Origin of the sequence: Nocardia concava NBRC 100430, assembly GCF_000308815.1 — a bacterium.
GTDB classification, from domain to species: domain Bacteria; phylum Actinomycetota; class Actinomycetes; order Mycobacteriales; family Mycobacteriaceae; genus Nocardia; species Nocardia concava.
The window spans coordinates 1-57,262 of sequence record NZ_BAFX01000202.1 but is presented as its reverse complement, the minus strand read 5'-3'; the positions used below and the strand labels follow the sequence as shown (position 1 = coordinate 57,262).

Annotated in this window: 55 protein-coding genes, 1 tRNA gene and 1 pseudogene (1 of these 57 cut by a window edge); 33 read left to right on the top strand and 24 right to left on the bottom strand. The window is 63.4% G+C overall.

Annotation, left to right across the window (positions count from 1 at the left end; all coding sequences use genetic code 11):
• A protein-coding gene (locus ON43_RS39995) for a sigma-70 family RNA polymerase sigma factor (protein WP_245569045.1) crosses the window boundary here: on the top strand, positions 1-465 show its 3' portion. The gene continues 147 nt to the left of window position 1, outside the view; 465 of the gene's 612 nt are visible here — the last part of the coding sequence; its start codon lies off the left edge, out of view; its stop codon occupies positions 463-465.
• A gap of 13 nt (positions 466-478) precedes the next feature.
• On the opposite strand, the gene ON43_RS39990 is transcribed toward ON43_RS39995, so the two are convergent.
• The 7 genes from ON43_RS39990 to ON43_RS39960 form a co-directional block, all read right to left on the bottom strand.
• The gene (locus ON43_RS39990) at positions 479-1,969 is read right to left on the bottom strand and encodes an MFS transporter (RefSeq protein ID WP_040816057.1); all 1,491 of its coding nucleotides are present in this window, start codon (positions 1,967-1,969) and stop codon (positions 479-481) included.
• A 70-nt stretch (positions 1,970-2,039) separates the two neighbouring features.
• Positions 2,040-2,435 (bottom strand): large conductance mechanosensitive channel protein MscL, encoded by a 396-nt coding sequence (gene mscL, locus ON43_RS39985; protein ID WP_040816055.1) that lies wholly within the window; start codon positions 2,433-2,435, stop codon positions 2,040-2,042.
• A 50-nt stretch (positions 2,436-2,485) separates the two neighbouring features.
• The gene (locus ON43_RS39980; protein ID WP_051180089.1) at positions 2,486-4,042 is read right to left on the bottom strand and encodes a BCCT family transporter; all 1,557 of its coding nucleotides are present in this window, start codon (positions 4,040-4,042) and stop codon (positions 2,486-2,488) included.
• An 85-nt stretch (positions 4,043-4,127) separates the two neighbouring features.
• The gene (locus tag ON43_RS39975; protein WP_040816054.1) at positions 4,128-4,511 is read right to left on the bottom strand and encodes a hypothetical protein; all 384 of its coding nucleotides are present in this window, start codon (positions 4,509-4,511) and stop codon (positions 4,128-4,130) included.
• A 12-nt stretch (positions 4,512-4,523) separates the two neighbouring features.
• The gene (locus ON43_RS39970) at positions 4,524-4,739 is read right to left on the bottom strand and encodes a CsbD family protein (protein WP_157514421.1); all 216 of its coding nucleotides are present in this window, start codon (positions 4,737-4,739) and stop codon (positions 4,524-4,526) included.
• Positions 4,740-4,820: 81 nt separating this feature from the next.
• Positions 4,821-6,119, bottom strand: a complete 1,299-nt coding sequence (locus tag ON43_RS39965) for a D-arabinono-1,4-lactone oxidase (protein ID WP_040816051.1) — start codon at positions 6,117-6,119, stop codon at positions 4,821-4,823.
• Between the two features lie 33 nt (positions 6,120-6,152).
• Positions 6,153-6,827 (bottom strand): TetR/AcrR family transcriptional regulator, encoded by a 675-nt coding sequence (locus ON43_RS39960; RefSeq protein WP_040816049.1) that lies wholly within the window; start codon positions 6,825-6,827, stop codon positions 6,153-6,155.
• A gap of 119 nt (positions 6,828-6,946) precedes the next feature.
• Between ON43_RS39960 and ON43_RS39955 the strand changes: the two genes are divergently transcribed.
• Positions 6,947-8,443 (top strand): MFS transporter, encoded by a 1,497-nt coding sequence (locus ON43_RS39955; protein ID WP_040816047.1) that lies wholly within the window; start codon positions 6,947-6,949, stop codon positions 8,441-8,443.
• Positions 8,444-8,533: 90 nt separating this feature from the next.
• Here the strand turns inward: ON43_RS39955 and ON43_RS39950 are convergent, their stop codons facing one another.
• Complete coding sequence (locus tag ON43_RS39950) at positions 8,534-9,727, bottom strand: lipase family protein (RefSeq protein WP_245569051.1); 1,194 nt, start codon at positions 9,725-9,727, stop codon at positions 8,534-8,536.
• A gap of 129 nt (positions 9,728-9,856) precedes the next feature.
• Here ON43_RS39950 and crcB (ON43_RS39945) point away from each other — a divergent pair, with 129 nt between their 5' ends.
• The 5 genes from crcB (ON43_RS39945) (at position 9,857) to ON43_RS39925 (ending at position 13,983) form a co-directional block, all read left to right on the top strand.
• Entirely contained in the window at positions 9,857-10,285 is a 429-nt protein-coding gene (crcB, locus tag ON43_RS39945) for a fluoride efflux transporter CrcB (protein WP_040816106.1), read from the top strand.
• A complete protein-coding gene (locus ON43_RS39940) occupies positions 10,278-10,622 on the top strand; it encodes a DUF190 domain-containing protein (RefSeq protein ID WP_040816046.1) in 345 nt (114 codons plus the stop codon). Before crcB (ON43_RS39945) ends, ON43_RS39940 begins: the two co-directional genes overlap by 8 nt.
• On the top strand, positions 10,619-10,981 hold the full coding sequence (gene crcB, locus ON43_RS39935; RefSeq protein WP_040816045.1) for a fluoride efflux transporter CrcB: 363 nt from the start codon (positions 10,619-10,621) through the stop codon (positions 10,979-10,981). The genes ON43_RS39940 and crcB (ON43_RS39935) overlap by 4 nt, the downstream gene beginning before the upstream one ends.
• 47 nt (positions 10,982-11,028) lie before the next feature.
• On the top strand, positions 11,029-12,669 hold the full coding sequence (gene pgm / locus ON43_RS39930) for a phosphoglucomutase (alpha-D-glucose-1,6-bisphosphate-dependent) (protein WP_040816044.1): 1,641 nt from the start codon (positions 11,029-11,031) through the stop codon (positions 12,667-12,669).
• 90 nt (positions 12,670-12,759) lie between these two features.
• Positions 12,760-13,983 carry an MFS transporter gene (locus tag ON43_RS39925; RefSeq protein ID WP_040816043.1) on the top strand — a complete coding sequence of 408 codons (1,224 nt, stop codon included), beginning with the start codon at positions 12,760-12,762 and terminating at the stop codon, positions 13,981-13,983.
• A 46-nt stretch (positions 13,984-14,029) separates the two neighbouring features.
• Here the strand turns inward: ON43_RS39925 and ON43_RS39920 are convergent, their stop codons facing one another.
• Positions 14,030-15,940, bottom strand: a complete 1,911-nt coding sequence (locus ON43_RS39920) for a vWA domain-containing protein (RefSeq protein WP_051180087.1) — start codon at positions 15,938-15,940, stop codon at positions 14,030-14,032.
• Positions 15,941-16,074: 134 nt separating this feature from the next.
• Between ON43_RS39920 and ON43_RS39915 the strand changes: the two genes are divergently transcribed.
• Positions 16,075-16,812: a DsbA family protein gene (locus ON43_RS39915; RefSeq protein ID WP_040816104.1), complete on the top strand. Its 738-nt coding sequence runs from the start codon at positions 16,075-16,077 to the stop codon at positions 16,810-16,812.
• A 197-nt stretch (positions 16,813-17,009) separates the two neighbouring features.
• Positions 17,010-17,444, top strand: a complete 435-nt coding sequence (locus tag ON43_RS39910; RefSeq protein WP_051180085.1) for a DUF4352 domain-containing protein — start codon at positions 17,010-17,012, stop codon at positions 17,442-17,444.
• A 16-nt stretch (positions 17,445-17,460) separates the two neighbouring features.
• On the opposite strand, the gene ON43_RS39905 is transcribed toward ON43_RS39910, so the two are convergent.
• Together ON43_RS39905 and ON43_RS39900 are read right to left on the bottom strand one after the other, a co-directional pair.
• Positions 17,461-17,781 (bottom strand): hypothetical protein, encoded by a 321-nt coding sequence (locus tag ON43_RS39905; protein ID WP_051180104.1) that lies wholly within the window; start codon positions 17,779-17,781, stop codon positions 17,461-17,463.
• 168 nt (positions 17,782-17,949) lie between these two features.
• The gene (locus tag ON43_RS39900) at positions 17,950-19,539 is read right to left on the bottom strand and encodes a DUF222 domain-containing protein (protein WP_083914287.1); all 1,590 of its coding nucleotides are present in this window, start codon (positions 19,537-19,539) and stop codon (positions 17,950-17,952) included.
• A gap of 129 nt (positions 19,540-19,668) precedes the next feature.
• Between ON43_RS39900 and ON43_RS39895 the strand changes: the two genes are divergently transcribed.
• Positions 19,669-19,741, top strand: a tRNA-Ala gene (locus ON43_RS39895).
• Positions 19,742-19,853: 112 nt separating this feature from the next.
• Here ON43_RS39895 and ON43_RS39890 read toward each other — a convergent pair.
• Positions 19,854-20,096 (bottom strand): hypothetical protein, encoded by a 243-nt coding sequence (locus tag ON43_RS39890; RefSeq protein WP_157514420.1) that lies wholly within the window; start codon positions 20,094-20,096, stop codon positions 19,854-19,856.
• A gap of 181 nt (positions 20,097-20,277) precedes the next feature.
• A complete protein-coding gene (locus ON43_RS46990; protein ID WP_281033413.1) occupies positions 20,278-20,403 on the bottom strand; it encodes a hypothetical protein in 126 nt (41 codons plus the stop codon).
• Between the two features lie 285 nt (positions 20,404-20,688).
• Here ON43_RS46990 and ON43_RS39885 point away from each other — a divergent pair, with 285 nt between their 5' ends.
• Complete coding sequence (locus tag ON43_RS39885; protein WP_040816100.1) at positions 20,689-21,531, top strand: IS5 family transposase; 843 nt, start codon at positions 20,689-20,691, stop codon at positions 21,529-21,531.
• A 101-nt stretch (positions 21,532-21,632) separates the two neighbouring features.
• Complete coding sequence (locus ON43_RS39880) at positions 21,633-22,268, top strand: HAD family hydrolase (protein WP_040816039.1); 636 nt, start codon at positions 21,633-21,635, stop codon at positions 22,266-22,268.
• 4 nt (positions 22,269-22,272) lie between these two features.
• Here the strand turns inward: ON43_RS39880 and ON43_RS39875 are convergent, their stop codons facing one another.
• The gene (locus ON43_RS39875) at positions 22,273-22,965 is read right to left on the bottom strand and encodes a ScbR family autoregulator-binding transcription factor (protein WP_051180080.1); all 693 of its coding nucleotides are present in this window, start codon (positions 22,963-22,965) and stop codon (positions 22,273-22,275) included.
• A gap of 431 nt (positions 22,966-23,396) precedes the next feature.
• Here ON43_RS39875 and ON43_RS39870 point away from each other — a divergent pair, with 431 nt between their 5' ends.
• The 3 genes from ON43_RS39870 (at position 23,397) to ON43_RS39865 (ending at position 28,487) form a co-directional block, all read left to right on the top strand.
• Complete coding sequence (locus ON43_RS39870; RefSeq protein WP_167333507.1) at positions 23,397-24,404, top strand: AfsA-related hotdog domain-containing protein; 1,008 nt, start codon at positions 23,397-23,399, stop codon at positions 24,402-24,404.
• Between the two features lie 2 nt (positions 24,405-24,406).
• Entirely contained in the window at positions 24,407-25,492 is a 1,086-nt protein-coding gene (locus ON43_RS44255; protein WP_083914282.1) for an acyl-CoA dehydrogenase family protein, read from the top strand.
• Positions 25,493-25,625: 133 nt separating this feature from the next.
• Entirely contained in the window at positions 25,626-28,487 is a 2,862-nt protein-coding gene (locus ON43_RS39865; protein ID WP_083914279.1) for an AfsR/SARP family transcriptional regulator, read from the top strand.
• Here ON43_RS39865 and ON43_RS44250 read toward each other — a convergent pair.
• From ON43_RS44250 to ON43_RS44245, 4 genes are read right to left on the bottom strand one after another with little or no spacing between them, the layout of a single operon-like run.
• Positions 28,482-29,690 carry an MFS transporter gene (locus ON43_RS44250; protein WP_083914276.1) on the bottom strand — a complete coding sequence of 403 codons (1,209 nt, stop codon included), beginning with the start codon at positions 29,688-29,690 and terminating at the stop codon, positions 28,482-28,484. The two genes, ON43_RS39865 and ON43_RS44250, sit on opposite strands and share 6 nt — an antisense overlap.
• Positions 29,683-30,921 (bottom strand): argininosuccinate synthase, encoded by a 1,239-nt coding sequence (locus ON43_RS39860; RefSeq protein WP_051180079.1) that lies wholly within the window; start codon positions 30,919-30,921, stop codon positions 29,683-29,685. The genes ON43_RS44250 and ON43_RS39860 overlap by 8 nt, the downstream gene beginning before the upstream one ends.
• Positions 30,918-32,363 carry an argininosuccinate lyase gene (gene argH, locus ON43_RS39855; protein WP_051180075.1) on the bottom strand — a complete coding sequence of 482 codons (1,446 nt, stop codon included), beginning with the start codon at positions 32,361-32,363 and terminating at the stop codon, positions 30,918-30,920. Before argH ends, ON43_RS39860 begins: the two co-directional genes overlap by 4 nt.
• Positions 32,360-32,953, bottom strand: a complete 594-nt coding sequence (locus tag ON43_RS44245) for a GNAT family N-acetyltransferase (protein ID WP_157514419.1) — start codon at positions 32,951-32,953, stop codon at positions 32,360-32,362. The genes argH and ON43_RS44245 overlap by 4 nt, the downstream gene beginning before the upstream one ends.
• 319 nt (positions 32,954-33,272) lie before the next feature.
• On the opposite strand from ON43_RS44245, the gene ON43_RS47285 reads away from it, so the two are divergent.
• Both ON43_RS47285 and ON43_RS47280 read left to right on the top strand, forming a co-directional pair.
• Positions 33,273-33,539 (top strand): transposase, encoded by a 267-nt coding sequence (locus ON43_RS47285; protein WP_083914270.1) that lies wholly within the window; start codon positions 33,273-33,275, stop codon positions 33,537-33,539.
• Positions 33,463-33,810 carry a transposase gene (locus tag ON43_RS47280; protein ID WP_083914268.1) on the top strand — a complete coding sequence of 116 codons (348 nt, stop codon included), beginning with the start codon at positions 33,463-33,465 and terminating at the stop codon, positions 33,808-33,810. The genes ON43_RS47285 and ON43_RS47280 overlap by 77 nt, the downstream gene beginning before the upstream one ends.
• A gap of 802 nt (positions 33,811-34,612) precedes the next feature.
• Here ON43_RS47280 and ON43_RS39845 read toward each other — a convergent pair.
• Positions 34,613-34,999, bottom strand: a complete 387-nt coding sequence (locus ON43_RS39845; protein ID WP_218003509.1) for a hypothetical protein — start codon at positions 34,997-34,999, stop codon at positions 34,613-34,615.
• A 312-nt stretch (positions 35,000-35,311) separates the two neighbouring features.
• Between ON43_RS39845 and gntD the strand changes: the two genes are divergently transcribed.
• The 13 genes from gntD (at position 35,312) to argJ (ending at position 50,153) form a co-directional block, all read left to right on the top strand.
• Positions 35,312-36,319 carry a guanitoxin biosynthesis L-enduracididine beta-hydroxylase GntD gene (gene gntD, locus ON43_RS39840; RefSeq protein ID WP_083914293.1) on the top strand — a complete coding sequence of 336 codons (1,008 nt, stop codon included), beginning with the start codon at positions 35,312-35,314 and terminating at the stop codon, positions 36,317-36,319.
• A complete protein-coding gene (locus tag ON43_RS39835; protein ID WP_218003508.1) occupies positions 36,313-37,260 on the top strand; it encodes a DMT family transporter in 948 nt (315 codons plus the stop codon). The genes gntD and ON43_RS39835 overlap by 7 nt, the downstream gene beginning before the upstream one ends.
• Positions 37,261-37,873: 613 nt before the next feature.
• Positions 37,874-38,194, top strand: coding sequence for a phosphopantetheine-binding protein (locus ON43_RS43250; RefSeq protein WP_218003507.1), 321 nt, complete (start codon positions 37,874-37,876; stop codon positions 38,192-38,194).
• Entirely contained in the window at positions 38,191-39,162 is a 972-nt protein-coding gene (locus ON43_RS39825) for a ribonucleotide-diphosphate reductase subunit beta (RefSeq protein WP_040816033.1), read from the top strand. The genes ON43_RS43250 and ON43_RS39825 overlap by 4 nt, the downstream gene beginning before the upstream one ends.
• On the top strand, positions 39,159-40,778 hold the full coding sequence (locus ON43_RS39820) for an AMP-binding protein (protein ID WP_157514417.1): 1,620 nt from the start codon (positions 39,159-39,161) through the stop codon (positions 40,776-40,778). The genes ON43_RS39825 and ON43_RS39820 overlap by 4 nt, the downstream gene beginning before the upstream one ends.
• A gap of 137 nt (positions 40,779-40,915) precedes the next feature.
• Positions 40,916-42,418 carry a class I adenylate-forming enzyme family protein gene (locus tag ON43_RS39815; RefSeq protein ID WP_245569049.1) on the top strand — a complete coding sequence of 501 codons (1,503 nt, stop codon included), beginning with the start codon at positions 40,916-40,918 and terminating at the stop codon, positions 42,416-42,418.
• Positions 42,415-43,782, top strand: a complete 1,368-nt coding sequence (locus ON43_RS39810; protein WP_083914256.1) for an acyltransferase — start codon at positions 42,415-42,417, stop codon at positions 43,780-43,782. Before ON43_RS39815 ends, ON43_RS39810 begins: the two co-directional genes overlap by 4 nt.
• Positions 43,776-44,000: a hypothetical protein gene (locus tag ON43_RS39805; protein ID WP_040816028.1), complete on the top strand. Its 225-nt coding sequence runs from the start codon at positions 43,776-43,778 to the stop codon at positions 43,998-44,000. Before ON43_RS39810 ends, ON43_RS39805 begins: the two co-directional genes overlap by 7 nt.
• 9 nt (positions 44,001-44,009) lie before the next feature.
• Positions 44,010-44,858, top strand: a complete 849-nt coding sequence (gene speB / locus ON43_RS39800) for an agmatinase (RefSeq protein ID WP_157514416.1) — start codon at positions 44,010-44,012, stop codon at positions 44,856-44,858.
• 19 nt (positions 44,859-44,877) lie between these two features.
• Complete coding sequence (locus ON43_RS39795) at positions 44,878-46,374, top strand: asparagine synthase-related protein (RefSeq protein WP_157514415.1); 1,497 nt, start codon at positions 44,878-44,880, stop codon at positions 46,372-46,374.
• Positions 46,371-48,023: a thiamine pyrophosphate-binding protein gene (locus tag ON43_RS39790; protein ID WP_040816026.1), complete on the top strand. Its 1,653-nt coding sequence runs from the start codon at positions 46,371-46,373 to the stop codon at positions 48,021-48,023. The genes ON43_RS39795 and ON43_RS39790 overlap by 4 nt, the downstream gene beginning before the upstream one ends.
• A 27-nt stretch (positions 48,024-48,050) precedes the next feature.
• On the top strand, positions 48,051-48,737 hold the full coding sequence (locus ON43_RS39785; protein ID WP_040816025.1) for an SGNH/GDSL hydrolase family protein: 687 nt from the start codon (positions 48,051-48,053) through the stop codon (positions 48,735-48,737).
• 123 nt (positions 48,738-48,860) lie between these two features.
• Entirely contained in the window at positions 48,861-50,153 is a 1,293-nt protein-coding gene (gene argJ, locus ON43_RS39780; RefSeq protein WP_051180066.1) for a bifunctional glutamate N-acetyltransferase/amino-acid acetyltransferase ArgJ, read from the top strand.
• Here argJ and ON43_RS39775 read toward each other — a convergent pair.
• Together ON43_RS39775 and ON43_RS45355 are read right to left on the bottom strand one after the other, a co-directional pair.
• Positions 50,141-50,311: a hypothetical protein gene (locus tag ON43_RS39775; protein WP_245569038.1), complete on the bottom strand. Its 171-nt coding sequence runs from the start codon at positions 50,309-50,311 to the stop codon at positions 50,141-50,143. The genes argJ and ON43_RS39775 overlap by 13 nt on opposite strands.
• Positions 50,312-50,567: 256 nt before the next feature.
• Complete coding sequence (locus tag ON43_RS45355) at positions 50,568-50,999, bottom strand: helix-turn-helix domain containing protein (protein WP_157514414.1); 432 nt, start codon at positions 50,997-50,999, stop codon at positions 50,568-50,570.
• Positions 51,000-51,154: 155 nt separating this feature from the next.
• On the opposite strand from ON43_RS45355, the gene ON43_RS39765 reads away from it, so the two are divergent.
• Together ON43_RS39765 and ON43_RS39760 are read left to right on the top strand one after the other, a co-directional pair.
• The gene (locus tag ON43_RS39765; protein ID WP_040816077.1) at positions 51,155-52,123 is read left to right on the top strand and encodes an RNA polymerase subunit sigma-70; all 969 of its coding nucleotides are present in this window, start codon (positions 51,155-51,157) and stop codon (positions 52,121-52,123) included.
• A 7-nt stretch (positions 52,124-52,130) separates the two neighbouring features.
• Positions 52,131-53,594 (top strand): MFS transporter, encoded by a 1,464-nt coding sequence (locus ON43_RS39760; protein ID WP_063712721.1) that lies wholly within the window; start codon positions 52,131-52,133, stop codon positions 53,592-53,594.
• An 8-nt stretch (positions 53,595-53,602) separates the two neighbouring features.
• On the opposite strand, the gene ON43_RS47365 is transcribed toward ON43_RS39760, so the two are convergent.
• From ON43_RS47365 to ON43_RS39745, 3 genes are all read right to left on the bottom strand, one after another.
• Positions 53,603-54,097 (bottom strand): peptidoglycan-binding domain-containing protein, encoded by a 495-nt coding sequence (locus tag ON43_RS47365; RefSeq protein WP_051180061.1) that lies wholly within the window; start codon positions 54,095-54,097, stop codon positions 53,603-53,605.
• Positions 54,094-55,476 (bottom strand): serine/threonine-protein kinase, encoded by a 1,383-nt coding sequence (locus ON43_RS43240; protein WP_051180060.1) that lies wholly within the window; start codon positions 55,474-55,476, stop codon positions 54,094-54,096. The genes ON43_RS47365 and ON43_RS43240 overlap by 4 nt, the downstream gene beginning before the upstream one ends.
• Positions 55,477-55,587: 111 nt before the next feature.
• Positions 55,588-56,832 (bottom strand): DUF2786 domain-containing protein, encoded by a 1,245-nt coding sequence (locus ON43_RS39745; RefSeq protein WP_218003506.1) that lies wholly within the window; start codon positions 56,830-56,832, stop codon positions 55,588-55,590.
• 85 nt (positions 56,833-56,917) lie between these two features.
• Here ON43_RS39745 and ON43_RS39740 point away from each other — a divergent pair.
• A pseudogene (locus ON43_RS39740) lies at positions 56,918-57,262 on the top strand (hypothetical protein); the annotation flags it as partial.

Below are 57,262 nucleotides of genomic sequence, written 5' to 3'. Positions count from 1 at the left end.
CGCACCCGTGGCCTCGTCTATACCCGCGTACTGAACATCGTGTGCGACACCGGATATGCCGAGGAGACGTGTCATGAAGTTTATCTCCAGGTCTGGCGCAGCGCGGGCGGATTCGACCCGGCCCGCGGCAACGCACTGACCTGGCTCACCACCCTCGCCCACCATCAGGCGGTGGATCGGGTGCGCCGCGAATGCAGCGCGGCCGGGCACGAACACCGTTGGGGCGTTTGCGATTACCGTCCCGCCATCGATGTGGTGGCCGAGGAGATCCTGCGGCGGCAGGACGAACGGGCCATCCGGCGCGGACTGGCCACGCTCACACCGCATCAGCGGGAATCGGTGGTTCTCGCGTTCTACGGAGGGCTCACCTACGCACAAGTCGCGGCGCGGCTCGGCATCGGGCTGCCCGCGGTGAAGGCGCGGATCAGGTCCGGGCTGGCACAGCTGAAAGTCTCACTGGCATAAGCCGATTCGGTTCCTAATGTGCGGAGGTCGCCTTGAATCCGCGCGGCACCAAGATCACCGTGAGCACCGCGACCGCGCCCACCATGGCGGTCGAGATCCAGGAGGTGGTGGTCAACGCCGAATCGAAGGCGTGCTGGGCGATCTTCAGCACCTGCTCGCCGGTCGATCCGCCGATCTTGTCCGCGACATACGCCGCGCCGCCCACCGAGCCCCGCGCCTCGGCCAGATCGTCGCCCTGCAGCGGCAATCCGGTCATGTGGCTGGTGAACAGGCGGCCGTGAATGCTGCCCAGCAGCGCCACACCCAGGCCGATGCCGAGTTCGTAGTTGGTCTCCTCGACCGCGCCCGCCTGCCCGGCGCGTTCGGGCGGGACCGCGGCCACCAGGACCGCGGCGGCCGTGGTGATGGCGACGCCGTCGCCGATGCCGAGGCAGGTCAGGATGAGCGCCACGATCGGATAGGTGGTGGTGGGCACGGCGGCCAGCACGAAGAAGCCGACCGCCAGCGCGCCCAGGCCGAATGCCATGAGCACGCGCACGCCGACGCGCTGCATGAGCCAGGGCGTGGCCAGCGAACCGAGCAGGGTGGCGACGGCCGCGGGCAGGGTGCGGACACCGGCCTGCGAGGGGGTGTAGCCGTGGATGTACTGCAGCCACAAGGAGATCAGGAACAGGGCCGCGCCGATGGCGAGCATGGCCAGCAGGGTGGCGAGCGCCGCCGCGGTGAAGGCCCGGTTGCGGAACAGCCGGACATCCAGCAGCGGGTCCGGTGACTTCAGCTGGCGATAGGCGAACAGGCCCAGCAGGACGAACGCCGCGACCATGATGACCAGGTCGATCGGGGCCGGATTGCCCTTGGCCACATGCTTGATACCCCACGCCAGCGCCACGATGCCGAGCACGGAGATGACCGCGCTGGCCCAGTCCAGGCTGCCGTGTTGCGGCGCACGGTATTCCGGCAGCAGCCACAGCCCGGCGCTGACGGTGATGATGACGACCGGCACATTCAGCCAGAAGGCCGCCGACCACCCGAACGCCTCGACCAGATGGCCGCCGACCAGCGGGCCGATGGCCGCGCCCGCACCCGCCACCGACGCCCAGATGCCGATGGCCAGGGTGCGTTCCTTGTCATCGGTGAAGATATTGCGGATCAGCGAGAGCGTGGACGGCATCACCATGGCCCCGCCGACACCCAGCAATGCGCGGCCCGCGATGAGCTGGGCCGGATCGTGCGCGGTCGCCGCCACGATCGAGGCCAGGCCGAACAGGATGAAGCCCGCCAGGAACAGCCGCTTGCGCCCGTAGCGGTCGCCGATCGCGCCGCAGGTGATGAGCAGGCCGCCCAGCACCAGGCCGTAGAGGTCGACGATCCAAAGCTGTTCCATGGGACTGGGTTCCATGTGATCGATGAGCGACGGCAGCGCGACGTTCAGGATCGTCGCGTCCATCGCCACCAGCAGCAGGCTCGCGCAGAGCACGGCGAGCATGGCCCAGCGGCTCGGCACGGGCTCCTCCTCGAATAGGCGTTGATTCAGGCTGGCAACAACCTGGCTAAGCCTACTCGAGAGGTTTGGGCTACTTGCCCGCGTTCTGCTTGGCCAGCAGGTCGCGGATCTCGGTGAGCAGCTCCAGCTCGGTCGGATCGGCCTTCACCGCGGTGGGCTTGGACAGCCGGTTCTTGAGCGTGTTCATCGGCAGGATGAGCACGAAGTAGAGGACCGCGGCGACGCAGACGAAGTTGATGCCCGCGCTGATGATCGGTCCGAGCGCCACGAAGGTCGACGGCTTACCCGCCAGCAACTGGAAGCCCAGACCGAATTCCTTGTTGCCGCCCAGCGTCGCGAGCAGTGGTTCGAGCACGCCTTTCGTCACCGAGGTGACGATCGCGGTGAAGGCCGTGCCCATGACGACAGCCACCGCGAGATCGATGACATTGCCCCTCATCAGGAACTCTTTGAAGCCTTTGAGCATGACGCAGTAAATCCAATCCGAGACGTTTTCGTAATCTTCCGGGTGGAAGTCTAAGGGCCTTCGGAGCGGAAGGTGCGCACCAACGCGACGCACATCGCGAGCATGACGACGCTGAACGGCAGGGCTATGAGAATGGCCACGGTCTGCAGTGTGGTGAGCGCCGCGGTGCCGGATCCGCTGGCCACGAGCAAAGCCACCGCTACCGCACCCTGGGCGCAGGTCCAGAAGGCTCGGCTCCAGGTCGGCGGCTCCGGATTGCCGCCCGAGGACAGCATGTTCACCACCAGCGCGCCCGAGTCCGCGGATGTGACGAAGAACAAGACGATGACCAGCACCGCCAGGCCCGCGGTGATCGAGCCGCCGGGCAGGGTGTTGAGCAGAGCGAACAGCGAGCTGTCGCGGTCGGGACCGTCCGGTCCGACCAGGCCACCGCCGCCGAACATTTCGCGATGCAGGCCCGCACCGCCGAACACCTCGAACCAGACGAAGGTCAGCAGCGTCGGCACCAGCAGTACGCCCGCCACGAACTCGCGCACGGTGCGGCCGCGCGAGATGCGCGCGATGAAGACGCCGACGAACGGCGCCCAGCTGATCCACCAGCCCCAGTAGAAGACCGTCCACTGCCGGGTCCACGCCGTGCCGTCCGGCCCCTCGGTCGCGCCGGTGTAGAGGCTGATCTTCGGCAGCGTCTGCAGGTACTGGCCGATGTTCTGGACCAGGTCGTCGACGATGAACAGCGTCGGCCCGGCGATCAGCACGTAGAGCAGCAGCATCCCGGCCACGCCCATATTCGCCTGGGAGAGCAGCTTGATGCCCTTGTCCACGCCGGTCGCCACCGAGATGGTGGCCAGCGCGGTGACCGCCACGACCAGCACCACCTGCAGGCCCTTGCCCGGTTCGTGTAGCCAGCCTTGGTAATTCAGCCCCGCCGAGATCTGCAGCACGCCCAGCCCGAGCGAGGTGGCCACGCCGAAGACCGTGCCGATCACCGCCACCACATCGATGACATCCCCGCGCCAGCCCCGAATCCGGTCGCCGACAAGGGATTCCAGTGACCAGCGAATGGAGACCGGCCTGCCCTTGCGGTGGATCGAGTACGCGATGGCCAGCCCGACCACCACATAGATGGCCCACGGATGAATGCCCCAGTGCAGAAACGTCTGCACCATGGCCGAATCCGCGCGCTGGGCCGGAGTCGACCCGACGCCCGGCCGTGGATCCTCGTAGTGGAACAGCGGCTCGGCCACACCCCAGAACACCAGCCCGATCCCCATGCCCGCCGCGAACAGCATGGAAAGCCAAGCGCCGAGCGAGTATTCGGCCTTCTCCCCGTCCTCGCCGAGCGTGATGCCGCCGAATCGGCCCAGCCCCAGCCATATCGCGAACACCACGAACAGGCTCACGATGACGATGTAGTACCAGCCGAATCCGCCGATCACATTGTCCTGCAGGGCTTTCGCCTGACGCGCCGCCGTATCGCGGAAGACGATGGCGTACACGGTGAATGCGGTGACCACGATGGCGGCGGGCCAGAAGACGCGGGGCTCCACCGCCATTCGATGATGGGCCGGAACCGGCTGGGAGGAGGGCTTGCTCGGTGCGCTCACGTCAGGTGTCCCCTGTGATGTCGTATCGAACCAACGAAACAACCCCGATTCCGAGCCCGCAGGCCCGGAATCGGGGTCGGTCGAACTACTTCCCTGACCTGTTCTTCACGGCCGTGACGATCTCGTTGACCGCACCCAGCACGTCCTGTGCCGCATGCTCGAGATTGGCCCGCACCTGTTCCAGGGTTCCCTGCAGATCCTCGGGGGTGATCTTGTCGGCGAATGCCTTCGCCATATCGGCGAGATCGGCGGCCGCGTTCTGGGCACGGTCGGCGAGTTCGGCGGCGGCTCCGCTGGCGCGTTCGGCCAGCTGCCCGGCCACGGCCTCGGCCCGATCCCGCAGGTCGGCGCCGGTGACGCCGAGATCGGTGGTCAGGTCGTCCGCGGTGGTGCGCAGGTCGTCGGCCAAACGTTCGGCGTTCTTGCCGAACTCTCCAGCGTTGGCGTCGAATTCGTCATTCGTCGGCATGGTGCTGATCCCCTACTTCGATCCGCCGCCCAGTTTCTCCTTGACCTTGCCGATGAGACCGCCGACTTTCTCCTTGACGTCCTCGCCGGCGTGCTCGAGTCGTTCCCGCATGTCGTCCATGCCGTCACGGGCCTTGTCGGCGGCTTCGCGCGCCTGATTGCCCATATCCTCGGCGGCGGCCTTGGCCTGGTCGCCCGCCTCGTCCATCTTGTCGCCGAAAGAAGACATCGAAACCTCCCTACGTTGGTCACGCTCGGGTAGTTACAGCGATCTCTCAGCAACCGATACTAGTCCGTTTGTCCAACACCGTCAGTCGACCGGACCAAGCACCCGCTCGAGGTAGGCGTTGGTGAAGCGGCCCTTCGGATCGAACCGGTGGCGGACCGCGGCGAACTTGTCCCAGTCCGGGTAGCGCTCACGCAGCGTCTCGGCGGTCTGGAAGTGCCGCTTACCCCAGTGCGGGCGGCCGTTGTAGCGGTCGAAGACGCGTTCGCAGGCGCGGAAGTACGGCTCGTAGTTCATGCCCTTGTACTGGTGCACCGCGATGTAGCAGGTCTCGCGGCCGCCGGCGGGGGACAGGAAGGCGTCGTCGGGAGCGACCCAGCGCACCTCGATCGGCATCGGGGTGTCGAAATGCTTGGCTACATCCTTGATTTCGCGGATGGCGTCCGCCGAATGCTCGCGCGGGATGGCGTATTCCATCTCGGTGAAGCGGAACAGGCGCGGGCTGGCGAAGACCCGGTAGGAGCGGTCGACCTGGTGGCCGTTGCTGCCCGCGGCGGTCGCTGCGCGCTGGATCGCGGGGATGAGGCTGGGACGGCGGCGGCCGAGGCGGCAGGCCATATCGAAGGCGTGATTGGACAGCACGACGTCGGAGAGCCACTCGGTGGCCTTGCCGCGCGGTTGCTCGGGCAGCTCGACTCGGTTGTTGCGCTTGGTCATCGCCAGCGGGCTGTGCGGGAACGCGAAGAATTCGAAGTGCTCGTTGCCGTCGACGTAGGTGTCGAGATCGGCCAGGATCTCCTCGACCGGGATCGGGCGTTCGATGCCCTCGAGTACGAACGAGGGGACCATCTGCAGGGTGACGGCGGTGACCACGCCGAGCGCGCCCACATTCACCCGCGCCGCGCGCCAGCCGTCCGGATCGGTCTGCTCGTTGAGCTCGACCCGACTGCCGTCGGCGAGCATGAGCTCCACCGAATGCAGTGCGGCCGAAAGGTTCTGGAGCTTGGAGCCGGTGCCGTGGGTGCCGGTGGCGGTCGCGCCCGCGATCGACTGCACGTCGATATCGCCGAGATTGGGGAAGGCCAGGCCCATGGGGTGCAGTGCGGTGCTGGTGGCATTGAGCGTGCGGCCGGCCTCGACGCGGACCAGGCCGCTCTCGCGGTCCACGTTCAGGATCTTGTCCAGCTTGTTCAGCCGCATGAGAGTGCCGTCGGTGAGGACCGCCTCGGTGAAGGAATGCCCGGATCCGGCGACCCGGACGGTGTGGCCGTTCGCTTCGGCCTGTGCGAGTACTGCCGCGACGTCCTCGGGCGAGCTCGGTTCGGCAAAAGATGCCGGGGTACAGCTCTGATCCCCGGCCCAGTTCACCCAAGAGTTGGTCATGCGACCAACTCTAAACCGGGAGTGTGATACGCGCTACCGTTTGCGCGGCGGGCACGCCGCGGCCTTCGCCCGCTCCACCTCGTCCTCGGTCAAGGGCGGTTGCGTGAGCGGCATGCGCGGCACGCTGTCGCCGCGGACGCCATTGAGGATCACGGCCATATAGCGCTCCCAGACATCGGGATTCACCGGCCGGGCGAAGCCCGCGATGCCGTCGACCATGTTCACCATGGCGAAGAAATCGGCCGGCTCGATATCGGGCTGCAGCGCGCCCGCGTCCTTGGCGCGCTGGATGACCGCCTGCATGCCGGGCCGGATGCGGTCCTTCATGCACACGAATCGGTCCATGCTGTCGTGCAATTCGAGGATGACCTCGCCGAAGCCGCGATTGATCGCGATGTGACGGCAGGAGTACTCGAACAGCTCGACCAGGCCCTGCCACGGATCCGGATGGTGCAGCGCGGTGTCCACGGCCCCGGCCAGCTCGGTGACCATGTGGTCGAAGACCTCGGAGATGAGCTCCTGCTTGTTGGCGAAGCGACGGTAGACCGTGCCGACGCCGACACCGGCGCGCTCGGCCACATCGTCGAGCGTGACCTCCAGGCCGCGATCGGCGAACAGTTCGCGCGCCGCGGCGATGATGCGCTGTTGATTGCGGGCGGCGTCCGCGCGCAGACGCCGAGGTGGTGGCGCGGTGGTGACGTGATTCACAGGCTAATCCTAACAGGAATCGGGATTATCCGGAGACTGTATCTCCGTTTTGCATGCTAGCTTGGATCAGTAAACGGAGACGGCTTCTCCGTTAATCCTAGGGGACGAGGAAAACCACCATGACAACAGCTCTCGAGAAAGACGTGGCAGCGCCGGCCGACACCGGACGGCGTGGTTCGCACGCCATGCGCTGGTGGGTGCTCGCCGTGCTCGGCGTGGCCCAGCTGATGGTCGTGCTCGACGCCACCGTCGTGAACATCGCGCTGCCGCACGCGCAGGCCGATCTCGGCTTCTCCAACGGCGACCGCCAGTGGGTGATCACCGGCTACGCGCTGGCCTTCGGCAGCCTGCTGCTGCTGGGCGGGCGGCTTTCCGACCTGTTCGGGCGGCGCACCACCTTCATCACCGGACTCGTCGGCTTCGCGGTCGCCTCGGCCGTCGGCGGCGCGGCCGGGAACTTCGAGATCCTGGTCGGCTCGCGCGTGGCGCAGGGCGTGTTCGCGGCACTGCTCGCGCCCGCCGCGCTGTCGCTGCTGACCGTGACCTTCACCGAACCCGCCGAGCGCGCAAAGGCTTTCGGCATCTTCGGCGCGATCGCGGGCGCGGGCGGCGCGCTCGGCCTGCTGCTGGGCGGCGCGCTCACCGAGTGGGCCTCGTGGCGTTGGGTCATGTACGTGAACCTGGTCTTCGCGGCCGTCGCGCTGGTCGGCGCGATCCTGTTGCTGGCCAAGCACACCGCCACCGAGCGTCCCAAGCTGGATCTGCCCGGCACGCTGACCGTCACCGCCGCGCTGTTCGGCATCGTCTACGGCTTCTCGCACGCCGAATCCGACGGCTGGACCAACAATGTGACGCTGTTCTTCCTGATCGGCGGCGTGGTCCTGCTCGCTGTGTTCGCCTGGCTGGAACAGCGGGTCGCGCATCCGCTGCTGCCGCTGCGCGTGGTGCTGGACAAGACCCGCGGCGCGTCCTACGTCACCGTGTTCACCATCGGCATCGGCATGTTCGCCATGTTCCTGTTCCTCACCTACTACATGCAGCAGCAGCTGGGGTACTCGCCGATCGTCACCGGCGTGGCCTTCCTGCCGATGGTCGCGGGCATGGTCGCCTCCTCCACCACGGTGCCGGCGCTGCTGATCCCGCGGGTGGGTCCGAAGGTGACCGTGGTGAGCGGATTCCTGCTCGCCACACTGGGAATGGCGTTGCTGACCCGCATCGGCGTCGACACCGGCTACGCCAGCCACATCCTGCCCAGCCTGATCCTGATGGGCCTGGGTCTCGGTATGGCGATGTCCACCGCGTTCTCCGGCGCGACCTCGGGCATCGAACACGAGGACGCCGGCGTCGCCTCGGCCATGGTGAACACCAGCCAGCAGGTGGGCGGCTCGATCGGCACCGCGCTGCTGAGCACGCTGGCCGCGACCTCGTTCAACAACTATGTGTCCGACCACGTTCCGCCGTCGCCGTCGGTGCTGGCGCACGCCGCGGTGCAGAGCTACACCACCACGTTCTGGTGGGCCGCCGCGATCTTCGTGGTCGGCGCGGTGGTCACCGGGTTCATCATGCCGAACAAGGTACCGGTGCCGGCCGAGGGCGAACCCGTTCTGGCGCACTGAGATTCGAAATCGGACAATGAGGTCCGAAGTGAAAGAGGCCCCTGCTCGCGTATGCGAGCAGGGGCCTCTCCTTTTACCGGCTTACCGCGATCAGCGGCAGTTCGAGGGCGGGGCCAGGCCCGCGAAACGGTCGGACAGGTAGTTCATGGCGTTCATCGCGCCCGGGAAGATCGCGGTGCCGTGATCCGCGCCGGGAATGACGTCGAACTGGACCGGCGTGCCGGCGGCACAGTAACGGCCCGCGGTGTACTGCGCCAGGTTCAGCGGCACCTGGTCGTTGCCGCCGTGCCATTCGTAGAGCGGCTGGTGGATGAGCTCGGGGATGATCTCGAGCGCGTTCTCGTGGAAGGTGCTGATCAACTTCGGGTCGTTCTCGGCCCCGGCGTGGAAGACCTCGCTGATGTGGTGGTTGGCGCCGACCGAGATGATGTCGTCCACACAGGAATTGGCGATGCGATCGCGCATCCAGAAGCCGAAGGGGGTGAGCGATTCGTCCAGGCGCATCACACCGGGGTACTCGCGTTCCATGCCGACGGCGACGGCGAAGCCGAGTCCGAACAGGGCCTGGGGCGAATCACCCGCCTCGATGGCCATTTTGCCGGGATTGACCGGTACGCCGCCCTGGGCGACGCCGACGATCGGCAGTTCGGGTGCGTAGTCCGGGGCGATGGCGGCGGCGAAACCGGTGGCCATCGCGCCGCCGGAGTACCCGGCCAGGCCGACCGGGGAATCACCGAGTCCCGCCGGAGCGAAGCGCTTCACCGCGCGAATGCCGTCGAGGGTGATCTGCCCGCCCATGCGGGCCGCGCCGTAGGCACTGTCGGGCCCGAGGTGATCGGGGACCGCGATCGCCCAGCCCCTGGCCAGCAGCAGTGGGAACGCCGAGGCTTCCTTGAGGCTGCCGTCGAACAGGCTGTGCGACGGAGCGCATTGCATGCCCAGGGAATTCACGAACGGCTGATACGACAGCAGCGGTCGCGGACCGGGCCCGGGCGAGATGAGGGTGGTCACGGCCGCGATGGGCGCGCCCGCGGAATTGGTGGAGCGGAACAGGATCTGCCACACCGTCGCACCGGCCCACGGGTGCGAGGGGACCAACCGGGCATTGAGGACGTCGCCGTTCTGCGCGCCGCCGAGATTCCCTGCGGCGTAGTAGAACCCGTCCGCGTCCAGGAAGGGGTAGATCGCCCCGGCGTGCGCCGCGGGCGCGGCGGCCATGACCGCCACCAGTGCCGTGGCGATGCCGACGCCTCGGACCAGCAATTTTCTGATCGACTGCCGCACCGCCAACTTGGCTCCTCGAGGCCGATGGGACAACACCGGGCAAGCGGCACTATCCTCGCAGTTCCGGGCAGTTGTTCGGGCTCAGCAACACGCCGAATAGCAACTATTTAGCTAATAGGAGGAGGGGTGGTGGCAGCGCAGGCCCGCGTCGGTGCGGATGTACTCGGTGTCATCGCCCTGGGCGGCGCGATCGGCGCGGTGACCCGCTACGGGGTCAGCGTGTGGGTGCCGCACTCCGGCGCGATTCCGTGGCAGACCTTGGCGGTCAACGTGATCGGCTGCTTCCTCATCGGGGTCCTGATGGTCTGCATCACCGAGATCTGGGTGGCGCACCGGCTGCTGCGGCCCTTCCTCGGGGTCGGCATCCTCGGTGGATTCACCACCATGTCCACCTATGCCGTGGAAGTTCGTACACTGCTCGAATCGGGCCGAATCGGCTGCGGACTCGGCTACCTCGGGGGGACGGTGGTGACAGGGCTGATGTCGGTCGTGCTCGGCGTGGGCGCGACACGGTGGGTATCGGGTACGGCACGACGATTGGGGGCAGGCGATGAGTGAGACGGCTCGGCACTGGGTTCCGGCATCGCGGCTGACGGTGCTGCTGGGCGAGGACGATCTGTATCGGCATCGGCCCCGCTATCACGAGATCGTGCGGCGCGCCCGGGATGCCGGACTGGCCGGGGCGAGCGTGTGGCGCGGCGTCGAGGGCTACGGCGTCTCTTCGCAGATCCACACCACGCGGCTGCTGGATCTGGCCGAGCGGCTGCCGGTGCTGGTGATGATCATCGATGACACCGAACGGCTGCGCGCCTTCGTGGAAAGCAATGCGGACCTGCTGGATTCGGTGACCGTGGCGCTCTCGCCCGTCGAGGTTTTCGACGGGGTGCGGCGGTGACGGCGCTACTGGTGATCCTCGGCGCGGCCGTCGGGGCGCCGACCAGATATCTGGTGGATCGCGCGGTGGCCCATCGATTCGATAGTGTTCTCCCACTGGGCACACTGACGGTGAACGTGGGCGGTTCGGCCGTACTGGGCGCGTTGATCGGTGCGGGAGCAAACCATTGGCTCCTCAGCGTGCTGGGAACGGGGTTCTGCGGTGCGCTGACCACGTTCAGTACGTTCGGATACGAAACGGTTCGATTGGCCGAGGAGGGCGCTTACAGCTATGCGGTGGCGAACGTCGTGATCGGCGTCGGCGCGAGCCTGGCGGCGGCCTACCTCGGTGCCTTCCTCGGGCAGTGGGTGTGGCCGTGATTCTCATGACCAGCCGGGCACAGGCGATACGTAAGGGAGGTGCGAGCATGGCCCACGATCGAGCCGGACGACCGGCGCGGGCCACGGACCTCGAAGACATCGCGCACTTGGTGACCGCCTACTACAGCCGGATTCCGGATCCGGCCGATCCCGCGCAGCTGGTGTCCTTCGGTACCTCCGGGCATCGCGGGTCGAGTCTGGACTGCGCGTTCAACGAGGCGCACATCCTGGCCATCACCCAGGCGATCGTGGAATACCGTGCCTCCCGGGGGATTACCGGGCCGGTGTATCTGGCGCGGGACACGCACGCGCTGTCCGAGCCCGCCTGGACCACCGCGCTGGAGGTGCTGGCCGCCAACGACGTCACCGCGGTCATCGACTCGCGCGACCGGTACACGCCGACGCCGGCGCTGAGTCACGCTGTGCTGCGGCACAATCGGGGCGGGACGCGGCATCAGGCCGACGGGATCGTGGTCACGCCCTCGCACAATCCGCCGCGCGACGGCGGGTTCAAATACAATCCGCCGCACGGGGGTCCGGCCGACACCATCGCCACCGACGCCATCGCGGCGCGGGCTAACGAGCTGCTGATGACCGGTCTGGCCGATGTGCGGCGGACCTCGCTGGCGCACGCGCTGGCGACCAATGTGGAGCGCTACGACTATCTGGATCGCTATATCTCCGACCTACCCAATGTGCTGAACCTGGACGCCATTCGGGGCGCCGGGATTCGGCTGGGCGCGGACCCCATGGGCGGGGCTTCCGTGGATTACTGGGAGGAGATCGGGCAGCGCTACGACCTCGAGCTCGAGGTGGTGAATCCGTTCGTCGATCCGACGTGGCGGTTCATGACGCTGGACTCGGACGGGCGGATCCGGACCGATCCGTCCTCGCGTTATGCCATGGCCTCGCTGGTGGCGATTCGCGACGACTACGACATCTCCACCGGCAACGACGCGGACGCGGACCGGCACGGGATCGTGACTCCCGATGCGGGACTGATGAATCCGAACCACTACCTGGCGGTGGCGATCGAGTACCTGATCGCCAATCGGATGGGGTGGGACGCGCTGACCAAGATCGGCAAGACGGTGGTCACCTCCGCCATGATCGACCGGGTGGTCGGGGTGCTGGGGCGCGATGTGTACGAGGTGCCGGTCGGGTTCAAATGGTTCGTGCCCGGATTGTTCAGCGGCAGCCTGGCTTTCGGCGGCGAGGAGTCCGCGGGGGCCTCGTTCCTGCGGATGGACGGCACCGTGTGGACGACCGACAAGGACGGGATCCTGCTGGCGCTGCTGGCCGCGGAGATCACCGCGGTCACCGGGCAGAGCCCCTCGACCCGCTACGCCGAACTCGAAAAGCGCTACGGCTCACCCGCCTACGCCCGCATCGACGCCAATGCGACCGCGGAGCAGAAGGCACGGTTGGCCGCGCTGACACCGGACATGATCAATGCGACCGAGGTCGCCGGGGAGCCGATCACCGGGATCCAGACGCGCGCCCGGGGGAACGGCGCGGCGCTGGGCGGGGTCAAGGTGACCACCGAGAACGCGTGGTTCGCGGCGCGGCCGTCGGGGACCGAGGACAAGTACAAGATCTATGCGGAATCCTTCCAGGGGCCCGAGCATCTGACGCAGGTGCAGGCGGCGGCGGAGGAGATGGTCGGCCGGGCGCTGGGCGGTGAATAGTTCGGCCGGGATGGATCTCGGCCGGTGCGCGGTTCGTATCCGTGGACTCGGTTCGAATCGGTGGATGGGTGCGCAGAGTGAAGTGGTGTTGTGGGTAAGAGTGACGCGGTAGCTGCCGAGCGGCATCGACTCCCGGTGGAGATCTGGGTGCTGGTCGGATCGGCGTTCACCATCGCCATCGGATTCGGGCTGGTGGCTCCGGCGCTGCCGCAGTTCGCGCGGAGCTTCGATGTGGGGGTGGCGGCGGCCTCGTTCATCGTCAGCGCGTTCGCGTTGATGCGGTTGGTGTTCGCGCCGATGGCGGGGCGGCTGTTGCAGAAGCTGGGTGAGCGGCCGGTCTATCTGACCGGGCTGTTGATCGTGGCGATCTCGACCGGTGCGTGCGCGCTGGCCCAAAGCTATTGGCAGCTGCTCGTATTGCGGTCGCTGGGCGGAATCGGGTCGACCATGTTCACCGTGTCCTCGCTCGGCCTGGTGATCCGCATGTCCCCGTCCGCCGAACGCGGACGTGTCTCCGGCGTGTACTCCACCAGCTTCCTGATCGGATCCATCAGCGGCCCGCTGGTCGGCGGCGCCCTCTCCTTCCTCGGCCTGCGCGCACCATTCCTCATCTACTGCGTGGCCCTGCTGATCGCCAGCCTGATCGTCTATGTGGCCCTGAGGAATTCCCCCCTCGCCCTGCCCGAACAGGCCAACGGCACGCCCACCATGACCTTCCGCGAGGGCCTCGCCCGCCCCGCCTACCGCGCGGCCCTATGGGCCAACTTCGGCAATGGCGCGGCGGTTTTCGGGGTGCGTATGGCCTTGGTTCCCCTGATCGTGGTGGAGGTGCTGAAGCAGGACGCTGCGCTGGCGGGCGTGGCGTTGACGGCCTTCGCCCTGGGCAACGCCTCGGTGCTGTTCCTCTCCGGTCGCTGGTCCGACACCCTGGGCCGCAAGCCCTTCCTGATCTCCGGCACCCTGATCTGCGCCCTCGGCACCGCAGGAATCGGCCTCTCCCCAAGCCTCCCATGGCTACTCGTAGCCTCCTGCATCGCGGGCATCGGCTCCGGCATGTTCGCCCCCGCCCTCCAAGCCGCCGTAGCCGACATCGTCGGCCCCGGCCGCCGCGGCGGTCCGGTCCTCGCGGGCTATCAGATGTCGGCCGACCTGGGAACCTTCCTCGGGCCCTACGTGATCGGCATGCTGGCCGACCGTCTCTCCTACGGCTTCGCGCTGGGCGTCACCGCGATCCTCCTGGCCTCGGCCTCCGCGGTTTGGTTCTTCGCCCCGGAAACCCTGCGCCGCAAGGAACCTGCTCCGGCTGTCGCCTAGGGAACCGGCCCGCTGACACCGTGCGGATTTCAGCGGGCCGGTTCTGTCAGCGACCTCGGCGCTTGCGGGCGACCAGCAGGCCGACCAGGGCACCGGCCAGGACGACTGCCCCGACGCCGAGCACCGCGAAGATGATCAGCTTTGTCGAATTCGAGGTGGACTGCGTCGAATTCGCTGCCGCGACGGCACTGGTCGGGTTGGTCGCCGGGGTCTTGCCGGCCACGGTCGCCACACTCTTCTCGCCGAAGATATCCGCGGCGGCCGCGTATTTCGGACCGCTCTCCTTGGTGTCGGTGACGGTCAGATCCAATCGCATGGGCACCGGCGTGTTCGCGCCCTTCGTGGTGAAGGTCGAGCCGAGCTTGACCGCGATGTAGTACCAGCCCGCGACGGATTGCTTACGCGTATCAGACTGGTCGGCCTTGCGGTTGCCGTACCGGATCGGCACGGTGGCCATCGCCTTGCTGGTCGGCAGCACCGCCTCCTGGCCGGTGTAGGCGGAGAAGTCCGAGTCGATCTCCTCGCGGATGGGGCTGTAGAGGGTGGTGCGGATATTGGAGATGTTGTCGACGCCGCGCTCGCCGTTCTCTGCGAAGTGGACTCGATAGGCCAGGGCCTGCCCCCAGTCCAGTTTGACCCGGTAGAACAGGAACTCGCCCTGGCGCAGGGTATCGGTGTAGCTGCCGCTCCGCGTGAGCTCGGCGGCGACATTGAACGAACCGCCACCCGACACCGGGGTGCCCGGACCGCTCGGCTCGACGAGGGTCGCCGGTGGAGCGACCGCGACCGGGCCCGGATCGGTGACCGCCGGTTCGAGGCCGATGAGCAGCTCGATCGGAAGTCGTTCCGGCACACCGGCGGAGACCTTGTTCCAGGTCAGTTCGAAGTAGTAGCGGCCGCCGCCCTTGCACTTGTCGGCACCGCCCTTGTTCTCCTTGGTCGCGCCGTCGAAGGATTTCGCCACCGTGAGCGCGACACCGTCGCTGGAGCGGGTGCTCTGCTCGAACTCGAAGACGTTGCAGTCCTTGCCGTCCGCGCCGTAGACGCGCAGGTTGAGCACATTGTTGTCCTCGGTGGACGAGATGTCGGGCAGTCGCGGGAAGGACACCGTGCCGCTGAAGTACGCGGTGGCGCCCGCCGGGATGTCGACGCCCCAGTAGCGCTTCTCCTTCTGGCCCAGGGTGTCCAGGTACTGGCCCGGGGTGGCCACCGGGGCGGTGTCGTACCTGCCGGTACCGGTGATCGGGGTGCCCGCGGCCTTGTAGTTGCGCAGGGCGGCGCTGCTGACGCGCGGCATGATGCGTTGCAGCGCGGGGCCGTCGGCGGCGTCGGTATAGGTGCCGCCGGTGGCCTGGGCCATGCAGGTCAGCTGGGCGCGGGCCTTGGCGTCCACCGCGAATCCGATGGTGTGCAGCACCAGATCGACGCCCTGCTGCTTCAGTTCGGCCGCCACCGCGCAGGGATCGGGTGGGGCGCAGGTGTCGTCGCCGTCGGAGACCAGCACGATCGAGCGCGGTCCCGACTTGGGCAGTGCGTCGGCGGCCTGGCGCAGCGCGGTGCCCATCGGGGTCCAGCCGCCCGCCTTGACGCCGTCGACGGCACCGGTCAGCGCAGCTTTGTCGAGAGTTTGTGGGGTGTGCAGGATTTGCACGTCGCGGCAGCCGGTGGCCTTCTCCGCCTCGCTATTACCGGTGCCGGTGCCGTAAACAGCCAGTCCCACCTGGGATTCCGCCGGGGCGGACTCGACGAAGGTGTGCACGGCGTTCTTGGCGGCGTCCATCATGGTGCCCGCCGGGTCGGGGCGCGTCATGGAGCCGGAGGCGTCCAGGATGAGCATGGTCGGCGCGTACTGCGGGCCGTCCTGCGCCTGCGCGGGGGCGGCCGCCAGCGACAGCGCGATGAAGGCGGTGGCGACCGCCGCGGCCGATCGGATGAGTCTTTCGGGAATTCGGATCATCGTCCTCATCGTCTATTTCGTTTTGATAACGACGCGGAGGCTACCAATGAATCGGACAAACTTCGCGTGGATAAAGACCGGTCGGTAGTGGGGCGGGTGTTGCCCGGACGGGTTCGTCGGGCAGAGTGGTGCGGGTGAGCAATCCGACTTCGAAGCACACGCCGCAGCCGGTTTCGAGCAAGACCACCTACGCGCTGGCCGGGCTGGCCGTGGTGGTGGTCGTTGCGATCGTGGCGGCGCTCTACCTCTGGAATCGCGGCGGCGGGGACGAGGTGCGCAACGACGGCTATGGGCCGGTGCGCGATCCGGGAGTGAGTGTGGCGCTGGACTCCGACGGTGCGATCGTGCTGGGGAAGCCCAACGCGAAAACCATTGATATCTATGAGGATCCGCTGTGCCCGGCCTGTGGGCAGCTGGAGAAGATCTACGGCCAGGAGATCGCCCAGCAGATCGACCTGGGCAAGATCGCCGTGCGCTACCGCCTCGTGAACTTCCTGGACCCGCGCTCCAAGAGCAAGGACTACTCGACCCGCGGCGTGGCCGCCAACGAGTGCGTGGCGCAGGCGGGCGACGGCCCGGTCTACTCCAAGTTCCATGCGCTGCTGTTCACAACCGAACAGCCCAGCGAGGGCGGTACGGATCACGACAACAAGGAACTCGCCGCCATCGCCAAGCAGGCGGGCGCGAGCGACGACGTGGCCAAATGCATTACCTCCGGCGATCGCGCCGACACCGGCCGCGCCCATGCCGAAGCGGCTCTGAAGGCCCTCGACAGCGCTCTCAACGGCCGCGCCGCCACACCGTCGGTCTTCATCGATGGCAAGAAGATCGACGTGAACAACAAGAATTGGGTCCTCGACGCCGCGAAATAGCTATGCATCGAATATGAAACCGGGGGCCGGTAGGTGTGAGTACCTATCGGCCCCCTATGCGTGCCAATATTCCCTCGTGGCCAGTTATTGGGCGAAATCCCCTTATTTGAATTTCGATCGAGTCCTATCGTTAGCCATCTGATTGCCCCTGTGGGGTCGTCGGAAAGAATGGAAACGATGAACTCCAGGGGGAATTCATGATTCGCAAGGCAGTTGCGGCGCTCGCGGTCACCCTGGCCGCGATCGCCGGTATGGGCGTGCTCACCGCATGTGACCCGTCCAAACCCGCGCCGGTGTCGACCGCGAACGCGGTCGTGCAGCTGTCGGCGACGCCGACGGCGTTCACTCCCAGCGTCCTGGACGACGGCAGCGAACATACGAGTGTCCTGGTGACGGTGACGAACAACAGCAAGGACAAGGTGGTCAACGTCAACCCGCTGTTCTTCACGATCACCGACACTCAGGGCAACAAACACGAGGTCGATCTGGGAATGGAGCAGAACCAGATCGCCATGGTCGACCTGCAGCCCGGTGAGAAGGTGACGGGTGCCATCGCGGCCAAAGGCTCCTTCACCCCGAAGACGGTGGTCTTCGACAACTTCAGCAACCAGGTCCGCGCCGACGTCGTGTGATTGGGCAGCCCGCGGATCAGGAATCCAGGAGGGGACGGCGCAGGCGACCGGTGTAGTCGCCTGCGCGGCCCAATGCGTCATCGGCGGCATCCAGTTCGAGCAGGGCCTCGTCGAAAACCTCTGCGGCTCCGGCTATGCAGTAGGCGGGGGTCAGTAGGGCGCCGGTTCCCGGGGTGTCCAGGAGGAGGCCGGAATTGGGGAGGTCGCGGTAGGCGGTGGTGAGGGCGGCCAGCTCGGTGCGCAGGTGTTGCAGGCGTTCCCGGAGGAGTTGGCGGCGCTGGTCGAGCAGCGCGGGGTCGTTCAGGTCTTCGAATTCGCTCGGCGCGTGATCGGTCATGCATTCCAGAATGCAGTGGCGTAGGGGAATTCGGGATTCTTGCTGCGTCAGTGCATTCTCGGCGGATTTGGGTGGGGTGCGGCCCATCGGGGGAACGGTGAATTTGAGCCGCACCCCGGGGAGGGGCCGGGCTGGGTGCCCGGTCCGTGGTTCGGGGGTGGTGCGGGGTTAGTGGGTTGCGGCTCGGTCGGGGATGTCGTTGTCGGGGGTGGTGCGGGAGAGTTGGGGGTGGATGAGGATGTGGTTTTCGAGGGGGTAGGCCAGGTCGGTGGTGAAAGGCCTTCCGGGCATGGGGATTTCGGAGAGGTCGGGGACGGCGCGGAGGGGAGTGGGGTAGGGGTGGGCGGGGGCGTCTATGTCGGTGTGGGGGAAGAGGTAGCGGGCGCCCTCGCGGATGGTTTCGTGGGGTTCGCCGCTGGGGTCGATCCAGCGCATGCGGTCGGTGTCGGCCAGGTAGACGCGCCAGGGTTGTTTTCCCTTGTCGGCCAGGGACTTCAGGCGGTGGTGGTGGGTGCACAGGACCGCGCGGTAGGCGGTGTTCGGGTGTGCCACGGGCTGGCCGGGGAGCGGGTCGAACTGGACCAGGGAGGTTTCCGCGGCGGGCATGGTGCAGCCGGGGAACCGGCAGAGGCCGTCGAGGGCTCGGACCTCGCGGGCGGGTGCGCCGGAAAAGGGGCGCACCGCAGCGATTTTCGGCGGGTTGGCGTCCTCGCGACGATGTGATTCGACCTGGATCAGGCGTCGTTCCCAGGGGGCCTGGGGTGCGCGGGCCCGCGTGGCGGGGTCGGGAGTGGTCTCGGGTTCCGGCGCGGGTTCGGGCGGGGGCGCGGCCTGCGGGGTGGTTGTGGTTTCCGGGAAATACTCCGGAATCACCTGGAAGCGGGCGTGTTCGGCGAGAGTTCGGGCGAGCGCGGCGTCGACGGGACCGTATCCCGCGAGAAAAGCGGGATCGTCGCGCAGGCCGAGGAGGGTTTCGGCGGAGACCCCGACCTGGATGAGCGGGCGGCGCGAGGTGGCGGGCGTATCGGCCTTCGGGCAGTCGAGTCCCTTGCCGCAGCCGCAGAACAGCCGGCCGGAGCCGTCGGCGAGAGCGATGAGGGCGTCGGCGCGGCGCTGGGACATGGTGCGCGGATCGTCGTCGCAGACCTGCAGGCTCATTTCGCGCAGCCGCATGGCCAGCGCCTGCGCGCCCGCAGCCGGCAGCAGCCCGTCGAACACCGCCATGCCGTCCTGGACCGCGCGAATCCGAATATCGCGGTCCTGCTCGCGTTCCTGGCGCCGACGGGTCTCGCCCTCGGGGTCGAGCCTGGTCACCCAACGCTGCGCGGTCTGACGTAATCGCGCCGGATCGGAGCGCAGTGCCGCGTCGATCAGCTTGGGCTCCAACAGTTCTCGCACCTCGCGCGGCAGCCCGCGCAGGCTGTCCACGATCACCTGCACCCGCGACAGATCGATACGCCCGGCAGCGAAGGCCAGTTTGGTCTGCGGCAGCGAGTCCAGCGCCAGCCCGATATCGATGAGCGCCGCCGCCACCTGCTCGGACACGTGCACCGCCACCGCGATCTCCGCCGCGGCGAACTCCCCGGCCCGCACCCCGCCCGTGCCCGGCGCGGCATTCGCGGCCCGGTGTCGCCGATACACCTCCCGCACCGCTGTGATCTCCGCCGCCTGTGCGAACGCCGCCGCTCCATGTGCCCGCCGCGCCGCGTCGATCAGCTCCTCGTCGCCCATCGCCTCCACCTCTCGGCTATCGAACATGCGTTCGAGACTACCTCGAGAAGATCGCCGTCACCACCCTCTATCCAGGCGATTTGGTTTGTCGGACACCCGTCGTGTAACTTCGTTCAGGCAAGCGGGGCAACGCCCGGCGAGCAGAGAACTGAACACGGGGCTATGGCGCAGCTGGTAGCGCACCACACTGGCAGTGTGGGGGTCAGGGGTTCGAGTCCCCTTAGCTCCACCCAAGGCGAACCCCCAGGTCGGAGACCTGGGGGTTCGCTTCTTGTTGTGAGCACTCAGCCGGGAGGGGGTTCTGAGCGGGGGACATCTTGGTGGTGAGGGTTCGAGTCGCCTCAGGTGTTGTTACTGCTGGGGTTGGTGTGGTTTCGGTCCCTGCTTCTCTCGGTCGTGCATGCGAGTTCGGTCTTCTCCGCGCTGGTCATGCCCGCTTCTGGGACACAGTCGATGCGGTCCTCGTTGCGCCAGGTGTAGATCGCCTGTTCGCCGAGGTCCAAATCCCGTGTGATATCAGCGATCTTGCGACCGGTCGCGACCAGAATCAAACATCCCGACTCCGAAAGCTCGGGATAGACCACCGTGCGAATGCCTGATGGAGTTGTGAGCTATATGTCAGGCATCCGCGCGGCTCGGGTCGCCGCAGATTGCCTCATGATGGTGCTCGGCGGCGAGCTTGGTTGCGGAGTGCCAACGCGGAGATCCTGCGAGACCTGAATTGGCCGAGCACTACTTCGTTGTTGGGGTAGTTCCAGTTGGTGGTCAGTGGGTTAGCTCGACGACCGCGCTCCATATGCGTTCGGCGACCGGCTTGCGGGGATCGGGCTGCGGGAGGTAACTGAAGGGCAGCCGGTGCAGGCGGGCGGCCTCGGCGAACTGGTCATGCACCTTGAGCGCTTGCCACCCGTGCTCAGCCAGTTACGCCAGGCCAGCGGATCGTCCGGCCCATAATGCCAGGGCGCGTTGGCTATCAGCTCGCTAGCATGCTCGTTCATGCCGTTCATCGCGCTGTTGTTCACGACATCCGTGGCCCATCATGCGATTTCGGGGCGCCGCAGGCTTTCAGCCAGTCCTGCGACATCGGGCTCGCGCAGATAGTAGAGGGTGTCTGAAAAGCTCTGGGTGCGGCATGCTGAATGTTGTTGCCTGACTGCGAGCGTGGGGGTCGCGGTGATGGTCGAGCGCCGCCCGTACCCGACGGATCTCTCCGATGCCGAGTGGGAGTGGGTCGCGCCGCTGGTGCCCGCGCCCAAACCCGGTGGCAGACCGGTGCTACATCCGCGCCGGGAAATCGTGAACGCGCTGGCCTGTTGGGTGCGGGCCGGTTGCGCCTGGCGGCTGCTGCCGCACGATCTGCCACCGTGGCAGACGGTTTACCACTACTGGCGTTCCTGGACGAAAGAAGGCCGGTGGGAACAGATTCTGGCCCGGCTGCGTGAACGCGACCGCAGCACGGGAGGGCGCGCACCCACTCCGAGCGCCGGCATCATCGACAGCCAGAGCGTGCGAGCCACCGACCGCGGCGGCCTGCACGGATACGACGGCGCGAAGATGATCGCTGGCATCAAGCGGCACCTGTTGGTCGACACCCTCGGCACCGTACTGCTGGTTTGCGTGTCATCAGCCAGTGTTGCCGACCGCGAGGCCGCGATGGTCGTGTTGCCGCGGGCCTACGACCGGTTTCCACGCCTGCAGCATGTGTGGGCCGATCAAGGATATCGGGGCCAAGAGCTTCGGGACTGGGCTCACGCTGCGGTGGGCATCACTGTCGAGATCGTGTCACGCCGCGATGGTGCGTTCTATCGCAGCTGGGCACCGAAAGGCGCTGCGCAACGGGAGGTTCCACAATTCTCGATAGTGGCCCGGCGCTGGGTCGCAGAGCGAACCTTCGCCTGTCTGGGCAAGTACCGGCGCTTGTCCAAGGACTACGAATATCTCGCCGACTCCTCCGAAAACACCATCTACCTGGCGATGAGCATGATCCTGCTCGACCGCGTCACCGGCCGCTCACCCTAACCCTTCAGACACCCTCTAGGATGCCGGGCATGGGATGGGCGTCATGGAATCCTAACGTTGCGAGTTCTGTTCGGGTTGTACTGGTTTCTGACTATGCGGGTGTGTTGACCGAGCCGGTGTCCACGACCGTTGATCGGGTAGCGGAACGCTTGGGAGTTGCCGGTTCAGATTTGATGGCTGCGGTCGGGGAGGTGGCGCAGGCCTGGGGAGTAACAGGTGACCTTGGACCGCTCGAACTCGGGTTGGTCAGCGAGGCGGAGTGGGCCGCAGACGTGGCGAAGCACCTACAGAGTCGTGGATATCCTTGCTTGGATCTGGATCATTTTGGTGAACGGTACTGGTTTCCAGGGCGGGAACGAGCCGAGGAATGGATCGATGTACTGTCGCGATGGGCCGTTGACACCGACGTTGAGGTTGTGCTGCTTACCAACGTCGCGAGTGAATGGGAAGATCTTATGCTGGCCATGCTGCCCGAGTCGGGCGAGATCTTCACCGAAATTATAGTGTCGTCGCGGATCGGCGCTAGCAAGCCCAATCGGAGTGCATATCGGGCGGTTGTCGAGAGATTTCCGGATGCTTGCGGATTCATTTTCGTGGACGATTCCCCAGTCAATGTCCAAGCTGCGTGCGAGATGGGCTGGGAAGCGCTGCTTTTCACCAGTGCTGCAGACGTTGCGCCACTCGTGGAAGACGCGGTCGACAGAATGCGGACCGCGGTGCGCGGGCCAGCGGACTGATGACCTACCGCTGAGGCTTATCGGATCTTAGTTCTGGGGGGGTGAGCGAGTAATGGATTAGGTCACGTGCTTCGTTCCAGCGTTCCACGAGATCGACGCTGTTGTGCAGGCGGGTCGAAATGTGCTGCGCACCGAAGAATGAGCTGACGATGACGGCAGCCGCGCTCGCAGGTTCGATCCCCTGACGGAGTTGGCCATGAGATTGGGCGCGTTCGAGCAGGACCGTAAGGGCTTGAATCCAGCCGACGTAGGGGACGGGTAGGGCAGTGTCGATGAGCGAGTACTCGACTTGAAGTCGGGCGCCAGCCCGGACGATCGGATCGTCACGAAAAGCTTGGGCAGCGAGGTTGGTGGCCTCGAAGACTGCCTCCAGCGGAGAGCTGGACTGATGTTGGGCCTGCTTGAGCACCGCGGGCCAGGTCGCGTAATGAGCGTCCACGATCGCGAGCGCCAAGGTCTCTTTCGTGGGGAAGTGGAAGTAAACCGCCCCTTTGGTCATTTCGACCTTGTCCGCCACATCCTGGATTGATGTGTGGGCATACCCGCGGTCCGCGAAGAGTTCCGCGGCGGCACACAGGACGCGCTTCCTGGTGCGAATGGCACGATCTTGCCTGGGCTCAGTCGTGCGTGGCGCTCGACGGCGGGTTGACGGACTCACTAGTCTCCGATTTGTGCGCAGGTACCCGGGGTGGCGCATGGCCGGATACAAGGGACCGGCCGAACTTGGACCTCGGCGAGACAATACCAAGCGTGCTTGCGTATATGCACACTGATAGCCGGACCCGATATATCCCAGGACGTTGGACCTGTCATCTGGTTGATTCCCTGATGAAGAGCTCGCGGAAGTGGCTGTGTTCGTGTGATCGAACGAGTGACGAGACCCACTGAATCGCTATGGCGCGCATCACGTTTAGGTCGCTGCTGGTCACTTGTCTACCTCGCGGACGGCGGTGTAGTGTGCCCGCACGGAAACGTTCGCTGTGGAAGGTTATTGGAGTTCGCGGCGGTCCGGACGCAGCTTGATCCCATCTAGATCAAATCGGTCGGGCAATCAAGATTAGATGTTGGGGGAGTTCGATGCACACTGGCGACAGATCATGGTCGCGTGCGCCATTTTTCGTTCCTGACGTGGGACTGGACCTTGGCCCCGAGGCTGGCGCAGCGGGGCATGTGTCACGCCGACTAGTGCACAAATCGGCGGCCGAGGAGGTGCTTTTAACCACGGCGTTCAACCGCAGGGGAGGAACCTTTGTCCTGGGTCTTCGCCGACCGTTCGGTCACCGGTTTTATGGGGCAGCCCCGATGAAATGGGCGGATCCACTGTATTGCATCGAGGTTGTCCGCCAAGCGGGAATCTATCTCTCGCATCAGTACTATGGTGTTCCGGTCGGCCGTCGCTTCATTTTGACGCAGGTTGAATTCGAAATCGACTGGTCGTCACCTACGGGGATGGCCGATGCATTCGAGCCGACGGCCGTTGAGGTTCGCTGTTTGCCAGGCAAGAGCAGGTCGGGTGGGTTCGACATGAGTTTTGAAGCACTGATCGGCAGCGATGGGGGTTCTGGGTATAGCAAGATCGTCATCAGATGCCAGATTGTTGATGAGGAACGGTATCGCCTGCTGAGGTTCCGCAAGGCGAATCCCAGAGTTGGGGCGGCTCTGTTAGGGAAAAATCCCACTACAGTTGCGGCGTGTACATCGGAGGACGTTATGCGGATGTTCGAAGAAGACGTGCTTCTCGCGTTGCCACTCTGCTCTTCAGGCATGGAATGGCAATTGCGCCTCGATGTCAGCCACCCTGTGTACTTCGACCATGAATGTGACCATATTCCAGGCATGGTGATTGTGGAGGCATCCAGACAGGCGGCCTCGTTGACCTACCAGCGTGCTCTGGAGTCTCCTGGTGCTGAATTCATCCCTGAGCGATTGCATGCGTCAATGGCTTTCCATAATTTCGGTGAAGTCGACATACCTACAACGGTAAGTATTCTTAATCGCTCGGCGGATGGATCGCGGGGCGAGACGATGGACGTGGCTGTAATGCAAGCTGAACGGATACTGGCGACCATTGCGTGGCGTTTCAATGGTCGTCAGAGCACTAGTATTTCGAACTCGGCTGACCTGGTGGAATTGTGATAATGGGCTCTGATCCCAACGCTACCCTTCGCGATTACGCCGTTGCTGACATGCTGGAAATGGAACAGAATCTCCGGCTTTCGGACCGTTGCTTCGGCGCTATTCGTCGTGCTGGTTACGCGACCTACTTCGTGCCGATCCGGTGGAACGGGAGCGCTGGATCGTTCGCCGCATATGTGGATCGGACGATGCAGCTCGCTGAGACCTGTGCATCAACCGCTTGGTGTGCTTCCCTTTTTGCTGCGCACGGTCGGTTGGCCGGCTACTTCCCCGAAGACGGACAACGTGATCTATGGGGAGGAGACGCACACCCACTGATCGCCGCGGCAGTAGTTCCGCCGAGCGGGAAGGCTGAGCGCGTATCGGGCGGTTGGACACTGGACGGAAGCTGGCGATACGTGAGCGGGATCCATGGCGCAGACTGGGTGCTGGTGTCCAGCCAGCCCTCAGATGGCGAACCGTGGATCTTTGCCGTGCCGAGATCCCAGTTCAAGATTGTTGAAGGTTGGCATCCGCTCGGGTTGCGGGCAACCGGTAGCCATGGCGTAGCGGTGATTGGCGGCTTTGTCCCAGATCATCGCGCGATGCCCCTTAGTAGTCTGCTCAATAGCCGATCGGATTCGTCGAGATGCCACCAAGTGCCCTATCGCATGGTCACAGGACTACAGTTCGCGGCACCGCTCCTCGGCGCTGCACGCGCCGTATTGCGGTCATGGACGGCACAGGCAGTTAATCGCGGAATTGTGACTAACGAGGCGGGGGCAATATTGAGTAATGCGTCCGTCGAGATTCGCAGCGCCGAACTCCTGATCATGGATGCAGCACGCAGGGCCGACTGTGGTGACGTCACTCCGATCTCAGTAGCCGAGAGCCAGCGCGATGCCGCTCATGCGGCGCACTTGTGCGCTCGGGCGGTCGATTCGCTATTTCGGTACAACGGCATATCCGGGCAGCATGACGATCAGTTGCAACGGCGCTGGCGAGACGTACTGACCGCGAGTGGTCATCGAGCGCTGCGGATAGAGAACGCCACACAGGCGTATCTGGGGGCGCATGCCGATCTCGCACGCCGCGTCAACGCTTCTTAACAACTTCGGATCGCATGTGGGTCCTCTGTCCGAACTAAACATACCTTCAAGAAGGTTTGTTTAACTGCGCATCCTTGGTGCCTGTAAAAAGCAGGTCAGGCGTTGCGCTAAAGTGAAGAGTGGAATTTTCGCAATGGATGCACGGATCTTGGGTCCGCTGACGATTGCCGATGAGGGTGTCGAGATCGATATTCCCTCCGCGAGGCAACGGACGCTTCTTGTAGCTCTACTTATTAACGCCAACCGCCCTGCGTCGACCGATCAGCTAATTGAGGTCCTGTGGGGCTGTCGGCCGCCGCAAAATTCTCTGGCAGCACTACGCACATACATTATGCGATTGCGTCGCCACCTCGGTAACGCACTAGGCGTTCGTATTGTAACCAGACCCGACGGATATTTGATCGAGGCGAGGGAGAACGAGGTTGACCTTACGCGGTTTCAATCGCTATACACTGCCGGTCGAACAGCCGTGGGTGAAGGCGACTGGGAATCTGCGGCTAAAGTGCTGAAGGCTGCGCTCTCATTGTGGCGTGGGGAGCCATTTACCGAGATTCCATCGGAGATCTTGCGTGAAAGGGAACTTCCCCGTCTGGAGCAATTGCACCTGCGTACGCAGGAGCTATATTTCGAAGCGCAACTCGCGCGGGGAGAGCACAAAGACATCGTACTCGAACTTCAGCGGGCGGTGGAGGCCTGCCCGCTGCGGGAGCAGTTCTGGGCGCAACTAATGACCGCACTGTACCGTAGTCGACGGAAGGCGGAGGCCCTGGATGCCTTTCAAGCTGCGAGAACTCGCTTGATCGACGAGCTCGGTGTCGATCCTGGCCCTGATCTTCAAGCGCTTCACCAGGCCATGCTCACCGACGAGAAGTCGCTATGGGCCTGGTCGGCTCTCATTGGGTCGGAGGGATCGAACGTGCGGCTGGTTGAGCCCACGGCCGTCGTTCCGCGTCAGTTGCCGGCGGCTCCACGCCACTTTACCGGTCGGACTGCTGAGCGCAGCATCCTTCAGTCGGCGCTCAACCATGCTCACAATCCGGCAATCATAACGACGACACCGATATTGGTCATTTCGGGAATTGGCGGGATCGGGAAAACTGCTCTGGCACTGCACTGGGCTCATCGCGCGGCCGAGCTATTCCCGGACGGGCAGATTTTCATCAATCTTCGTGGGTTCGATATCGCCGATAACCCTATGCGGCCGGAGACGGCTGTCCGGCTCATACTCGATGCCTTCTCTGTTCCTGAGCAGTTGGTACCTACAGGTCTTGATGCTCAGGTGGCGCTGCTGCGCAGCACCCTCGCAGACAAGCGCGTTCTTCTCGTGCTTGATAATGCTCGAAACGAAGAGCAACTGATCCCGCTGCTTCCGGGCAACTCGGGATCCCTGATCATCGTCACGAGCCGAAACAAGTTACCCGGCCTGCTTGTATCGACCGGTGCCAAGGCGGTACCGCTGGGTCCCCTTGAGAAGGCGGAGACAGTGGAACTGTTGGAGAAGCTGATCGGCAAGGAACGATTGACGGCGGAGCCCGGGACTGTCGACCGTCTCGTTTCGATGTGCGATCGAATTCCGCTGGCCGCAAGTATTCTTGCATGCAGGGTATCTACCGAACCTCAGCTACCCATGGCTGCATTGATCGAACTATTCGAGGATACGGCAGGTCTGATGGACCGTTTTGATACCGGAGACGCTGCGACCAGCATTCGAACCCTTCTAGCCTCTTCCTTCCGGAACCTTACCGTCGAGGGCCAACATCTACTCCGCTTCCTCGGCCTGCACCGATGTAGCCGGATCACGCCCGATACCGCGGCGAGCCTTGCGGACATGTCTCAATCCGCCACTCGGCGCGCATTCGCAGATCTCAGTCGCAATCACCTGGTCGAGCATGCGGGTGTCGGCCACTACTCGTTGCATGACATCATCCGCGCCTTCGCTGCTGAAGTCGTTTACCAAGACACATGCGAGGAAACTCGGCGAACGTCGGTTACCCGCCTATACGACTTCTTGCTCCACACGCTCGACGATGCCGCGAGATTGCTTGTGCCTGGTCGTCTCTTCTCCCCGCTGGGAGCGCCGCTCCCGAGGGTTCGGCCGATAACCTTCAGGGAGGCCAGTGAAGGTGGCGTATGGTTCTCGACCAACCAGAGTGCGATTATGTCTGCGGTTACCCACGCGGTGGACGACAACCTTCCAGAGTACTGTTGGAAGATTGTCGAGCGGGCCAGCTCGTTCTTCTCCGTTCTGGGCCAATGGCATGACTGGCATCGAGTGGCTCGTTTGGGTGTCGACGCTGCGACATTTCTCGGCGATCTCCGCGGCGAGGCGAATTGCCGCCTCGAGCTTGGTAGCGCGATGGACATGCTCGAACATGACAAGACCGAAACACTCGCGGAGCTCACTCGAGCTCTATCCCTCTTCGCGGAGTTGGGCGACCGCGCAGGAGAGGCCCTGGCCCACCACCACCTGGCTCGCTATTACGGTCGACGCGCCGTTCGTACAGGATTCGGATATCACTCGTCCGCATCGCTCAGGTTGTACCAAGCGGATAGTAACGATAACGGGCACGCGACTGCGCTCAATACTATCGGATGGTTCAGTACGTCCTTTGGTGAGTACGACAGAGCTATTTCCACCTGCAGGGCCGCAATCGACATCTATTCAGCCGTCGGGAATCTCGCTGGCGAGGCTGACAGCTGGGACAGCTTGGCCTGGGCTCACCAGCGCCGGGGTGATCTGAAATCGGCCGATGCTTGCTATCGCAAGGTTATTCCGATGGATGAACGTCTCGACCGCATCGGACATCGATACAACATCGCGGAAACTCAGCATCGTTATGGAGATTTGAGGTGTGCGATGGGCGACGTCGCCGGTGGGATCGACTACTGGCGACGGGCCCAGCAAACGTTGGACGAACTCAACCATCCGAGTAAGGAGATTGTCCGGCAGAAGATTCTCCACATCACGCAACCAGAATGGGTTCGTGTGTCATGAGCTGAACGCTTTTGGCGCCTTGCCATCTGGTGAGCGTGTTCCCCTTTGCCGCGCGAGACATGCTGTAGCCACAATCGCGGTGAGTGCAAGCAGCCAGAGCGTAGCCAGCGACCACGGCAGTCCGTTCGGACCTACCCAGTCCATCGCGGCACCTGAGTACGGAGGACCAAGAATCCCACCGAGCCCCCACACGATGGCGAACGCTGTGTTCGCCATCAGGAGATCGGTCTGTTCAAAGCTTTCGCCGAGGATGGTCAGCACCAATGGGTATCCGGCAAAGGCAAGACCTCCCCAGGCTGCGATGGCCGGGAAGTACCCTGTCGGATTGTTCACGATCATCGGAAGAAGGAGTGCACCAAGGATTCCGGCCGATAGTGAAACGATCAGGGCAACCCGTGCACCTACCCTGTCGGCGAGCCAACCCAGCGGATACTGGAAAACAACTTGGCCAATCAGTAGCACGGTCAGTGACAATGCCGCGTATGCAAGTGTGTTCCCATGTCGGACACCGAAACTCGGTAGGAGCTGAAGCGTTACGCTGTCGAAGACCGAAACCGCCAAGACCGCTACGACAAGTGTTGACAACAGGGTAGTCAGCTGGCGTACAGGAATTGGACCGTTGCCTGCCATGGGGGGCACGGTCTGTCGCACCCTAACCAACGGGACCAGAGCCACTAGTGGCGCTGCGATCGCAATCGTCAGGGCGATCGTGAAATTGTCGCCGGATGCTGCCAATACGGTGGGGCCGATCGCGAATCCGAGCGCAAGTACCGATGTGTACGCAGTCAGAAGTTGCCCGCGGAGTTGGGACGTCGCGATCTCACCGATCCATGTCTCGCTCAGTATGAACATGGTCACCGCGCACAATCCGAGCATGAAGCGCAGCACAAACCATGCGGAGAGGGCTGGTGTAGCGGCGAGTACTGCAAGGATTACCGAAACGAGTGCTGTTGCCAGCACCATTGTCAGCCACGGTCGGACAGCCCGAATTAACCGAGGAACGAGGGGAGCGCCGAGCACCATCCCGAGCGGGGTCATCGCTCCGTTGAGCCCAATAATGCTGCTAGAGGTTCCACGTTCTTCTAGCAGCAGTGAGAGCAGAGGGTATGTTATCCCTAGCGTCGCCCCGAAAACCCCGATGACAACGATGGGCGTCCCTGCTGCTCGCCAAGTCCTTTTCACTGATGAGCCGGACTCAGCCATGTGTCTGACTCCACACCCGGCTGGACAAGCCGAAGATGTCGATGAAGCCTTCTGCGCTCTTCTGGTTGAAGGTGGATTCGGCTCCGTAGGTCACCAGTTCAGGGCGGTACATTGCTTTTGGCGCTGTGCGGCCGACGATGGTCGATGTCCCCTTGAACAGCTTGAGTTTGATCTCGCCGGTGACGAATTGCTGGGTATCACGGATGAATGCGTCCAGTGCTCGCTTAAGCGGGCCGTACCAGAGTCCGTCGTAGATCAGCTTCGCGTAGGTCGAGTCCACGGTGGCCTTGTGCGCAAGCACATCAGCGGGCAGGACGAGGTTTTCCAGCTCCCGATGAGCCTGGATCAGAAGATGCATGCCTGGAACCTCGTACAGCTCACGGGATTTCAATCCGACCACCCTGTTTTCGATCATGTCTACACGGCCGATACCGTGCGTACCGGCGAGAGCATTGAGTCGGGTCATCAATAGCAGCGGGGAGAGCGTTTCACCATCGATGGTTGTCGGCATGCCTTCAGCGAACTCGATTGAGACGTAGGCTGGCCGATCCGGTGTCTCCTCCACCGACGTGGTAAGGCTCCATACCTCCTCGGTCGGTTCCCATTGGAGGTCTTCGATCAGGCCAGCTTCGACATTGCGGCCCAAGATGTTCAGGTCGATTGCCCAGGGCTTCTCTTTGGTGACATGTGAAGGGATACCGAACTTTTCCGAGTAGGCAATCGTTTCGGCTCGACTGAAGTCCCAAAGACGCGCTGGCGCAAGGATTGTGAGATTGGGGTCCAGCAAGGTAGCTGCCAGATCCAACCGCACCTGATCGTTGCCTTTGCCGGTGCAACCGTGGGCGACTGCGCCACAGCCGTATTCGTGAGCGGTGTCCACGAGAAGCTCCCCGATCAACGGACGCCCGAGCGCCGAGGAAAGTGGATAGTGTGCGTCGTAGAGTGCGTTGGCTTGGATTGCAGGAAAGCCAAATTCACGGACGAACCGCTCCTTGGCATCCACGACGACCGCGACGTCGGCGCCGGCCAGCAACGCCTTTTCCCGAATCGGCTCGAGCTCGTCGCCCTGGCCTAGGTCTGCGGCCATAGCTACAACGAACTTGCAGCCCAGCTCCTGTTTGAGGTACGGGATGCATGCGGTGGTGTCGACGCCGCCGGAGTAGGCAAGTACAACGCGGTCAGCAGAACTCACGGCCGCTCCATCTTCAGTCAGGTTGGGAATGTTCGTCATTTGGCGGGCTCCTTGATCGAGAGCTGCTCGTTGAGCTTCCGCAGCGTTGCCGCGGCCTCGGATACTCGTATGGGTGCAGTTCCGCCGGGAGACGTACGACGAGCTACCGCGTGGTCCACGATGAGCACATCGGCTGGCAGACCCGCGAATCGCGGCTCGAGCGTTGCGAGTTGTTCCGGATCCGCATGCCTCAGCTCGCGACCTTCGGCCTCAAGTGCCTTGACGACTCGGCCTACAATCCCATGAGATTCACGGAACGGGACGCCTCGTTCGGCAACGAGCCAGTCGGCCAGATCGGTGGCGGTAGCATTCCCGATCTCAGCGTCAGCGCGAGTCTTCTTGGTATGGAGGACGATTCCCGTCAGCATTGCTTTGGTGGTTCGGACACACAGTTCAAGGGTGTCCGCCGCGTCGAACAATGCCTCCTTGTCCTCTTGCATGTCCCGGCTATAGGCGAGAGGGAGCGCTTTGAGGACCGTCAGCAGTGTGATCAAACTGCCGATCACGCGGCCAGCCTTGGCGCGGACCAACTCTGCCGCATCCGGATTGCGCTTCTGCGGCATGATCGATGAACCTGCCGACAGATCTTCCGGCAGTGTTACGAACCCAAACTGCGGTGTCGACCAGATGACGATCTCTTCGGCGAGTCTGGACATGTGAATAGACAGAGTCGCCCCTGCACCGACGTAGTCCAGGATGAAATCGCGGTCCGAGACGGCGTCGAGTGAATTGCGGAACACTCCGTTGAAGCCCAGTTCGGCGGCCGTCTGATCAGGGTTGATCGGATAGCTGGTACCCGCTAGCGCGGCGGCGCCTAGAGGAGATTCGTTCAAGCGGCGGCGTGCGTCCAATAGGCGGTCACGGTCGCGAAGAAACATCTCGCCGTAGGCGAGGAGGTGGTGTCCGACGGTCACGGGTTGTGCACACTGCAAGTGGGTGAAACCAGGCATGACATCCGCACAGTGGGTCTCGGCGCGCTCGGCCAACACCCGAATCGTGTCAGCGAGGAGGCTGTCGAGACGATCGATGGCATCTCGCACCCACAATTTGGTGTCCACTGCGACCTGATCGTTGCGGGAGCGGCCGGTGTGTAGCCGACCGGCGACTGGGCCGATGAGATCGTGCAGTCGCGCTTCGATATTCATGTGCACGTCTTCGAGCGCGCGATCGAGGACGAGGTCTCCTGCTGCGATCTCTGCCGCGATTATCTTGAGACCGTTGACGATTGCCTGACCTTCGTCAACGCTGATCACTCCTTGATCGACCAGCATTCGAGCGTGCGCGATCGATCCTGCGACGTCCTGCTCAGCAAGCCTGAAGTCGAAGTGGACCGATGAGTTGATCTCCTCGAGCAGGGAGCTCGCTCCGGTGGTAAACCTCCCGCCCCACAGTGGGTTCGTCCCTGTCGCCCCGCCGGGGTTGCTTCCGGGTGTGTGTGTCATGGCTGAAGTACTCCCACGCTGAAATCAAACCTGCTCTCCAACTCTCGGCGCTTGCGGCGCCGTTCTCGGAGGCGGTATACGTTTGCCAACCACTGAATCTTGTATAGGCATCTAATGAAGACGCGATTCTTCCAATTGCCCCGCCCGAAGTCCTTCTCGGTCGGGAAGATCTGGAATCCGCAGTCTGCAACCAGATTTGACATTGGTCCCCTGGAGAAGAAGATGATCTTCTTTCGGGGGGAGGTGTTCAATGTCCTCAATGCGGCCTGCAGCAATTTACGCCCGCGTCCTGAGTCTCGATGCTTCTCTAGCACGAAGACAACGGCGATTTCGCTCCATCTAAACCACATGTGATGGACGAGAATGGCTCCGACCAGCTCACCGGTGCACGGCCGAACCAGCGCGAAGGTATCTCGCTTTCCCGTCCATTCGGCAAGACTGTAGCCGGTAATCTCGGCAGATCGTCGAATCTCGGCCATAATCGTGGTGGCTTCGGATATGGTCAGAGGCCGCCGCTGGACTTCAACCCATTCGGAATCGGGATCGACCCGACTGGGTCCGGGCAGTACCCGTACCTCCCGCAGTGTCACGTCGGTCTCCTTAGTGGAGGTATAGAACACAGGCAAATCCACGGCAGGTTCCGAGGAGTCTTTTCTTAGTGCGATCATTCAGGGAGCAGATAACACGCAAATATCTCTGAAATATCGGAGCCGGACTTGCTGGGAACGCAAGACTTTCGTGCTGCTTGGAGTTCCTATCAGGTTATGTCGGGTGGTGGCGTTGGGTTGCATTGCAGTGCAGTATGTTTCGCTGTGGCAGCACCCTGGATCGAGGACGACAAGTTGTGGGCAGTAATCGCACCGCTACGCCGGTGAAACCGGCCGGGGCACCGGGACCACCACAGATGGAATTCCGCCGGGTGCTGCAGGGATCTCGTTCGTGCTGATCACCGGGATCGGATGGGAAGACGTACCCCAGGAACTGGGGTTCGCGTCCGGAATGATCTGTTGGCGCAGGCTGCGGGGTTGGCGAGCAGCCGGGGTGTTCGAGCAGATCTACCAGGCGGTAGTCTCCGGTGCCCATGCTGTCCGCTTGATCGATTTCGATCGGGTCATGGTCGACGGCTCCCACGCGCGGGCGAATAGGGGGCATCGCAAGAGGTTCGAGCCCGGCTGACCGCGCCAAGACCGGTTCCAAGCACCACATCCTGACCTGCGCGAACGGATTCCCGCTCGCGGTGGCGTTGTCGGCGGCCAACGTCAACAATCACCTGGTGTTGGCCACGCTGCTCGACCGGGTTCGTCCCCTGCACGGACGTGCGGGCCGACCTCGTCGCCGGATCGCCACCCTGATTGCAGACAAGGGATGCGACCAAGCCGCAGCGTGTATCCCGAACTGCAGCAACGACATATCACCGGCTACGTCACCCGTCGCGGCACCGCGATAAGGTCTCCGCCGGGCCCCTGGATCGTCGAGCAGACCTTTGCCTTGCTGCACCGGTACCGGCGGCTGGCCATCCGATGGGAACGCCGCACCGATTTCCACCACGGATTACTTGCGGTCGCCGCAGCACTGATCTGCTGGCGACGACTCAGCAACCGAACTCGATAGGAGCACTTGGGTATTCGGGGTTGCCTGCGTGTCGTGGGCGATTGCTGATTTAGAGGACTGCTCGAGGGCTACGCAGCCGAGTGCCTGGCCGGGGTCGAACTGTGGCCGGTGCGCAGTGGAACCTGCGCTGGCGGCTATAAGCCCGACGTGGCCACGCGATTGAGCGCTGCCGTCATGTCTTGGTCAACAACGCTTTCAGTCCTTGCTCGTCCAATTTGGCTGGCTGACTCCGCCGACCACTGCCTGTCGCGATCGGCAGTGGTCCGAGGTCGGATCGCGCGAAGAGTCATGGGTCCCCTGAAAATTCGGGGTGGACGCAGGCAATATTGACGGGCACTCGCCGCCAGAGTAGTGATGGGAATCCGTGTGGCACAGTATCTTTCAATTCAACTGCGTCGAATCAGCAGTCTGATCGCACACCGCCACCCCAGCCAGACAACCCGCTATGACGGTGAACAGTCTGGACTCGATGCCAGTGCATCCGACAGAACCACAAGCCGGGTAACCCCCGTCGACGCTGAACCTGAAATAGCCGGTGGATCGATGTTGGGAAGCGGCGCGGCCCAACCGGCTGCGGGCAGTCCATGCTGTCAGTGCTGGCTATCGGTGGGTAACCTGTGAGTGTGATCTTCCGACTATCACCCCGCGCGAGTTCCGTCGGGGACAGGGCGCTCGGGCTGGGCGAGAGCAGGGAGGATGCCATCGGCATAGCCCAGGTCGAAAATCATCGCTTCCGAGAGCTCACCTGCCATCATTCGAGGCTCCAGATTGACGACGAATAGTGCCTGCCTGCCGACGATTTCGGTGGAGTCCTCGCGCTCGCCCTTCATCCCACTGAGGACGGTACGTTCATGGTCGCCGAAGCTCACCCGCATGCGGAGCAGTTTCTTCGATGTGGGTACTTCCTCGACCGAAAGTATGCGTCCCACCCGAACATCGAGCTGATCCAGGTTATCGAAGGGAACCGTTGGCTTGACAGGTGCGGGGCGGAAGTCTTCGGCCGCAATGAACCTTCTTGACGTCACGGACACTCCATTCTTTGACTGATCACGAAACACATAGAAGCTTAAGCGAATACGCCACCGGTGGGCATGCTCGGGGTGCTCACCGTCGAATGATACGAGGTCGCAACGCCTGGATCAGCTAGACCCATGCTCTCCAAGATGGAGCGAATCATTGTCATACCGATGATATTTCGCTGATATGCACTACCCAGATCATCGAGTTCACGATTGATATCAGTCGTGGGTGGATCCGTCGTGTCCGATCAGGGGACAACCGCCATCGATCGCGGTCGATCCATCTCCCATCCGCCTACCTTGAGAGAAGGATGCTTCGTGGCGAAGAGCCTGGCCTACTACGATTTGAACCGCATTGAGGTTCTGGAAATCGAACTTGCCATCGAAGAGCTACTGGCTGCCGACCATGACCCGGGTAGCGGCGAGTTCTACGACAAGGCATGGGAGCTGGTTCCGCGGGTACCAGCTGGGTTGCGAAAGTTCCTCCACGAATTCCGCAACCTCGAGCCCGCAGCCGGGTGCGTGGTGCGAGGGATGCCCGTGGACGACGCTGAGGTGGGGCCTACGCCCGAAAGCTGGAAGAGCGCGCTGGGCGGCTCGCAGGCACGCCGCGAGGAGTTGTTCCTCGGGCTGGTCGCAATGTCGGTTGGTGAGGTCTTCAACTGGGCGACTCTGCAACAGGGTCGAATGATCCATAATGTGCTCCCAATGCGCGGCGAAGGAGAGAAGCAAAGCGGCCACGGCACAGTCTTCCTCGAGTGGCACACCGAGGATGGGTTCCACCCCCAGCGCTGCGAGTACCTGATGCTCCTCGGCGTGCGCAATCACGACAAGGTTCCCACCATCTTGGCCTCGCTCGAAGACGTCGAGCTTAGCGACGAGCACAGGAAGATCCTGTCCGAGCCGCGCTTTCATATTCTTCCCGACGACGAGCACCTACGGCAGCTGAGCGAACAGTTCCCCGGTCACCCTGCACTAGAAGTCGTCCAGAAGATGACGGACGACCCCGAGCCCGTCCCGGTCCTGTTCGGCGATTCGGTCAAGCCATACCTGCGGATTGACGTTCCGTTCATGCGCTGCGCTGATGACCAGGCGGAGATTGCGCTGAAGGCACTGGTGGCGGAGTTTGATCGGGTGCGCCAGGACATCGTGCTCGAAGCTGGTGATGTGCTGATCGTCGACAACGACATGGCTGTCCACGGTCGTGCCGAGTACACGGCACGGTTCGACGGCACGGATCGCTGGCTCAAGAAGCTGCTGGTCACCCGTGACCTGCGCGCTGCGCGCACGGCCGGCGCCCTCCCCGGGGCCCGAGTGCTGTGCTGAACCGATCCGCATTTCGGCGACGGGGTTCCTGGACCGCGATTGCCCTGCTGATCGCGGTCACCGCGGTCTGGGGGGCCACATTCACCGTGGTCCAGGCGGCCACCGATCGAATGCCGGTATTGGATTTCCTGGCCGTCCGCTTCGGCCTGGCGGCCGCGATCCTGTTGGTCCTCCGGCCCAGCTGCCTTATCCGCCTCAGCCGCAGCGGCTTGGTACGAGGTGTGCTGCTGGGAGTCTTGCTGGGCGGTACCTATCTGCTGCAGACCTACGGGTTGCGGTATACGCCCGCGACCATCAGCGCCTTCATCACCGGGATGTTCGTGGTCTTCACCCCGCTGATGGCCTCGGTGGTGCTCCGCAAGCAAATCGGCGTCCGGGTCTGGGCGGCGACGGGCATCGCGGCGGTCGGATTGGCGTTTCTTTCACTGCATGGTTTCAGTATCGGGTTCGGTGAATTACTCACCCTCGGCTGCGCGCTGTGCCTCGCGGGGCACATCGTGGGCTTGGGAGAGTGGTCGGTCGGTCACGATCCATACGCGCTGGCGCTGGTCCAGATGGCGACCGTAGCGGTGATCTGCGGGCTTGCAGCACTGCCGTCCGGGTTGCGACTGGTACCGCCGGACCGGCAGGCGTGGGAAGGAGTGCTGATCACGGCGGTGCTCGCTACGGCAGTCGCTTTCGTGATCCAGACCTGGGCGCAGGCGCGGCTAAGCGCATCTCGCACGGCGATCGTGCTAACCATGGAACCGGTTTTCGCGGCTGTCACCGGGGCTCTCACGGGTGAGCGCATCACGGTTCGCGAGATCGTCGGCAGCCTGCTCGTACTCGCTGCGATGTATCTGGTCGAGCTCCGTCCTGCCGAGCCCGATTCGAATACTGAAGCAGTTGCGGTCGGACCCGCAGACGCGACAAATTCGTCGCCGATGGTCCGCAATAGTTGACGAGCTCGATGGGCAGCCCGAGAGTGCTCGGGCGGTCCCATCACATATTTGACGTCATCCGCCGTAGGCCAAAGACGGGCCTTCCTACTTCCGACTGAATCCGTGAGCCGATATGCCGTAGATATCTACGTGTTATCCCATGTGGAGATACTTTGTCCGAGAAGGAGGTATGTAACGGAAGGGCAATGCGCGACTGATCCGGACGCGGCCTCTGAGCAGTGCGTCGGCGTTCGTGGGGGCATCGGGGGATCTGCGGTGTGTTCGTACTCGGCAGATCCCCGAAGCGGACGGAACCACGTGATCCGTCGATGATTTCTCGCCGGTGATGAACGAGTGTTGGAGGCACCTCAAATAGGCTGTGTTGCAACGAGTTTCAGTGACTTATGGGGTTACTGGGAACAGGGCGAAGCCCACTTCTATTGCGGCACAGACTGTTGGCGGTTAGCAAGATTCATTCGCGCGGGAGTTATGTCGACTTCTGCGCCTTCGGCTATTGATGAGCCTGCAGGCTCGGCGCCCTCGACGTTCGGGATTGGATGTTTCAACCGTGCGCCGACCCCTCACTGACCAATTATTCCGGCAACTGCCGAGCAGATGAATGGAGAATCTAAAAGTGACGCAGGAAATTGCTACCAGGGTGCTGAAAATTGTCGCCGCTATGGCGCCGACGGGTGGCGATGCGGTCGTCGGAGCCGACACACAGCTCGTCGAGGATCTGGGCTATCACTCACTGGCGCTGCTCGAGCTAGCGATTCAACTCGAGGTCGAGTTCGGCATGCCCACGATGGAAGCGGGGTCCGTCGGCAGCATCCGTACGGTCGGCGATGTCGTGGGAATGGTGACTGCGGCGGTATCCGCTCCCGCCACCGGAGTGGCGGCGGCTGCCGGTTTCGCGCAGAGCTACACCTTCGACCGGTCCGGTCGGAACCGATGAACCAAGCGGCAGTTTTGGACATCGATCACGATGTCACCGGGCGAGTTTCGCCGATTGACTTGTACCACCGCTGGGAATCGCAGCACTGGCAGATCCGGGAGCTGGGGATCGACGGCGACCGAACTGCTTGGCACGAACTGCCTCCCTTCCTACGGGGAGAGTTGCTGCGCACGCTGGTTCGTTTCGGCGCGGGGGAGATGGCGGTGACCGAAACGCTGTCGCCCATCGCCTACGCGGCGCCGGAGCCTGACTTCCAGGTCTATATCTCGACTCAGATCGCGGACGAAGCCCGACATGCACTCTTCTTCAAGACCTATCTCGCAGCCCTGGCGGAAGAGGGGATCGTTCCGGAGACGAGGACGGACGAAGAGGCAAGCGGCGGGGACCTTTTCGAGCGCTCCCTGGCCGAGATCGTCGATCGGGTTCGGAAGGACCCGAACGACCTGGCCTCATGGTACGAGGCGGTAGTCGTTTACCACCTGTTGATCGAGGGCACCGTTGCGATGACCGGGCTCCACACACTGCTGAGAACAATTCGGGAGTTGAAGGGGCTCAACGCGCTTCGTGAGGGGCTCGTCAACGTTGCGCGGGACGAGTCGCGCCACGTCAACTTCGGGGTGGTGGCCCTTCGCACCGCCATCGGGAGCGGGCACAGCGACCTCATCGAGGCCGCCGTCGCCAAACACGCGCGGGCCGCGGCATTCACGATGGTGAACCCGACGACACGAGATAAGACACCCACGATCGTTGTGGCCATGACGAAGCGGCCGGAACAGCTTCGGGCCCAGTGGGATTTCGCGGCCCTATCGTTGAGGAAACGGTTGACCTCGGCGGGGATCGTTGGTGACCGGGTCGTGGAGCTGGTAGCGATGTTCCGTGGCGGTATCGCCGACGCGCTCGCCGCATACCGGGAGCGCCACGGTGTCGACCATCCCGCTCAGGATTACGGTGCCGAGGAGGCACGGTGACGATCCGACTATTGGACTGGCTCGATGATCCATCGCCGAAAACCGGTCTGAACTGGGCAGTTTCGGGAGGGTGGCGGCGAACCACGTACGAGCAGTTGGCGACACGTGTGAAGGCGCACGCCGCGGCCCTTCATGAGCACGGTGTGTCCCACGGCAGTGTCGTGTCGATTATCGAGCCCAGTGTCGACGAATTCGTAGTTCGCTTCTTCGCCGTGCTACTAGCCGGCGCCACTCCTAATCCGATCGCACCGCCATTTCCGATTCAGGACGAGGCGTCGTATCGGCGTCAGCTCGGCCGACTGCTCGACGTCGCACAGCCCACGGCGATCAGTGTCGCGGCCCATCTCTGGAGTACGGTCGCGCCAGTTGTGACCAAGGCCATCACCGTGCTCACGGATGAGAACGCGACGCCGGCTGCAACGTTTCCCGGCTGTGCGGCCGAGGACATCGCGTTGTTGCAGTTCACCTCAGGTAGCAGTGGCATACCCAAAGCGGTGCGAGTCCCGACGCGCGCCTTGGAGGCCAATATTGCGGACATTCACGCCTGGCTGTTAATGACGCCGGCGGACAGGATGGCCACGTGGTTACCTCCATACCACGACATGGGTCTGATCGGAGGCCTGTTGGCCAGCATCGCGGCCCGCTGCGAAGTGGACGCGATGGCGCCGATCGACTTCATTCGTGACCCCGCCAAGTGGCTGTCTTGCGTCGGGCAACGCGGTGCGACCATCAGCCCCGCACCAAATTTCGCGTTGTCCTATGTTGTCGATCGTGTCGGTGACGATCAGCTCTCCGGGCTGGATTTCAGCGGTTGGAAGGCCCTGGTCTGTGGCGCCGAGCGAGTCGATCCCTTGATCGCTCGCCGTTTTGTCGAGCGGCTCCGTCCGTATGGGTTCCGCTCGGAGACCTTCTGTCCGGCGTATGGCATGGCTGAGGCAACGCTGGCGGTGTCCGGCGACACGCCCGGACGACAACCACGAGTCATTGCCGTGGATCGCACCTCGGGTGCCCTCGACGGGCCCTTCGAACTGATGGTCGCACCGATCGAGGACGGGCGTTCGTGGCTGGTCAGCTGCGGCGAGCCACTGAGCACGGTGGAAGTATCGATTGCCGATGATTCGACCGGATGCGGGGAACTGCATGTATCGGGCCCGAGCCTCGCACTCGACTACCGAACGGCACGGTCAGAAATTGAGCTGGCCCGGGACAGTCGCGGGCGTCTGGCGACGGGCGATGCCGGCTACCTCGTCGACGGTGAGGTGTACCCCATCGGGCGTATGGGCGATTCGGTGAAGATCCGAGGCGTTGCAATGTACGCGGAGGATCTTGAGATCGATATCGTGCGGGCGACCGGACTGGCGTCGAATCGGGTTGCGGTGCTCGCCGGGGTCGATGACGGACGGACCCGCATCGCCGCGGTTGTGGAAGACATCGACGTCGATCCCGCGCTGGTCACCAAGGTCTTGACCGCCGCAACGGGCGGGGATGTCGACATCGTGGTGCTGGCAGCTGCCCGCGGCACCGTAGAGCGGACCACCAGCGGAAAAACTCGTCGCCGCCAGATGTGGAGAAAATTCGCGGCGGGTGAATACAAGTCATATCAGTCCGAGAATTGATCGGATCGGACCGCCGGTAAGTGAGTCTTATGGGCAGGCCGTCGATCGAACGGGACGGATAGCGCAGAAGTAAGGGTAAATGAGTATGTGGCACGTCTGTCCGTGTGCTCTCGAATGTATCGAGGTTGAACTTCTTGGTGCTATACAATAAACTTGCGGCAGCCGCAGCGCGTTTTCCGACGAAGACTGCGATCATTCATGAGTCGGCATCGATAAGCTATGCGGATCTGGATGCTGCAGTGCAATCCTTTTCCTCCTTCCTCACGAAGCAGGGTGTCGAACGGCGCACGGTCGTCGGCCTGCATGCCGACAATTCGATCGCCTACGTCGTCGCCTATCTCGCCGCAGCGCGCAACGACCTGATTGTGGTGCCGCTCGACGTTCGGTATACCGAGGACGAATTGACGCGCATCATCGACGACTGCCGCCCAGCCTTCTTCATTTGCGACCATATGCGTCCAGTGGTGGGGTCGGCTGCAGCCGGGGGCGTCTTGCAGCAGTGGCGACACGAGAGCACCGGTGTCGGACTCCATTTCGCGGGCGTCCCCGAGCTCCCGCAGCGCCACCCCCGTCTCGGCGACGATGATTTCGTCATCCAGTACTCCTCCGGGTCCACAGGGCGCCCCAAGGGCATCCTGCTGACGCAGGTGGGCCTGGCGAATAAGATGGACAACTGGTGCGCCACGTTGGAGATCGACCACGACGATGTCTTTCTCAACACACTCACACTGAGCCATTGCTACGGCTTGTATGTGCACACCCTGGCCGCACTGTTCTCCGGTTCCACGCTGGTGATGGTTTCCTTGAACATGATCACGCCCAAGCGTGTCGCATTACTGATCGAGCAGCATGGAGCCACGGTATTCGGCTCACTGCCATACATGTTCCAACTACTTACGGAGCTGCCGCAGAATTTTGTTCCCGACTTTTCTCAGGTGCGTTACTTTATTTCCGGAAGCGCTCCGCTCAACGAAAAAACAGCTCGGGAATTCTATGCACGCTTCGGCCGTCATATCAACCAAGTGTTCGGCCTTACGGAGATCGGTCTGATCACTTTCAACAAGGTTGTCGGTGACCCTATGTCCACCGGTCGGCTCACCGTGAATATGGAGGCGCGCGTCCTCGCGGAGAACGGGAGCCCATGTACCGACGGTGAAGTGGGCGAGCTGGTAGTCCGCTGCGCCTCACTTGCCAACGGCTATCTCTCGCACCCTGGCGATGAACAAGAAATGTTCGTCAATGGTTGGTTGCACACGAAGGATTTTGTCTATCGCCAGGAGGGTGCATTCTATGTGGCGGGACGCAAATCCCAGTTCATCAACGTTGGCGGCAACAAGGTGAGCCCGTCCGAAATCGAGGCTTGCTTGGTGAACCACCCCGGCGTGGTTGAGGTAGCGGTCGTTGGTGTCGCAGATGACTTCACCGGGCAACGCGTGGTGGCCTTTGTACGCGGAGATTCGACTCTGGATTCGGCCCGATTGCTTGTCCATTGCCGAGACTTCCTCGCGCCCTACAAGGTGCCGCAGCAGGTGATCGTCGTTCCAGAGATCCCCAAGTCTCCGCTCGGCAAGGTGTTGCGCGACAAGCTCATACAGGTTCATGCGTCACAGTTAGGCGCACTGGAGCTGATGTCGAAATGAGGGCGATCCCAGCTGGCGGTCTAACGCGCGAACTTGTCCGGCCGCATACCCATCCAGATCTCCTGATTCCGCTCACTATCACCGATCGCTTCGGATCGCATATGCCGGTGCATAGCCTGCTGGTGTTTCGAAGCGGCCCCACCGTCGAGGCGCTACGTGCGGCGTTGGCTGTCGTGTTGGAGCATCACGCAGACTATGCCGGTCGGCTGGAGCGCCGAGGGGTGGCCGAATACATCGTCTGCCGCGGACAGGGAGTGCTACTGGAAGTCCAGGACGTGGACGTCACGCTGGATTCCATCGAGATCGACCTGCCTGCGTACGCGTCGGCGCTATGCGCCACTGAATGCTCGTCAACCTCCGTGCAGGAAGGCATCGAGCCATTGACGCGCATCCGGATCAGCCGGCTGAGCGACGGAGGCCAGGTGTTCGCAACCTGCATGCCCCACAGCTTGACCGACGGTGGTGGACTTGCCCTGTTCCTGACCAACCTGGCCCGTCAATTGACCGGCGAGCCATTAGCCCCTGTGGACCTTGATCGGCCCGAGCTGCCGAATTCGCCGGAAGAAGGTCTGGCCGCCCTGCGCGAGCGGCAGTCGATTCTCCCGCGCAGCCCGAGCACGGTCGGACAGGGCGGCTCACGTGATCTTTCCGGTCTCGTGGTGAGGGCCGGGTCTGACTCTCATCCGCGAGAATCCTCCACGGTACCCGTGGGTCGTGTCGAGATCGATCGTGACAGTGTGGGTCAGTTACGACGTAAGCACGGTTTGGTCATGGGTCATGTGCTCAACGCGGTGGTGCTAAAAGCCTTGGCAAGAATATCCACAGCAAGTGAGTGCGGAAATATCTTCTATATGCCGGTTTTCAACGTTCGTGGGCGACAGTATCCCGACAATTACAGTGGCAACTCCGTTATCGTGGGACTGGTGCCGGTTGCGCAGGATCAGTTGCTGGCGGAGCCGCTCGAGAGGATAGCAAAGCGCCTTTTCGTGGAAAACATAAAGACACTCAACGAAAAGTCTCTTCGGGCATCCGTCAGTCTCATGCGTTACATGACGGCCGAAATGTTCTACAGGGGGATCGAGCATGAGGCTTCCGTCATGATCGACAACGTCAGTGAGCTCTCGCTAACGAGAATAGATTTTGGCCATGGCTCGCCTGTCGCATACTTCATGCCGCCGCCGACCGACATTAGGGTTCCATTCATTTATATCTCACAGACCCCCGCCCATGGGCTTCTGTTTCAGATCGCGGATCCACACGACCGCTTCGCGGGATTCGGCGACGAGATTGCCCGACTCCTGCAGCATGAATTGATGTCGACACCTGGAGCAACTCCCGGAAAGGCCGACACCGACGCATGCTGAGCATTGAGGTACTGGAGCCGTTGCTACGAACGGAGTTGGCCAAGCGCAACTGTCATCCCGAAGCCATCAAATATGGAGATGAGCTGGCTGCGCTCGGGTTCGACTCATCCAGCGTCCTGCGCGTCATATCCATTCTCGAGGATCTGTATGAACTCGATTATGAGAGCATGACCGGTGGTATCTGGAGAGTTGCTGATATTGCCCGAATGATTCCGTAGGAGATCGTTGTGCAGTCCTATCATTTTCTGAAAATTCCCTACGAGGAAGGCGCTTACTGGCGCAAGGGTGCGAAGTCGGGGCCAGACGCAATCTTGGCGCAGCTTCGCAAAGTGCGTAATCAATCCATCGCCGACGGTACGAGCTTGCCCGGTGGATTTTCCGCTGTGCCCGTGCGTGAAATCGAGCATTCACCATATTCGAAGAGCGGCTACCTCGAGCTTATCGAAACCGTGGTCGGCGAGTGCGTGGCGGGCGGGTATACGCCCGTGGTGCTCGGCGGCGATCATGCGATTACATTGCCTGTGGTACGTGCCATGGCGCACCATTTCGGAGAGCGCCACTTCGGAATCATTCACATAGATGCGCACTCGGACACTTTTCCGCCCGTAGACGGCTACCGCTACCACCACGGAGCGGTCTTCAGGAACATCGTCGAGGAAGGGCTGGTGGACCCGATTTCTATCCATCAGATTGGCATCCGTGGTCTTTGTGGTGAAGGCTGGCTGTCTTTCGCGGAGGAATCCGGCATCAATCTCGTCCACATGGAGCGATTCCGTGAAAAGTCTTGCGATATAACTCATTTCGTGACCGACAGGTCGATGCCGTACTACATCAGCATCGACATCGACGCCGTGGATCCGGCATTCGCTCCAGGCACCGGAACGCCTGTTCCAGGCGGATTCACCAGCAGCGAGATCCTCACACTGGTTCGCATGCTGGGCACGTTCTCTGTCATCGGTTTCGATCTGGTCGAGGTGGCTCCTATCTATGACGCGGCCGACATCACCTCCTTGCTGGCTGCCCATATCGTCGCCGAGCTCATGATCAGTGCCGACAGGCCGGGAGAGGTGATCTGATTTGCGGGGCTTCTGGGGCATGGTCGCCGCACCGGACGTATTTGTGCCGCGGCCGGATTCGGCATCATTCAGCGTCCGTGGCACACGTAACGCGGCCGAGGGGCAACTGGGCTCCGCCCGCATGCAGATACAAACAGTGGGTGCCCACTCGGCGGCCACGAACCTACCACGCGCAGTTGGTATCGGTTACCTATCTAACCGGGAGGCTTTGGCCGGAGTGCTTGCCGCCGCCGGCCAGGTGCCGATCGATGATGACTTCGAGCTGCTGGCACGCCTCTACGAGCTTTTCGGCGCTGATGCGCTACGCATGGCCGAGGGGCACTTCTGTGCTGCGCTCTTCGATACCCGGCAAGTGACGCTGGCGTGCGGCAAGACGCCCGGGCCTCGCCTCTACTATCGACACGGCCGTGGACGCCGCTTAGTGTTCGGATCCGAGCTCAAATCCTTTGCCGCGCTGGATAGGCGCCTGCTTCCATTCCTCGCCAACCGCGAGGAACAGCTGGAAGAAACGCCCTCGTTGACGCCATTCGAGGATGTGTACGCCGTCATCCCCGGGGAGTGCGTGACATTCTCCTTGGACGAGAGCTTCGTGCTGGAGCACGAGATCTACTATCGGCCGCGTCAGCGTATACGCTATCTCGATCCGACGGACGACGATGTCTATCAAGCACTGCGCGACGGTCTCTGGCAAGCCGTATCCGGCATCGCCGGAAAGTCGGCGATTTGCTTGGTTTCCGGTGGCCTCGATTCCAGCATTGTCGGAACACTCGCTCAACGCCACTTTCAAGACGTGCGGTATTTCAGTGTGGGTACCCGCGAACGCAACGAGTTCGCCAGTGCCCGGCGTTTCACCGACTCCATCGGTGCCACGTCCACGGACATCGTCTTCGAAGAGGGCAGATTCCTTGAGAACCTGACCGAGGTGGTTTCGCTGCTGGAGCACCCTTACAGTCGTTACCTTGAGTACATCGTCCCCGTGCATATAGCGCACAAACTTATTCCGGACGACGCGGATGTTATTCTGTCAGGTTACGGATCCGATGTGCTGTTCGCTGGTTTTGGCAAACCGCATCATGGCATTTTTGATATTGCACAGCTCATTCGCAGCGAATACCTATCGACTTACTGGGCAAATGAGGCATCGCAGACGGTAGGCTTCTGTCATGGGAAGTTTGTGGCCTATCCATTTTTTGACAGTGGATTCGTCGACGTGGCGATGTCGGTGAGCCCTCATCTCTGCCATCTTAATGGTGTTGAGAAATATGTCCTGCGCAGGGCCTTTGAGCGCGAACTGGCTCCCGAAGTCGTATGGCGGAAGAAGTTTGGAATTCACGAGGGTACGGGCTGTGAAGACTTCTTCAGCCGGTATCTTACTCGCCCCGGTGAAATAGTCAACCCTGCGGTCCTGCGCGTACGCAAGGACAGATTGTCGTACGGAATTCTATCCGCTGTGCTCATCGATGGCGTACCGACGAGTGACGTCAACTTTAATGAAATAAGAAGGGAAATTCTATGAAGTTCAGCGAAGTTCTGCTGAGGGAGATCCGGCGGCGTGGTATCACTCGTGTGTTCGGGGTTCCCGGCCGCGAAAATGCGAGCATCCTCTTCAATGAAGTTCCCGAAATCGAATACATCACAGCGCGCGTCGAATTCAACGCCGGCATCATGGCGGACTTCTCAGGTCGTCTTACTCGCAAGCCGCAGGTGTGCTTTTCCACGATGGGCCCGGGGGCGACCAATATGGCCACGGCCGTTGCTTCGGCCAAGCTCAACAAGTCGCCGCTCGTGTTCATCTCCGCACAGTTGGAGCGCGGCGACATCTTCTATAACGAAACGCACCAGTGCGTCGATCAAACAGCCATGATGGCGCCCGTCACCAAATGGTCCTACGAGATGAAGTCACCCGAGGAATTGCCCGCGGTGATGGATAAGGCGTTCCGGTTGGCGATGCAAGAGCCGGTAGGTCCCGTCCATATTGCCATTCCGACGGATCTCTTCAAATGTGACATCAATGCGCCGGTTGATATCGACACACCGTTGGACTGCGTCATTACCTACGAACAGTCCTCGCCGACACGAGAGGCTGTCGACGACGTGCACCGGGTATTGTCGCAATCTCGGGAAGCGCTCTGTCTCATCGGGGCCGAGGCCGTCCGTACCGGGCAGGCGGAGGCCGTTCTGGAATTCTGCCGAGAGTGGAACATCCCCTACATCACAGCTGCGAATGCTAAGGGCCTCGAGCCTTTCGACAGCCCGTTGAACTTCGGGTCGGCCAGCTGCTATATGGAAGGCATCATCGGCTACCCGGCGCTGAAGGACATTTTTACCAGCGTCGACACCCTAGTTTGTATCGGCTACGAATATGTCGATGACCTACTGCCCAAGATGTGGGCTTATGGTGAAACTAAGACCATCATCAACATCTCTGCTTCGCCGACTTTTGCAGTCCACAGCAAGTTCAATCCTGATCACGAGCTGATCGGTTCGGTGAGTGGTATTTTGGCCGCGATGACCGAACGTGGTGTACTGCGGCAGCAAGACCGTTCGATGGATATGGTCAAGGCCGCGTATCGCGACACTCTGGCGGACAATTCCCAGCACGGGGGCCTGCTCACGCCGGTCCAAGTCATCAAAGCTGTGAATCCATATTTCCAGCAGGACGCCATTGTCGTCACCGACATCGGGTATTACCGCCACCATGCCATTCTGTTTACGGAGCCAACGGCAACCTCACAGTTCTTCAGCGATACGGGGCTATCCAGCTTCGGCACCGGGCTACCGTCGGCGATTGCGGCCCAGCTAGCATTCCCTGACCGTCCGGTATTCCTGCTGTGTGGCGATGGCGGATTCCATTCCGGCAGTTGTGATCTGGCGACCCTGGCCCGCTATGGATTGCCGGTGATCGTGATCGTCATGGACAATAGTGCCTTCGAGTTGATTCATCTGTACCAGAAGCGGCACAACGAGAAGGCAAACAGTTCCATCGTGGAACTCGAGAAGGTCGACTTCGTCAAATTGGCCGAAGCCAATGGCTGCCGGGGTGTCAAGGTCTCATCGATCGATGAGTTGAATGCCGTTATCAGTGATCATGACCGCACTGGTCCACTCGTGATCGAAGTGCCCATGCGATACGGAGAATACGATGAATTCAACGAGTCTTTCTGATCCTGTATCGATCTATTTTCGAAGGGGATGGATCAAGTGACCGTCGGCACTTACACGGAAGCAACCGACCCGGATTGCATTGATGAGGAAACCGCAGCCCGTCTGCTGCGCGGTGCTCCGTGGCGGCGTCTCGCCATCATCGGCGACAGCACCGCTATCGGACTCGGCCAGCCGCACCCGGGTTACCGGCCGCTCACCTGGTCGGCTCGGCTAGCTGATGCACTCGCGATGGCAGTGGGCCCAATCAACTACCTGAACAGCGGCAAGGCCTGGGCCACCTCACGTGATGTGGCGGACAAACAGATATCCCTGATGACGGCGTTCGGGCCCGATCTGGTTTTCATCACCTGCGGCGGTAACGACATTATGGCGATGGACATCTCGTTCGATAGTATCGAGGCCAACCTCGACGAACTGTTCTCGGCGGCACGGTCCACCGGGGCGCAATTAATGACGATGGCATACGCTGATGCTTTCCCGGATCCGACAATGCTTCCGATTCGCGAAAGATTAGCGAAACTAAATGACCGGATACACTCGGTGGCTCGGCGTCATGACGCCATCGTCGTCGATCTGTGGTCGCATTCGGTGGGGAAACGCGCAGATGTGATGAGCAAAGACCGCGTGCACTTCAATATGTCCGGGCATGCTGTCCTTGCGGCCGAAGCAATCAAGGCGTTGGCGACGCGCGTCCCTCGTAACAGTAAGGTCTGAGGACGCCACCGAAACCTCCCGCATCTCCTTCCTCGGGGTGCGGGACTCCGCACGATGGCGGGTAGAGTTACGAGCGGGAACTCTCCAGTTACCCCGCCGCCCCAACACCGATGAAGTGGACCTATGAAACTCGTATTGCCGGAAGATCGCATTTTCCTGTCCGAGGTTCCCGGACAGGATTTCGACCAGGATGCCATCATCTTCGAGGCTGCGGATGGCAGTCGCGTCGCTATCGCCAACGACCTGCGCCACCAGCCCGATGGTATCCGCAGCTACTCGACGCACAGCGGTGTGTGCCAGGGCGGCACCCTGGATTTCACGCTGATCACGCTCGATGCGATGGGCGTCGGTAAGGCGGTCTACACGCGCAGCCTTAGCTGCAGTGAAGCAGTGCGCTTCGACCGGAACAACACCGCACACGGCGATATTCAATCGGTGTGCGTGGTCAGTAAGAACGCCAATGTTTTTACGCCCAACGGCATGCGTGACATCGAGGCGATGGCCGCCCGTATTCAGTCTGCTACCGGGGTGCATCCTGCGAATCAAATTATCTCCTGCACAGGAGTTATCGGTGTGCCGCTGCCAATGGAAAGAATCCTGGCTGCCATAGATTCGGCTCCGGGAAGGCTCGTGGCCGGAGAGCTCGAGCAGAGCGCGAATGCCATCTTGACTACCGATAAGAAGGCCAAATTCGCCTCCGTCGAATTCGGTGACATCCGGCTCTGCGGTTTCGCTAAGGGCGCCGGGATGATCGAGCCGAATATGGCCACTATGCTGGCCTATTTCTTCACCGATGCGAAGGTGGAGAAGGTCGACCTTGAACGTATTCTCAAACGTGCGGCCGACAAGACCTTCAATGCGATATCGGTTGACACCGACACAAGCACCAGTGACACCGTTGCGGTCATCAGTACTGACAGCAAGCCTCTTGACGCCGCCGGGCTCGTGGACTTCGAACGCGCCTTGACTGCCCTCTTCTACAAATTGTCGCGAGACATCCTGGCTCAGGCGGAAGGTGCGCGCTGTGTGATCGAAGCTAATGTGAGCGTATCCAGTTCAGCGGAGGATGCGCGCCTTTTCGCCAAGAAGATCATCAATTCGCCGCTGATCAAGACTGCGGTCCACGGCTGTGACCCCAACTGGGGGAGGGTCGTGATGGCGGTTGGAAAGCCTACGGATCGCTTCACCGTGCGCGAGATCCAGCAGAACGAGTTGCGCATCGTCATAATGGACCAGGTAGTCTTCGAGTTCGGTCGCGCTCTGCCACTCGACCTCGAGCGCCTCTCCAGCAAAATGCGGGCGGCGAAGACCGTAACGATCGAGGTTCAGATCGGGTCACCGGTGTATTCCGCGAAAGCATGGGGCTGCGACCTCAGCGAAGCTTACGTCAAGATCAACGCCGACTACACAACCTGAGAAGTTGATGCCTGCTCGACGTCAGCGACCGTCAAGCCGTCCACGCCCGCTGTCCTGGTACCCCGGTTGCCCGCGACCCGGTCGAACGCCACCAACGGCGTCGCCGGATCGCACACGAGGTTGAACAGATCATCGAACCGGCGGCCGGGATCGGCCACCGGCCAACGATGAAGCTTGGTTTGCATCCCCCGATACCCGCGACCGCGGGGGTTTCCTCACTTTTGTCAACCACCCCACGTGGAGTCACTGTCTGGACCGAACCGGTCACCTCATTCGTCGTGTGAGGTCCGTGCGCACCGATGCCGTCATGCTGCTGAGGGTTGGGTGACTGCGGCTTTCTCGAACGTCTGGATAGGGCCCTTCTCCTGTGAGGAATCCGATCGGGACGGCGCCTCCGATTCGCCGGGTGTGGGATCACCGTGGGCGTCCATGGCTGTCTCGGCGTGGGATGCCGCGACGCTCCAGGGCGGCGCGGACGGTGGTTGCCTTGACGCCGAGCCTGTCGGCGATCGTGGCCAGCGATTGTCCGTCCTGATAGCTGACGACGGCCTGATCGATCTCCTCGCTCGACAGCCGGCGCTGCTGGCGGATAGCCGCGCCTCCTGTGCGAAGGATTTCGAGAATGCTGCCCTTGGCGAGCTGGTGATCGGCGGCGAGCTGTTTCGCTGAAGCCCCACCCTCATAGGCTGCGACGATCTTCTCGCGGTCCACGGCCGTCAGGCGTCGAGCCAGCGCGTGCGCCTTCGGCGCTTTCGCACTCGACTGGCGTTTCGGCTGGTCAGAGACTCGCTCGCGGAGCTTTTCGAGGGTAGAAGTTAGGGTGCCCTGGTTCGAGTAAGCTCGCATAAGGTCCACTTCAAAGAGCCGCAGGTCATCGACCTGCGGCTCTTTTGGTTTTCTTCCGAGGCGCGACGAGTTTCGGGCGTGGGGCGGGTCTTTACATGTGGAGGGTGTGCTGTGTCGGCACCCGGCCTGTCGCGCTGCGGATCGAGGAGAATCGCATGGACCGGACATCGTTGCTTGTCGGCTCGGAGTTGGATCGTGGGTTGGAGGCTCTGCGGGGGCCGTTGACGGGGTACTGCTATCGGATGCTCGGGTCGTTGGTGGAGGCCGAGGATGCGGTGCAGGAGACGCTGGTGCGGGCGTGGCGGTCGGCGGATCGGGTGTCGGATATTCGGGGCTTGCGGCCGTGGGCGTATCGGATCGCGACCAATGTGTGCATCGACGTGATCAACGATCGGCGCCGGCGGGCGCTGCCGATGGATCTGGCGGGGGCCGGGGATCCGCGGGACGGATTGGATGCCGCGCTGCCGGAATCGCTGTGGGTGCAGCCGTTTCCGAGCGGGCTCGCCGCGGGTGATCCCTCCGAGCAGACGGTGGCGCGGGAATCGGTGCGGCTGGCGTTCATCGCCGCTTTGCAGCATCTGCTGCCGCGGCAGCGGGCGGTGCTGATTCTGCGAGATGTGTTGTGCTGGAAGGCTGCCGAGGTCGCCGAGCTGCTGGAGATGAGCGTCGACGCGGTCAACAGCAGCCTGCGGCGGGCGCGCACCGCGCTGGCCGACATCGAACCCGTTGCGGCACTGGATGAATCGGTCGACCCCGAGCTGCTGGATCGGTTCGTCAGCGCCTTCCAGCGGTTCGACGTCGCGGCCATCGTCGCGCTGCTGCATCACGATGCCGTCGTGTCCATGCCGCCGTACTCGTTCTGGTTGCGTGGCCGGGATGCGTTCGGGGAGTGGTTCACCGACCGCTTCGAGTGCGTGCCGATGCGGCTGGTGCCACTGGAGGCCAGCGGGTGCCCGGCCGTCGCCGTCTACGCGGAGGTCGACGGACGGGTGGAGGCCCGGGCCATCCAGGTGCTCGAGGTGCGGGACGGACTGATCTCGGGGCTGCACGTCTTCCTGCAGCCGGAACTGTTCGAGCCGTTCGGACTTCCGCCCGCGACGAGTTTCGCGCGCTTGGCCGGTTAACGGAGGCATGGTCAATAAAACACTGGGCCGCCCAGGCGAATCCGATGCTCCGGCGCGGGCTCGCCGCGGCGTGATCCTCGCGCTCATGTGCGGCGCACAGTTCATCATCACCCTCGACATCGCGATCGTGAACGTCGCATTGCCTTCCATCCGAACCGATCTCGGACTCGCTCCCGGCGACCTGCAGTGGGTCGTCATCACCTACGGCATCATGCTCGGCGGCCTGCTGTTGTTCGGCGGGCGCGCGGGCGATCTGTTCGGGCGACGCCGCATGCTGCTGTTCGGCCTGGCGCTGTTCACCCTCGCCTCGCTCACCGCCGGACTCTCCGGCTCCTTCGCGCAGTTGATCGCGTCCCGCGCCGGGCAAGGGGTCGGTGCGGCCTTCGCCGCGCCCGCCGCGCTGGCCATCGTCGCCCAGAGCTTCGCCGAAGGGGAGGAACGGAACAAGGCCCTGGGCGCTTTCGGAGCGGCGGGCGGCAGCGCGGCCTCGGCCGGTGTGGTGGTGAGCGGTGCGCTGACCGCCGGGCCGGGCTGGGCGTGGGTGTTCTTCGTCAATGTGCCGATCGTGGCGGTCATGCTCGTCCTGATCACCCGATTCGTCCCGGCGGATCGGGCGATCCGGCGCGGCCGGACCGATCTGGCGGGCGCGGTCACGGTGACCGCCGGGCTGATGTCGATCGTGTATGCGATCAACAAGAGCGTCGACCACGGCTGGACCTCGCCGACCACCCTCGGCTTCCTGATCGGCGGTCTGGCGCTGCTCGCCGTGTTCGTTCTCATCGAGCACCGTTCCGCCGCACCGCTGGTGCCGCTCGCCATGTTCCGCCGCCCGACCCTCAATGCCTCCAATCTCGTTGCCGCACTGGTCAATGCCGCGTTCTTCGCGACCATCTTCCAGGCCTCCCTGTTGATGCAGCAGGGACTCGGATACTCCGCGCTGCGCACGGGATTCGCCTATCTGGCGATCGCCGCCACCGCCGTTGTCGTGGCGGCCGGAATCGCCCCGCTCATATTGGCCCGCGCCGGCGCGGCGTGGACCCTCGCGATCGGCCAGACCGCCGCGGCCGCGAGCCTGCTCTGGCTCGTCCGCCTCCCGGCCCACGCCGCCTACTGGCCCGACCTGTTTCCTGCGTTCCTCGGCCTGGGCGTAGGGGTGGGCCTGTCCCTGGTCGGGGTCCAGGTCGCCGCCTTCATCGGAATCCCGGAGTCGGTGAGCGGCCTGGCCGGCGGCATGGTCGAGACCGCCCGCGAAATCGGCGGCGCGCTCGGCACCGCCATCGTCGCGGCGGTGGCCTTGGCCGCGACCCGCTCCGACCCCACCGCCTTCACCCCGGGCTTCCATCGCGGCTCGCTGGTGGCGGCCGGTTTCGCCGCCGCCGGCGTACTCGCGTCCCTCATCGTGCTGCGCCCTGCGGAGCGCGCCACCGTCGCGGATTCGAAGACCGAGATGCGTTCCGCGGCATCGTCATAGCGTGGCGGTCAGTCGGGGAGGGCGCCCGGGTACTTGTAGTCGCAGTCGCCACGCCAGACACAATCGTTGGCGATGGCCTGCCAGGTATGGGCGCCTGCCACGCCGTCGGCGGTCAGGCCCGCGGAGCGTTGGAAGTTGACGAGGGCGGATTTGGTTCGGGCACCGAACTTTCCGTCGACGGTGAGGTCGCCGTTGCCGTAATTGAAGCGGAGGAAGGATTGCAGCGCGGCGACACACTGGGACTGGTTGGGGACGCCGATGCGCAGGGGTGGGCGGAAGACCAGGCATTCGTTGATGGAGGAGGCGTGCAGGTGGGTGGCCTGCGCGGGGGCGGCCAGAGCGGTGACGGTGGCGGTCGTGGCGGTGAGGGCGATCGCGCCCGCGGGCCCGACGTCAACGACACCCGGCCCCGGATGCGGGTGTCGTTGACGTAGACGCCATTCGCGGAATCCAGGTCCTCGATGCGCAGTTCGTTGCAGCCGGATATCGGGCAGGGCGTTCACGAGGCCGTCGGCGCCGCCGCGCAGCCGCCGTCGAACTGCCGGTCGGTGACGCGAAATACCGGCCACCGCATGGACTTTCGGCGGGTCTCGGGTCCGTAGGCGCCGTCCACCTTGGCCCCGGTCTCGGCCTGCCGATGCTTGACCGCGCCGACCGTGGCGACATCGTAGGCGCTGGTCACGGTGAGCGGGATGTCGTGGCACAGGGTCAGCGCGCGTTGCAGCGCGGCCACGGGCTCGCCGATGTCGGAGCTACTGAGCTTGCAGTCGTCATCGTCGTGATCTTCGGTGCCGCTGGGTAATTCGATGAACAGTCCGTTGCCGACCGGGACCCGGGCGGTCCAGTAGCAGTGCCGGGTGACGGCCGCCTGCGCGGTCGGTGCGCTCGGATTCGGTGACCCGCTGGATGCGGCCGGACTGCCCGAACGCAGGGCATTCACCCCGAGCGTGCCCGTGATACCGATCAACACGGCACCGCCGACTATCGACGCGGCTCGAATATGGTTCTTCCGCAATATCTTCCACGGCGGCCCGGTCGCTACTGCGGTCTCGGCATCGTCGTGCACCGCCGCCTCGACCGCCCGCGCGAATTCGAGACAGCTCTGATACCGCTGCGAGGGTTCGGTCGCCATGGCGCGGTTGATCACCGCATCGAGCGTGGGTGGCGGCACGGGTCGATCCCGCACCGTCTCGGCCGAGGGGGAGGACTCGGGCGCCGTGCTCCCGCTACCGCCGCCCCGCCCGCCCGGACTGCTCCCGGTCAGCAAGGCCAACAGCGTTGCCCCCAGCGAATAGATATCCGCCCGATGATCCACCGCCTGCCCGGTCAGCACCTCCGGCGCCGCATACGCGGGCGTGCAGTCCCGCCACTCCGAATCGGTCACGGTCGCACCGTCGTTCACCGCCCGCGCCAACCCGAAATCCACCACCAGCACCCGCCCGTCGTCGGCGACGAGCAGATTCGACGGCTTCACATCCCGATGCAGCAGCTCGTTGTCGTGCGCGTGCTGCAGCCCCCGCGCCGCCTCGCACACGATCCGCGCCGCCCGCTCCACCCCGAGCGCCGGGGCGGGCGGCCGGATCAGTTCCCCGGCGTCGGTGCCCGCCACGTACTGCATGGCGATCCAGAGCGCATCGCCCTCGACGCCCCGGTTGTACACCGACACCACATTCGGATGATCGAGCCGGCACACCAGATCGGCCTCGCGCCGGAACAAGCTGCGGTAGCGCGGATTCCCGCCGAGCCGGGCATCGAGCACCTTCAACGCGACCTGTCGCGGCAGTGCCGGATCCTCGGCGAGATACACCGCCCCCATGCCGCCCGCCCCCAGCGGGCGCACGATCGAGTACCCCGCGAAGACCTGCCCCGGTCGCAACAACATCCCTGTCCTCCAAGGGAATACGCCACCGCCAGCAACTCACATCCGGATGCCGGTGTCAAGCGGGTGCCTGGAAGGTCTTGCGGTATGCCGAGGGTGTTGGTGTGGTGTCGGCTACTTGCCGAGGGGGCGTTGGGGGTTCAGGCGGGCGCGGTTGGCGGCGGCGCGGCCGGCGTCCCAGCCTTCGGCGCTGCGGATCGTGACACCTCGGTTGCGGGCCTGGGGGAAGAGGGTGTCGAAGGCGGCGTCGACGGCTAGTTGGTGGGAGGCCAGGACCGGGAGCAGGCGTTCCGGGTCGGGGGATTCGGCGATGGTGGTGGCGGAGGCGGCCTCGAGGCGTTCGCCGATGCGGGTGGCGTAGGCGACCAGGAAGGATTTGCGGAAGGCTCGGCTGCGGGCCTCGTCGTTGTCGGTGTTCTCGTTGCCGGTGGCGATCATCGCGCGGGTGGCCTGCACCAGCAGCGAGGTGGTCAGCAGTTCGATGGCCTCCAGGTCCGCGTCGTCGCCGACGATGGTGACGAAACCCCAGGCCGAGGCGAAGATGGCGCGGCTGCGGTTGGCCTTGGCGACCACGTCGATCAGCAGCGCCTTGGCATCGACGTAGGGGGTATCGAGCCAAATGCGCCGCGCCCCGGGCAGATCGGGAACGGAGGCGTCCGCGTCGACCAGCACTCGATCGAGCGCGTACTTGGTCATCAGCTCCTGGGCCTTGGCCGAAAGCGCTTCGGCCTCTTCGGGAAACGAGGTCGACTCGGCCTTGGCGAGCAGACCGCGCACCCGGCCGAGCACCTTCTCGTCGACGTGATGGTGCGGGTCGGCGGCCGGGCGCGCGGTGCCGGGCAGCGGCCGGATGAGTTCCAATTTCGGCAGTAGCAGCAACAGGGCCAGCGCCTCGATGACGGTGGTGAGGGCCTCGGTCCGGGTCAGCATGTGCCTGGCCGTCCATTGCGCGAAATGCGATGTGGCATCCGACCACCAGACCTCGGCGCGCAGTTCGCGCAATTGCAAGGCCCAAGTCTCGTCGATGGTCTCCGGTGCGAAAGGCCGGATGTAATCGGCCATGACGTCGATCAAGAACCCGATCGCGAACTCGTCGGCGCGGCGCTGCGCGGCTTGATGGATATCCGCGGGGAGCCAGCCGTTCCCGAAAATCGCCGTGATGAGTTGCCGCCCCGCCAGTTGCGCGCCGTGCTCCACCTCGGCATCGCCCGCATCGCCCCGGACGATTCGTTCCGCGGCCCGTCGGGCGACAGCCGAATCGCCGCGCGGCGTCTTCTTCCGCGCCCCGCGCTTGGCCGACTCCATCGCGGCGGTCGCGATCGCGGCGGCGATTTCCTGCGCGGTCGGTTGTCCGGTCACGGCCATCGACCCTATCGGGCCCGGTGAAACCGACTCGTCGGTGCCTATACTGACGCCAGCTTGACGATCGTCCAGGAGGAATGTGGTGGGGGACTGGCTGCTCGGTGTCGCGTTCGACCCGACGGCGACGGCCGCGGCGAGTCTGGATCCGGCGATGCGGCAGGTGACCCCGATCCGGCTGCCCGCCAATGTGACCGTGATGCCGCCGGACCCGGCGGCCCTGACCTGGGCTCTGCGTGAGGCATTGAACGCCGGTCAGCTCACCAGGAACGGACAGCCGCCGTCCGGCTTGGCCTTGGCGTATCCGGATCGGTGGACGCCACAGCATGCCGGGGTACTCACCGAGGCCGCTGCCGCCGTCGGGTACCCCGCGAATCTGGTTCGGCTGATACCGCTTTCGGCCGCGACCGCGCAGAATCCGGTGATCTAT

What these genes read in the sequence shown, in the direction of transcription:
- mscL (WP_040816055.1), bottom strand. Translation starts at nt 2,435, where the DNA reads ATGCTCAAAGGCTTCAAAGAGTTCCTGATGAGGGGCAATGTCATCGAT.
- ON43_RS39975 (WP_040816054.1), bottom strand. Translation starts at nt 4,511, where the DNA reads ATGCCGACGAATGACGAATTCGACGCCAACGCTGGAGAGTTCGGCAAG.
- ON43_RS39970 (WP_157514421.1), bottom strand. Translation starts at nt 4,739, where the DNA reads ATGTCTTCTTTCGGCGACAAGATGGACGAGGCGGGCGACCAGGCCAAG.
- ON43_RS39965 (WP_040816051.1), bottom strand. Translation starts at nt 6,119, where the DNA reads ATGACCAACTCTTGGGTGAACTGGGCCGGGGATCAGAGCTGTACCCCG.
- ON43_RS39955 (WP_040816047.1), top strand. Translation starts at nt 6,947, where the DNA reads ATGACAACAGCTCTCGAGAAAGACGTGGCAGCGCCGGCCGACACCGGA.
- ON43_RS39940 (WP_040816046.1), top strand. Translation starts at nt 10,278, where the DNA reads ATGAGTGAGACGGCTCGGCACTGGGTTCCGGCATCGCGGCTGACGGTG.
- pgm (WP_040816044.1), top strand. Translation starts at nt 11,029, where the DNA reads ATGGCCCACGATCGAGCCGGACGACCGGCGCGGGCCACGGACCTCGAA.
- ON43_RS39920 (WP_051180087.1), bottom strand. Translation starts at nt 15,940, where the DNA reads ATGATCCGAATTCCCGAAAGACTCATCCGATCGGCCGCGGCGGTCGCC.
- ON43_RS39910 (WP_051180085.1), top strand. Translation starts at nt 17,010, where the DNA reads ATGATTCGCAAGGCAGTTGCGGCGCTCGCGGTCACCCTGGCCGCGATC.
- ON43_RS39905 (WP_051180104.1), bottom strand. Translation starts at nt 17,781, where the DNA reads ATGACCGATCACGCGCCGAGCGAATTCGAAGACCTGAACGACCCCGCG.
- ON43_RS39900 (WP_083914287.1), bottom strand. Translation starts at nt 19,539, where the DNA reads ATGTTCGATAGCCGAGAGGTGGAGGCGATGGGCGACGAGGAGCTGATC.
- ON43_RS39885 (WP_040816100.1), top strand. Translation starts at nt 20,689, where the DNA reads ATGGTCGAGCGCCGCCCGTACCCGACGGATCTCTCCGATGCCGAGTGG.
- ON43_RS39875 (WP_051180080.1), bottom strand. Translation starts at nt 22,965, where the DNA reads ATGCGCCACCCCGGGTACCTGCGCACAAATCGGAGACTAGTGAGTCCG.
- ON43_RS44255 (WP_083914282.1), top strand. Translation starts at nt 24,407, where the DNA reads ATGGGCTCTGATCCCAACGCTACCCTTCGCGATTACGCCGTTGCTGAC.
- ON43_RS39865 (WP_083914279.1), top strand. Translation starts at nt 25,626, where the DNA reads ATGGATGCACGGATCTTGGGTCCGCTGACGATTGCCGATGAGGGTGTC.
- ON43_RS44250 (WP_083914276.1), bottom strand. Translation starts at nt 29,690, where the DNA reads ATGGCTGAGTCCGGCTCATCAGTGAAAAGGACTTGGCGAGCAGCAGGG.
- ON43_RS39860 (WP_051180079.1), bottom strand. Translation starts at nt 30,921, where the DNA reads ATGACGAACATTCCCAACCTGACTGAAGATGGAGCGGCCGTGAGTTCT.
- argH (WP_051180075.1), bottom strand. Translation starts at nt 32,363, where the DNA reads ATGACACACACACCCGGAAGCAACCCCGGCGGGGCGACAGGGACGAAC.
- ON43_RS39825 (WP_040816033.1), top strand. Translation starts at nt 38,191, where the DNA reads ATGAACCAAGCGGCAGTTTTGGACATCGATCACGATGTCACCGGGCGA.
- ON43_RS39810 (WP_083914256.1), top strand. Translation starts at nt 42,415, where the DNA reads ATGAGGGCGATCCCAGCTGGCGGTCTAACGCGCGAACTTGTCCGGCCG.
- ON43_RS39805 (WP_040816028.1), top strand. Translation starts at nt 43,776, where the DNA reads ATGCTGAGCATTGAGGTACTGGAGCCGTTGCTACGAACGGAGTTGGCC.
- ON43_RS39795 (WP_157514415.1), top strand. Translation starts at nt 44,878, where the DNA reads ATGGTCGCCGCACCGGACGTATTTGTGCCGCGGCCGGATTCGGCATCA.
- ON43_RS39790 (WP_040816026.1), top strand. Translation starts at nt 46,371, where the DNA reads ATGAAGTTCAGCGAAGTTCTGCTGAGGGAGATCCGGCGGCGTGGTATC.
- ON43_RS39785 (WP_040816025.1), top strand. Translation starts at nt 48,051, where the DNA reads ATGGATCAAGTGACCGTCGGCACTTACACGGAAGCAACCGACCCGGAT.
- argJ (WP_051180066.1), top strand. Translation starts at nt 48,861, where the DNA reads ATGAAACTCGTATTGCCGGAAGATCGCATTTTCCTGTCCGAGGTTCCC.
- ON43_RS45355 (WP_157514414.1), bottom strand. Translation starts at nt 50,999, where the DNA reads ATGCGAGCTTACTCGAACCAGGGCACCCTAACTTCTACCCTCGAAAAG.
- ON43_RS39765 (WP_040816077.1), top strand. Translation starts at nt 51,155, where the DNA reads ATGGACCGGACATCGTTGCTTGTCGGCTCGGAGTTGGATCGTGGGTTG.
- ON43_RS39760 (WP_063712721.1), top strand. Translation starts at nt 52,131, where the DNA reads ATGGTCAATAAAACACTGGGCCGCCCAGGCGAATCCGATGCTCCGGCG.
- ON43_RS43240 (WP_051180060.1), bottom strand. Translation starts at nt 55,476, where the DNA reads ATGTTGTTGCGACCGGGGCAGGTCTTCGCGGGGTACTCGATCGTGCGC.